This is a genomic window from Campylobacter concisus (genome assembly GCF_015230015.1).
Taxonomy (GTDB): Bacteria; Campylobacterota; Campylobacteria; order Campylobacterales; family Campylobacteraceae; genus Campylobacter_A; species Campylobacter_A concisus_AF.
Genome location: NZ_JAAKZC010000006.1, coordinates 56,110 through 111,599, shown reverse-complemented (window position 1 = coordinate 111,599; position 55,490 = coordinate 56,110). Strand labels below are relative to the sequence as shown.

Sequence of the window (55,490 nt, the reverse complement as noted above, 5' to 3'; positions counted from 1 at the left end):
CTTTTCAGTTTGATGAACAAGTGCGTCTGCTTGGTTTCTAGCTTCAACTGCATCTTTGCGTTTTTTATCCTCTTCTTTGTGAAGCTCAGCATCTTTTACCATGCTATTTATCTCATCTTCGCTAAGACCGCTTGATCCTGAAATAGTGATGTTTTGGGCTTTGCCAGTCGCTTTATCTTTTGCTGAAACGGTTAAAATTCCGTTTGCGTCGATGTCAAATTCGACCTCTATTTGAGGTACGCCTCTTGGAGCTGCTGGGATGCCTTCAAGATTGAAGTTACCAAGTGATTTATTATCCCTTGCAAACTCACGCTCACCTTGTAAAACCATGATAGTAACAGCACTTTGGTTATCTTCAGCAGTCGAGAAGACTTGGCTTTTCTTAGTTGGTATAGTTGTACCTTTTTCTATGATCTTAGTCATCACGCCGCCAAGTGTCTCAATACCAAGGCTAAGTGGAGTAACGTCAAGAAGTAGCACGTCTTTAACGTCGCCTTTTATAACCGCACCTTGGATAGCAGCACCGATAGCTACGACTTCATCTGGATTTACGCTCTTATTTAGCTCTTTACCAAATGCCTTTTTAACTTCTTCTTGAACAAGTGGCACACGAGTTGAACCACCGACCATTACGACCTCTTTGATGTCGCTCTTGCTTAGGCCTGCATCTTTGATGACTTCATTTATCTTAGTGATAGTCTCGCCAACAAGTGAGTCGATCATACCTTCAAATTTAGCGCGAGTTAGCTTTTTGACAAGGTGTTTTGGACCAGTCGCGTCAGCTGTGATAAATGGTAAATTTATCTCAGTCTCTTGAGCTGAGCTTAGCTCTTTTTTAGCGTTTTCAGCTGCTTCTTTTAAGCGTTGAAGCGCCATGATATCGCCTTTTAGATCGATACCAGTTTCGTTTTTAAACTCACTTACTAGCCAGTCGATGATCTTGTTATCAAAGTCATCGCCACCTAAGAATGCATTACCGCCAGTTGCCAAAACTTCAACGATGTTATCTCCAGTTTCTAGCACTGTAACGTCAAATGTACCACCACCTAGGTCATAAACTAAAATTTTCTCAGCCTCTTTTTTATCAAGACCATAAGCAAGTGCCGCAGCTGTTGGCTCGTTGATGATACGAAGCACGTTTAGACCAGCGATTGTTCCAGCTTCTTTTGTAGCCTTTCTTTGGCTATCGTTAAAGTATGCAGGCACGGTAATAACCGCATCTGTTACCTTTTCGCCAAGATATGCTTCAGCGTCTTCTTTTAGTTTGATAAGAATTTTTGCTGAAATTTCTTGCGGAGTATAGACCTTACCAGCTATCTCAACCGCGCAAGCGCCGTTTCTATCTACGACGTGATATGGCAAGCGAGCCTTTGCCTCTTCAGCATTTTTTTCATTGCTCATCAAACCCATTATACGTTTGATAGAATATATCGTTTTTTCAGGGTTTGTAACTGCTTGACGTTTTGCAACATCACCTACTAAAATTTCACCTTTGTCTGTAAAAGCAACAACAGATGGAGTTGTGTTTTTACCCTCTTTGTTTGGGATAACCTTGCTCTCGCCGCGCTCAAAAACGCTCACGCAAGAGTTTGTTGTACCTAAGTCTATACCTATAACTTTTGACATATTTTTCCTTTATTGTTAGATTTTTATTTTAAAATATTGTTATATTTTCCCTCAGTTATTCTCCAAGCACACATATATAATGCGTGTCCTGAACGCTCTCTTCCTGTTTTTTCATAATGATATGGAGCATAATTATTTGCCGTTTCGTAATCATGAAAGTTACCATTTTGAAGCATATAATCACGCAAACATTTTAATTCTTCCAATGTATAAACTTTACCACTATCCTTTTTCTGTTTAACTTTGGACATTTTAATTTCCTTATTTTTATTTTTTAAATTTAGTTTGCCACACTGACCATAGCTGGGCGCAAAACCCTGCCATTTATCATATAGCCTTTTTGTAAAGCTTGCACGATCTGACCGCTTTGCTTCTCCTCGCTATCGACCCTTAAAACGGCATTATGCACATTTGGATCAAACTCGGCATCAGTTGCTATCTCGCTCACGCCATGCTTTTCAAAACATTTCTTAAACTGATTTATTGTTATCAAAATGCCCTCTTTGATCTTTTTAGCAAATTCATCATCCTCTGGGTCAAAATTTGCAGCGATCTCGAGCGCATCGATGACTGGTAGCAAGTCCCTTGCAAATTTCTCATTTGCATAGCTTGCAACATCTGCTTTCTCTTTTTCATAACGCTTTTTAATATTTTCAAACTCAGCATTTGCTCTGTAATATTTATCAGTGATCTCGCCAAGCTCTTTTTCGAGCTTCTCAACTTTTGAGATATCGCCAAGTGCGTCTAAATTTACGCTATCGCTAGCTGCCTCTTGCACAGGCTCGACCTCAGGTAGATTTTGCTCTTTTACCTCTTCGCTCACGCGGCCTCCTTTATTAGATTTATAAATTTCACATAATCAGTATAAATACTGCCAGCACAGATCATCTGCGCCTCGCTACCAAGGTAGTTTGCTTTAAATTTAAGCCCCATGTAATTTTCATCAAACATAGGAGAAAATGTAAGTTCTTCATCCATATGCAAGCTAAAACTTGGGTCAAAAACCATCTTAAAGCGTCTATCCTTAAACATATCAAAGGCTAAAATTTCATTTTCTTGAAAGTAAATTTTAGTCCTTTTAAGCTCTCTTATCTTATTTTTTAGTTCGCTTAAGCCAACTTGAGAGCAGATAAGCTCAAGCTTGTCTAAACTAACTCCGATAAGGTTGTTTAAAAATTTATAAGTCCTAGCATCAAATTTGATGACGATCTCATCACCACTAAAATTTAAAACCAGATATCTATCATTTAAATTTAAAATTTCTAACAACTCCTTGTCGATCGTGCCAAAAATCATACAATAAAGCTCAAATTCATCACAGAGCATCTTTAAGCTTCTTGGATCATTTATCTCTAAATTTATGTCGCTTTCAGCAAAAATTTCACTCCAATATCTCCTCATCGCAGCAATAGTTGGGATCCTGCCGCCACTGATGTGAAGCTTTGTGATCTCGCCCTCATCTGAAAGCTTTTTAAAATAAACACGTATCGTAGATGCTGGTATCGCCACGCTCATGCGAGAGCCAAGCTCGTTTGAGCCAATAGGCGCATTATCCTGCAAATAGGCTTCAATGATAGAATTTAGTATCAAATCGCGTTTATTTGTTTTACTCACTTTTAGCACTCTTTCTTTTTAATTGCTAAGCGGATTATACAACTTTAGTTTATCAATGTCAAGTATATAAGTTAAAAAAATTTATTTATATATATTTAGCCTATATAACTAAACTTTTCTAACGCCTATAATATAAGCTTTGTGTAAAAAGAAATAAAATTTAAAGCAAAATAAAAAATATAACTTCAACATAAAAACCCGAAATTTCTAATTTTATTCAAGAATTTAAAAGATTTTTATACGTTTTAACGTATATTATAAATATTTTTTAGTATGTTTAATACTTTATTTTGATATTTATATACTATTTTACATTATTTATATAATATTTTAGGTATATTTAATGATAAATAACGTATAATTCTTCAATGATTGAAACAAGTGATATATTTAATTTGCTTCACAATGCAGTTGAGGCAAAAAATATCGGGAAAAAAATTTCACAAGCAAAAATGGCAGAAGATCTCGGTGTGCCGATGAGGACATATCAGGACTGGAGGCTTGGTAACTCAAAGCCGCAAGCTGCTGCTGCTGTTTGCAAACTGCTATGTGAGCTTGACGATGATGAAATATTATTTGTTGTCAATAAGATGAGAAAATTGCTAGGAAAATAGATGGAAAATTTAACACAAAAAGAGAGAATCGACCTTGAGAGCGTTTTTGCAGCCATTTGCACTAAAAAAGAGTCAAAAATTTTAGTCACTTATAAGGATATATGCTCGGCTGCAGCTTCAAAATTTCATGTAGTTAAAAATAAGATCAAAAAAGCAAGAGAAAAGAGAGTTAAAATTTAGCCATTTTGGCTTTAAATTTAAGCGTTTTGATAAGGGCTACAAATTTAGGCTTTTATCAAAACAAATTTCATCCTACCTATTTATATATGGGTTTATAATCTTAGCTACCAAAAATCTATAAATGATAGTTCTAGTAGCCTAAATTTAACAAATTTAATGTCACTATCATATTTTATATCACTTCTTTACTGTGTATTCTTTTTACATTTCTTATCTATAAACTTGGAGAGTTTTTCGCAAGATCTATGAGTAAAGACGGGCTAAATAGAATGGAATTTGAAATTTCTGAGTTTGCAAAAGCAGTTGGCTTTAATGTTATTTCAAAAGATAGAAACCCAGCTTGGAAGCCTATAAATGATAAATTTGCAAACGATATCTTGGATGAACTTAAAAATTTAATAAATTTAAGATAATTTGCAATTTTTGCTTTTGCGATTTTACTCCCGTTACCGCATGATATAAATTTGATAGCTCAAATTTGCTTCTTTGTCGCTTTCGTAGTTGGTTGTAAAGTCTGCAAAGCCTAGAGAAATTTAGTTGATAAATTTACAAATTTCAGCCAAATTTACTATTAAGATCTAAATTTTCTCAAGCTTTGCTATGAAATTTTTAGCATTTATAAAGCCGATCGTTCTAAGTGATTTTTGCTCTTCGCCGTTTTTAAAAAGTAGAAGTGCAGGCGGATCGATGAGCCCAAAATTTCTTAACATCTCATCATTTTGCACCCCGCCACTTGTCACGTCGATGCTAATAAGCGTAAAATTTGCCAAAGCATTTTTCACGCCGGCGTCCTTAAAAGTGATGTGCTCTATCTCTTTGCAGCTCGCGCACCACTCAGCGTAGAAGTCCACAAGTACTGGCTTACTTGAGCTTTTTATCATCTTATTTAGCTCGTTTAAATTCCTAGCTTGTTTAAAATTTAGCTCGCTCTCGTTTTTGGCTAAATTTAGTCCAGAAAGTGGCGAAAACGCGTCTTTTGAGCCCAAAAATGCGCCGATTATCAGCATGAGCGAGTAGATAAAAACTAGCACACAAAGCGCTTTTTTAAATTTAGCCCAGCCACTATTTGCTGCCTCAAAAGCGCCAAGATAAATGGCCGCAAAGACGCCTATGACGCCATAACCAAGTAGCTCAAAAAACGCTCCAAGCACGCGTGCTAGGATCCAAACTGCCATGATGAGCATCAAAAAGCCAAAGAATTTTTTGACCTCGTCCATCCAGCCACCAGGTCTTGGTAGGAGTTTACCAGAGCTTAGCCCTATCACAAGAAGCGGTGCGCCCATGCCAAGCCCCATGACAAAGAGCATGATGCCCCCATAAAGTGCGTCGCCGCTTTGTGCGATGTATAGAAGTGCGCCTGCTAGCGGTGCTGCCACGCAGGGCGAAACGATGAGCGCCGAGGCAAAGCCCATGATGAAAACGCCGACAAGGCCTGAGCTGTTTTGTGACTTTTTGCTGATCAAGTTTTCAAATTTAGAGGGCAGTTTGATGTCGTAAAAGCCAAACATGCTAAAGCTTAAAATGACAAAAATAGCCGCAAATGCGCCGAGCACGTAGATGTTTTGGAGTGCTCCTGCGATGCCAAAGCCAAGCAGGCTTGCCCCAACGCCAGCAAGTGCGTAGGCAAGGCTCATCGCAACGACATATACGAGCGATAGCAAAAAGCCTTTTTTAGCATTTAGGCTGCCGCCCTTTGAGACGATGATGCTTGAAAGGATCGGTATCATCGGAAATACGCAAGGTGTGAGCGAGAGCAAGAGGCCATAGCCAAAAAATGTTGCAAGAGAGATAAAAAAGTTTTTGTTACTTAGCTCATTTGCGATGTTTTGATCTTCTGAAAGCTCGGTAAATTCAGGATTTGTTTCATCTTTTTGCTCTTTTTCAAAGGCTATGATGCTAAATTTGCCAAATTTCTCAAAGATGTCATAAATTTTGTTTTGCGGGCGATAGCAGATGCCATTTTTGGCACAACCTTGATAGCTTAAATTTAGCCTAGCATTGCCGTTTTTAAGATGCTCTTTTACTAAATTTAGTGGGATAAATAGCGAAAAATCTTTTGGGTAAATTTCATATTCGCCGGTGTTTTCGCTCTTTGGCATGTTTAAGAGGCTGTTTATCTTCTCTTCGCCAAGCTTAACCTCAAAGCTATCTTTGTAAAGGTAGATATTTTCGCCAAATTTAAACTTGATCTCAACACCTTGTTCATCGATACTTGGGCTTAAAACAAATGCCTTACTAACGTCTAAAACCTCGGCAAAAAGCGAGCCTGCAAACAAAATGAGAGAAAAAATGAATTTAAAAAACATGCTAATCCTTGCTAAATCAAAAGAGATGATTTTAGTCTAAATTCTTAAATTTATTCTATTTTATAGTAAAATCGTGAAAAAGCGTGAAATTTTCAAAAGGAGCGATGATGTCAAAGGATAAAAAACACCAAAAATCAGATAAACTCGGCTACGAAGATGAGCTTAGGCTGCTTCAGATAGAACTTTTAAAATTCCAAAATCATGTCAAAGATAAGGGGCTTAGAGTGCTCATGTTAATGGAGGGTCGAGATGCAGCTGGCAAGGGTGGCACGATAAAGCGCTTAACCGAGCATCTAAATCCACGCGGTTGCCGTATCGTGGCACTTACAAAGCCAAGTGACGTCGAGAAGACGCAGTGGTACTTTCAAAGATATGTGACACATCTGCCAAGCGCTGGCGAGATCGTCATCTTTGATAGAAGCTGGTACAACAGGGCTGGCGTAGAGCCAGTGATGGGCTTTTGCACGCAGGCTGAGCACAAAGAGTTCTTGCGCGAGGTGCCAAAATTTGAAGAGATGATCATAAACTCAGGCATCATTTTCTTTAAAATTTACCTCTCGATCACAAAAGAGGAGCAAAAAAAGCGCTTTAAAGAACGTCTAAATGACCCGCTAAAGCAGTTCAAGATCTCTCCAGTAGATCAAAAAGCGCAAGAGCTTTGGGATCAGTACTCCATCGCCAAATACTCGATGCTACTTGCCTCTCACAACAGTATCTCGCCGTGGGTGATCGTCTCAAGTGACAATAAAAAAGAGGCTAGGCTAAACGTCTTTAAATTTATCCTAACTCATGTCGAGTATCCAAAAAAGATAGATGAGTATCTAAAATACGACAAAAGCGTCGTGAGAGATGGAAGCGAAGAGATCAAGCGCATAGAAGAGGGGCTAAATAAGGATAAGCTAAAGAGCATTGATTAAATTTATTTGAGCTTGGCTGCAAATTTGTGCTTTAAATTTACAGTCAAGTTTTGCTAAAGCCACCACATGAGTTTTGCTAAAACGACTATTATCAAGCAAAGAATAAGAGCTATGAGATGTGAAAATTTACCAAATGGATCTGGCTTTTTTAAGATAGTGACATTAAGAACTGAGATTAAAGTGATAAGGCACATTAGAAGCAAAATAGCGATCTTTGCTAGCAAAAGCTTTTGAAAGTTGCTCTGCCACCAACCATGATCGCCTCCAAGATAGTCCTTTGCCATATATGCCCCACTTATCAAAAGTAGTAAAAATGCCGTGCCAAAAACCTTTGCACTGCCTTTTGTGTAAGCCTTTTTGACAGCTTCAAGAGTTTGTGGATTTACCGTTTTTTTAGCAAATGGATATATGCAAACATCAAAAAATACATAACCTATAAAAATAATGGCGCAAACTAAATGCGTAATGAGAGAGAAAAGATACATTTTTTGCCCTTTTTGTTTGGCATTATATAAATTTTATTAGTTATATTTGCTGATTTTGATTAAGTATTGAGAAGTTAAGAAGATCCGAGCGAAAGCTCGCTCGGATAAATGTTTTTAGAAGCTATATTTTGCTTCAAATCTGATACGATCTTGTTTGTAGCTTTCGCCGTCTTTTTTATCTTTAGCAGCTGCATACCAAGAAAGGAATGTAAGTTTTTTGCTGTATTTGTAGCTAGCATCAAGTGACCATTCGCTTCTTTTTGCTCTCTCTTTGCCAAGCGCCCAGCTATAGCCTTTACCTTGAGTATATCCAGCACCAAAGCCAAATTTATCTATATCATATCCAGCATTAACAAACCAGTAATCATTATTGCCTTTGATATTGTTGTAATATTGTTGTCCACTAGTTGCAGAACCTATTACACCATTTAGAATTTTTGTTGGGTTGATAAGTTCGCCATTTGCATCAAGCGTTACAAATGAAATTTTATTATTGTCTTTGTTTTGAGCGTCAAAGTCTAAATAACCAGCATTAAGTTTAGCACCAAATAGTTTTGTGCCAGCTTGAACTGCCCAGAAATTTGCATCAGCTACATCTTTGTGATCTGAGTCATTATGAACAAATTGACCTTTTAAGTTTAGGTTAACATCATCAGTTACATTAAAGCTTACACCAGCATCAGCACCATAAAGTGTAGCAAATTCTTGAATATTTGCAATAGCTACTTTAAATGATACTGGATCATAGCTACCAGCTGCACCTAAATAATAAAGGTTGCCTGGAGCATCGCTAAGACCGCTTGCCATTGTACTTAGTAGTGGACCATCTACTTCATAGCCATCACTTTGTAATGCATCATAAGCTGCTGCTGTTAAAGTAAGACCAGGTACATCAGTATTTACCACTTTTAGACCAGTGCCAGCTATATCACCATCATCATAGAATGTTTTAATAAGTTGTTTGCCAGCTGTAACGGTAGTGTTGCCTATTTTATATCCTAGATACATCTCGTATACACCAAATGATCCAGTTGTATTTGTTTTATCAGTACCACCTGTAACACCATCGCCAGAGTTATCTTTTGCTTGATATCTTAAATTTAAAACACCAAAGAAATTATCGTCTATTGCAGCTTTAAATGCTGTTTGCATTCTAAATACATGATTTGCGTTATGTTTTTTTGTAGTTTTTGCTGTGCTATCCTTAATATTATCATTTGTATAACGATATCTAGCATATCCTGAAAGATCTACGTTTTTTATAGCTTCTTCAAGTGGAGTTGCACTTGCAACGCTTGAAAATGCACCTAAAGCAACCAAAGCAGCTAAGCTAACTTTTGTAAGTTTCATCTAAATCTCCTTTTGATAAAAATGTTTTGAAAGGATATTATCATATAAAATTAATTTTATAGCTTAAATTTCACTAAAATTTAAAAAAATTGTTACCGATCATTTACCAAATTAGGATAATAAGATAAGATTTGTCTTTAAAAATTTGAGTTTATTTGAAGTTAAAAGATGAGATTTTATATCTCATCAGTTAAATTTAGCCGTTGTTTTTGGCCTGCGCCTCTTCGCGCTCTTTCTTTTGTCTTATGGCGGCTTCTTTTTGGATATTTTTTTGCTGAGTGACAAAGATATGCTCTTCAAGCGTGACAAGCTGAAAGACACCTTCAAAGATCTTGATCTCTTTTACGTAGCCTATCACTTTTACCTCTCTTTTTCTGCTCTCTTCAAACCTTGCTTGTGCGTCAAATTCGACCACATCGCCAAGTTTGAGTGGTCCAAAGAAATTTATCCTAGCTCCGATGCTAACGCAAAATTCCTCATTTATAGCTAAAAGTGCTGCGTAGTTAGCCCCCATAAAGACAAAACCGCTATGTATGAGCCCCTCAGCGTCACTTACCATGTCAGCCGTGGTAAAAAATCTAGTTTTTGCGTGATTTTTCTCAAGTAAAAATGCCGTTCCACTAAAATTTAGCTTTGTTAAAGGAGCTGTTTTTATCTCGTTTCTTAGCGGGTTTTCGTCCTCTGGGAGGATTATTTGCGACTCGTCTTTTGCTTCAAAAATATTTTCATCTGCCATATTTATCCTTAAATTTTAACTCTTACATAGGCTCTTTTTGGTGCTGGGTAGCCCTCGATGGTCTTTGTGCTGTCGTCTGGGTCTAGGAAATTTCCAAGACTCTCTCCATCTATCCACTGTGTTTTTCGCTGTTCGTTTAGATCAGTCGTCTTTGTATCAAGCAGAGTAAAGTCCTTAAATTTAGCCCTCTCGCACCAGTTACAAAGCGCGCTAAGCGTTGGCACAAAGTAGATATTTGGAATTTTTGAGTATCTATCTTTTGGGCTTAGGGCAAAGTCGCCATCCATATCTATATACATCGTATCTAAAAATAGCTCGCCACCAGGATTTAGCGCGGTTTTTAGCTCTTTTAGCATCTTGATAGGGTCACTTCTGTGATAGATGACACCAAGGCAAAAAATAGTGTCAAATTTCGCTACGTATTCTGGCAAGCTCTCTACCCCAAGAAGCTCATAGTTGATATTTGAGCGGATAAATTTATTTAAAAAAGCAAACTGCAAATATGTATGCACGCTAGGATCAAAGCCAGTTATGCTTTTTGGGCCGTACTCAAGCATCTTAAACATATAATATCCATTGTTACAACCCACGTCAGCCACACTTTTGTTAGCTAAATTTAGGTGCGGGGTTAGGATGTTAAATTTAATAAAACTTTGCCACTCGCTATCTATATATATATCATCAAGCAAGAATGGCCCTTTTCGCCAAGGCTTTAGGCTAAGGGCGAGGTTGTAAATTTCATATTTTTTGGCTTTATCTAAATTTTTAAATTTGACATTTACGCTATCAGAGAGGCTAAATTCACAATCAAAATTTGCTAAATTTTCTATTCTATTATAAATTTGCTTTTGCTGCTCGTTAAATTTGCTAAGATCCACGCTATTTCCAGTCGACGATGTTGTGCGGACACTCTTTTTGGTAGGTGCCAGTCGCGTCATAATACTCTTTACAATCATTATAATACTGAGTCGAAACTCCACGCTCATTCATATAAAGACAACCGTTGCAAAATAGCGCTATAAAGCCTAAAAATATAATCTTTTTCATGTGGCGGATTTTATCATAAATAAAAATTTTATGCTAGAATAGCAGGCAGTTTTAGAGCCAAGTTTGGCTAAGATTAAGCAAAAGGCATTTTATGCAAAGAAGAGATTTTTTTAAATTCAGTAGTTTTTTAGGTGCAGCAAGTCTGCTTCCAAGTGTCACCCTAGCTAGCGACGAGCCAGCAAGCCCAGTAGTTAGAAATTTCGACGTAAATTTCAAACATCTGATTCTTGAAAAGGGCAAAAGCTCGAGAATTTGGCTACCACTCCCACTAAGCACCACTTATCAGCAACTAACCCAAGACTACGTCATAAACACAACCGCTAAAAACGTCTATATCTCAGACACGCTAATACCTACAATGTATGGCGAATTTGAAGAAAATGAGCAAAGACCTATTTTAAATATCCAGTTTAAGATCCAAACAACAGAGCGCAATACCGACTTTAGCAAGGTAAATTTCGATCCAAATGAGAAGGTCGATCCTGCTGTTTTGGAGTTTTTAAAACCAACTTCACACATCCCAACAGATGGCGTCGTAAGAGCAAAAGCGCTAGAGATTATCGGCAATACTAAAGGCGATTTGGAGCGCGCAAAAGCGATATATACGTGGGTTGCAAACACTATGCAGCGTGACAATAGCATCTTAGGATGTGGCACGGGCGATGTTAAAGCGATCCTAGAAAGTGGCAAGCTAGTTGGCAAATGCACCGACATAAACTCAGTTTTTGTGGGACTTTGCAGATCAGTTGGCATACCTGCTAGAGAAATTTTTGGCATTAGAGTTGGTCAGTCTAGATTTTCAGACCAAATGGGCAGCGCAAAAGATGGCGTGGCTAAAATTTCAGGCGGACAGCACTGCAGGGCCGAGTTTTACTTAAAAGGCTATGGTTGGATACCAGTTGATCCAGCAGACGTTACAAAGGTAAGACTTGGTGAGAAGCTTACAAACGACGACGCTAAGATCGTAGCTGTTAGGGATTATTGCTTTGGCAATTGGGAGATGTGCTGGATAGGCTTTAACTATGGACGTGACTTTATCTTAAAGCCAACTCCAGAGCAAACACCGCTAAACAACTTTGGCTATCCATACGCTGAAGTTGATGGCAACACGCAAAACTACTATTCGCCAAAAGAATTTAGCTACGACTATGTCTCAACAGAGCTAAAATGAGAGCCTTTTGGCTGATACTAACATCCATAGGTAGTGCTATCGGCGCTACCTTGTGCTGCTTGCCGGCACTTCTTTTCTTGCTTTTTGGCACATCTTTTTCATTTCTATCTTGGACACAAAATTTATACGAGTACCGCGTCCCTTTAAGCGTCGTGGCCGTCATTTGCTTTGTGATCTCAGGTGTAGCTCTGTTTTACAAGCCAAAAAGCTGCAACCTAAGCTACAAAAAGAAAAAATGGATACTTATATATATACTTTTTGGAGTGATTTTGCTTTTACTCCTTACATATCCGGAGCTTTTAGGAGAAATTTATGCGTAAAATTTTAGTTTTAGCCATTCTTGCACTTAGTTGCTACGCTGAGAAAACGATAGAAATTTTGGTGCCTAGCATGCACTGTCCGCTTTGCACGGCGATAGTAAGAAAGGCCGCACTTAGCGTTGAGGGTGTCAAAAAGGCAGATGTATCGCTAAAAGAGCGAAAAGCTGTCGTTGTAGCAGATGACAAGGTCGATGAAAAAGAGCTTTTAAAAGCGGTCGATGCGACTGGCTATAAAGGCGAGATAAAATAAATTTATGGAGGCAAATATGTCAAAGAGCGAAATTCTAACGAAATTTGAGACACTTGCAGCGATACCGCACTGCAGTTACGATACTGACAAGATGCGTGATTTTCTGGCCGATTTTGCAAGAGATAAGGGCTGTGAAGTCGTGGTCGATAGCTTTGGCAACGTTCATGCATTCAAAGGCAAGCCAAAAATTTGCTTGCAGAGCCACTACGATATGGTCTGCATGGGCGATGCGCCAAAGATCGAGATAGTTTATGGCGATGATGGCTACATGAGGGCTAAAAACTCATCTCTAGGCGCTGATAACGGCATAGGTGTAGCTATCATGATGCAGATGATAAGCGAATTTGACGACATAGAGTGCCTCTTTACAAACAACGAAGAGGTCGGCATGGTCGGAGCTGCTGGCTTTAGCGGCGATTTAAAAGCCGATAAGCTTTTAAATTTAGACAGCGAAGAGGACGACCGCGTCACTATCGGCTGCGCTGGCGGTGTAAATTTGTTTGCTAATATCGCGCTCAATAGTAAAAAAACAAAAGAGAGCACGCTTTATGAAGTAAAAGTAAGCGGCCTACCTGGCGGACACTCTGGCAATGAGATACATAAAAACATCCCAAATGCGATCAAGGTTTTGGCGGCATTTATCACTAAAAATGGCTGCAAGCTTGTTAAATTTGAAGGTGGCGAGCGAAGCAACTCTATCCCAAGTAGCGCAACTGCACTGGTTTTAAGCGATAAAGAGCTAAAGAGCGAGTGTGAAAATTTAAGCGTGAAAAAGCTTGGCACGGGTGAAGAAATTTTAGAAAATGGCGAGAAAATTTTAGCTTTAATCAACTCATTTTCTCAAGGCGTAAGAGCCTATAACTGCGAGCTTGGCATACCGCAAGATAGTGTCAATCTCTCGCTTGTAAAGATCAAAGATGATGGCACGCTTGAAGTAGAGTTTTTCGCAAGATCTATGAGTAAAGACGGGCTAAATAGAATGGAATTTGAAATTTCAGAGCTTGCAAAAGCAGTTGGTTTTCATGTTATCAGCAAGGATAGAAACCCAGCTTGGAAGCCTATAAATGATAAATTTGCAAACGATATCTTAGAAGAGCTTAAAATTTATAAGCCAAATGCAAGGATAACAGCCGTGCATGCAGGCCTTGAATGTGGAGTGCTTTTAGAGAAAAAGGCAGGTCTTAGTGCATGTTCTATTGGACCAAACATCTACTCACCTCACTCTACAAGAGAGCACTGTGAAGTAGCTTCTGCGCTTTTTATCGAAAAAGTCGTTCGCGGTATCGTTAAAAAATATAACTCTTAAAAACAAAATTTGCTAGAAATTTCTAGCAAATTTTATCTATATCGCCTTATCCTTGCTTTTACAAAGATCGCTTAGTATGCATTCAAAACAAAGCGGCTTTTTAGCCTTGCAGGTGTAGCGTCCAAAAAGAACCATGCCTTGATGAAGCTTGCCAAGCTCGGTTTTAAAGGCAAGACTTAGATCCTCTTCAGTCGCTTCTGGCGTCTTTGCGCTGCTTAAGCCAAGTCTATGTGATACTCTAAAAACATGCGTATCAACTGCCATTACGTTTGCATTCGTCGCCTCTAAAAGCACGACGTGAGCGGTCTTTTGTCCAACTCCAGCAAGGGCTTTTAGCTTCTCTTCATCAAGCGGAATTTCGCCGTTATAGAGCTCAACCACGCTGTTTGCCATCTTGATCAAATTTACAGCCTTGTTGTTAAAAAAGCTGCATGAGTTTATCATGAGTTTTAGACTGGCTAAATTTGCACTTGCTAGCTCAAAAACATCTTTATATGCCTCAAATAGGGCAGGTGTGATCAAATTTACCCTTTTGTCGGTGCACTGAGCTGAGAGCATGACGCAGACAAGAAGTTCATATAAATTTCTAAATTTAAGCTCGCTTTTGGCGTCTTTAAACTCTTCTAAAAGCCTTTTTTTTATCTCTAAAATATCTTTTTTTGTTCTCATTTGGCTATTTTACCTAAAATTACAAGTTAAACGAAAAGTTACCGCATTATTTGATATAATTTTGCCCATAAAATCAATTTTTTAAAGGATTTATATGAAAAAATTTTTGTTTCCAGCAGTTTTAAGTTTAGCTGCAGCTGTCACTCTAAACGCAGCAGTAGTTGCAACAGTTGATGGCGATGCTATAAATGATAGCGATATCTCAGCACTTTTATCAGCAGCTATGCCAGGTTTTGACGCCAGCAAGCTTCAACCAAATGAGAAAAAACGTATAATCGACGATCTAATCAACAGAAAACTTCTTTTAAAAGACGCAAAAGCGACAGGCATTGAAAAAGATGTTGATTACATCAAGGCTGTAAAAGCTGCACAAGAAGGTATCGCAGTTGAGCTTTATATGAGAAAATTATTTGACGGTATAAAAGTAAGCGATAGCGATTTAAGAGATTTTTACAACAAAAACAAAGCTAGCATGAACCAACCAGCTCAAGCAAGAGCAAGACATATCTTAGTTGAAGATGAAAAAACAGCAAACGACATCATCGCTCAACTTAAAAATTTAAAAGGCGAGGCGCTAACTAAGAAATTTGCAGAGCTAGCAAGCCAAAAATCAATCGACAAAGGTTCAGCAGCACACGGCGGCGAGCTTGGCTGGTTTGGTCAAAGCCAAATGGTAAAACCTTTTGCAGACGCAGCATTTTCAATGGCTAATGGCACAGTTTCAACTAAGCCAGTTAAAACTCAGTTTGGCTACCACGTTATCTTAAAAGAAGATGGCAAAGCTGCTGGCACTGTAAGCTTTGAGCAAGCAAAACCAGAGATCGAGCAAGCTGTAAAAATGGAGAAATTCCAAGCTGCTGTTAGACAAAAAAGTGAAGCTTTACGCCAAAAAGCAAAGATAGAATACAAATAAAATTTGGAGGATAAAATGGGCGTTTTAGATATCGTAAAACCTGGTGTTTTAAGCGGAGATGATGTAACAAAACTTTATGCTTATGCCAAAGAGCAAGGTTTTGCAATACCTGCTGTAAATGTCGTAGGCAGCGACTCAGTAAATGCTGTTTTAGAAGCGGCAAAGGTTGCTAACTCGCCTGTTATCGTTCAGTTTAGTAATGGCGGTGCAGGTTTTTACGCTGGTAAAGCCTGCGAAAACGCAGCCGTTCTTGGTGCGATCGCTGGAGCAAAGCATGTTCATCTGCTTGCCAAGGCTTATGGCGTGCCAGTCATTTTACACACTGACCACGCTGCTAGAAAGCTTTTGCCTTGGATAGATGAGTTAGTAAAAGCAAGCCATGAGTATAAAAAAACTCACGGCGTGCCACTTTTTAGCTCTCACATGCTTGATCTTAGTGAAGAGAATATCAACGAAAATTTAAGCACGTGCGAGAAGTATCTAAAAGAGCTTAGCGAGCTTGGCATCAGCTTAGAAATCGAGCTAGGCGTCACTGGCGGCGAAGAAGATGGCGTAGATAACACAAGTGTTGATAACGCACTTCTTTATACTCAGCCAGAGGACGTCGCGCTTGCTTATGAAAGACTAAGTAAGATAAGCGATAAATTTAGCATCGCGGCTAGCTTTGGCAACGTTCACGGCGTTTATAAACCAGGCAATGTCGTGCTAAGACCAGAAATTCTTAAAAACTCACAAGCCTATGTCGCTAAGAAATTTAACACAAAAAGCGACAAGCCAGTAAATTTTGTATTTCATGGTGGTAGCGGTAGCGAGCTAAAAGATATCAAAAATGCTGTAAGTTACGGCGTTATCAAGATGAACATTGACACCGATACTCAGTGGGCTTTCTGGGACGGCGTGCGCGAGTATGAGGCCAAAAATAGAGCATACTTGCAAGGTCAGATCGGCAACCCAGAGGGCGATGATAAGCCAAATAAAAAATACTACGATCCAAGGAAATGGCTAAGAAGTGGCGAGGAGAGCATGGTTAAGCGTCTTCAGACTGCTTTTAGCGACTTAAACTGCCTAAATAGGAACTAATCCTATGCAAAATCAAAATGATTTTAGTGAGCTAAGCGTGCCAAAGGAGCACCAAGCTCACTCTTTCTTTGTCTTTTTTAAAGTTATCTTTATCCCTTTAGCCATCTACATCTTGGCGATACTAGCCTATCTTGGCGTTATAAATTTTCAGATGAAGCTTCACACCATCATGATGATGGGCGTTATACTCTTTGTCGCTTTTGTATTTTCACGTCACAGTGCCTTGGTAGCTTACTCAAATTTTTTAGCAAATGCCAAAGATTACAAGATAAGACTAAAAGAATTTATCATCGCTCATCTCTTTGAAATTTCAGGCGTCAAAAAGGCAAACGCTAAATTTGAAGATTTTTTTGAGAGCTATACAAGAAATTTTAGAAATGACAACCTAGCAAACATCGGTCAAGCAGTCTTTCCTATGCTTGGAATTTTGGGCACATTTATCAGTATCGCTATCTCTATGCCAAGCTTTAGCTCAAGCACCGCAAACGGCCTAGAAAAAGAGATCGCTATACTGCTAAACGGCGTAGCTACGGCGTTTTATGTATCGATATATGGCATATTTTTAGCGCTTTGGTGGATGTTTTTTGAAAAGATCGGCATTAGTAAATTTGAGAGATTTTACAGCGAGCAAAAAGAGCTAAGCCGTGAGTTTTTCTGGCAAGAAAATGAGCTAAATGCAAATTTCATGAAGGCAAGTGTGGGCTACTTTAAAGATAGCCACGACGCCTTTAAAATGGTACTTGACGATAAATTTGTAAGAAATTTAAACGAGCAAGTAAATGAGAAATTTAACAGCCTAAAAGAGCTTTGTGAGGTTGAAAAAAATATCATCAATCAAAGCAAGGCAGAGCTTAGCGCAAGTTTAAAAATGCTAAATGAATCTGGGCTAAAACAAGATGAATTTGTAAAGATCCACTCCGATATACTAAAGGCAGTTGGCGCGTTTTCTAACGCCTTTAAAGATATGGAGGTTAAAATTTTAACCGAGCATGCAAAGCTTGGCGAAATTTTTAGCAGAAATTTAAATGCCACAAAAGAGAGCCAGCTAAAATTTGAGCAGACTATCAAGAGTTTTGATGCTATTTTAAAAGAATTTTCTCTCTCTTTGATGAAAGAGCAAAACGAGGTGTTAAAGGCATTTAGAGCCTCACTCGTGGAGAGTGCGACGATATTTAAGGCGGCCTACGAGCAAGAGGGCAGGAGCTTGGAGCGTGAAAAAGAGCGCGAGAGCCTCATTGCTGAGCTTAAGAAGAACATAGACGAGATCGACAAAGAAGCAAATTCTGTAATAGAAAAAATCGAAAATCTAGTGCAATGAAAATAAACAAAAATAACGAGGATCAATCGAGCTTTTGGGTTTCGTACGCAGACTTGATGGCTGGTCTGCTCTTTGTTTTTATGCTGCTAATAGGCGCTGTCGTCGTAAAATACGTCCTAACTCAAAACACTCTTGAAAATAAAGAGCAAGCTATCATCGCAGCTTTAGCAAATTTAAAAGACGCTCAGGGCAGAAATTTTACCCTTGAAGAGCTAAATGATGCCCTAAAAAGCGAGCTTTCAAAGATAAGCGACGAAAACATAAATTTAAAAAAATCAAATGAAATTTTTGTCATACAAATAGACGCCCTAAAAGAAAAACTAGCCCAGCTCATAAACGAAAATAAGGATGCAAATGCGAGCATAAAAGAGCTAAATGCTAGCATTTTTGATCTAAATCAAAAGATGATCGTGCTAAATGATGAAATTTTATCAAAAGATAGAGCGCTTAGCGACGCAAATGCAAGCGGCGAGAAAAATTTAGCCAAGATCGCCTTTTTGCTCGAGCAAGTGAGCAAAAAAGAGGCTAGATATGACGAGCTTTTAAGAGATCTAAACGTCACTCGTGATAGGGTCAAAAACCTAACTGGCATAAGGGTAAAAGTGATCTCCGCCTTAAAAGATAGGCTTGGAAATAGCATCGAGATCGATCCAAACTCAGGCGCTCTAAAGCTTAGCTCCTCAGTGCTTTTTGATAAAGCAAGTGCGGTCTTAAAAGAGGAGGTCAAAGAGGAGCTAAAAGCCACACTTAGTAAGTATTTTGACGTGCTTTTAAATGATAAAGAGATCGCCTCAAACATCGATCAGATCGTGATCGAGGGCTTTACGGATAGTGACGGAAGCTACATTTACAACCTAGAGCTTTCACAAAAAAGAGCCTACGCCGTGATGGAATTTATAAACTCATTTGATGATGACGCACGCCTTAGAAAGCTGCTTGTCGCAAGTGGTCGAAGTTACAACGAGCTAGTTTTTAAAGATGGAGCCGAGGACAAGGACGCTTCAAGGCGCATCGAGATCAAATTTTCACTCTCAAACAAAGAGGCTATCAACGAGATAGAGAAATTTTTGGAGTTTAAGGGTGATTGATAAAATTCGCTTAAGAGGGCGAGAGTTTTGGCTCTTAAGAGATGATCTGCTAGGCGAGTTCAACGGTAACAAAGCAAGAAAGCTAGAGTACTTTTTAAAGACCGATCTTGGCGGCATCAAAGCCATCGTATCTCACGGCTCAAGCCAGTCAAATGCTATGTATAGCCTAAGCCTTTTTGCTAGGCTAAAGGGGCTTAAATTTTACTACGTTGTCTCTCATTTAAGCTCAAATTTAGAGCAAAATCCAGTTGGAAATTTCAAATTTGCACTTGAAAATGGGATGGAGATTTTTGTAAAAGAGGAGCGTGAGAAATTTGCTAAAGAGCTAGCAAAGAGCGAAAATGCGCTCTTTATAAACGAGGGCGTGGCGCAGAGTGAGGCTGAGCTTGGCTTTATCACGCAAGCGCGTGAGATAGATGAGTGGAGCAAAAAAAGTGGCATAAGGCCTGATATTTTCTTGCCCTCAGGCACTGGCACAAGTGCATGCTACCTAGCAAAGCACACCGATCTTAGAGTATTTACCGCGCCTTGCGTAGGGGATAGCGACTATCTAAAAAAGCAAATTTACGAGCTAGATAAAAACAGCAATGTGCAAATTTTAAATCCCCCAAAGAAGTATCATTTTGGAAATTTATACCCTGAGCTTTATGAAATTTGGCTTGAAGTGTGCAAAAGTGGCGTAGAATTTGAGCTTATCTACGACCCAGTGGGCTTTATAACACTTTTTGCAAATTTAGATAAGCTTGGGAGTGAAATTTTATATATCCACCAAGGCGGAATTTTAGGTAACATTACACAAAAACAAAGATATGAGAGAAAACTAAAAACAAAGGATCATAAATGAAATTTTTACACAGCAGCGACGCTGACTTTGAGAGTAAATTTTCGCAGCTTGTTAGACGAAGCGACAATGACATGAGTGCCGTGATGCCAGTAGTTGCGGGCATAATAGACGAGATAAGAAAAGATGGTGATAGCGCGCTTTTTGCCCAGATAAGCAAATTTGATAAATTTAATGTCACAAGCAAAAACGACATAATAATCGACGTAAAAGAGATGGAAGCAGCCTATAACTCGCTAGATAACGCTCTAAGAGTGGCTCTAAATTTAGCCCACGACAGGATAAAAAGCTATCACGAGCGCACAAAGCCAAGCGACTGGACCTATAAAGACGAGCACGATATCTTGCTTGGCGCAAAATACACCCCGGTTGATCGCGCTGGCCTTTATATCCCAGGTGGCAAGGCGGCATATCCTAGCTCGCTTCTTATGAATGCTATCCCAGCAATCGTTGCTGGCGTAAAAGAGATCGTAGTTTGCACTCCAGCGCCAAATGGCAAGGTAAATCCTCTACTCCTTGCTGCGATGCATCTTTGTGGTATCAAAACAGCCTTTAAAATAGGCGGCGCAAGCGCGATCGCAGCGATGGCGTACGGCACAGCAACCGTGCCAAAGGTCGATGTCATCACAGGACCTGGCAACATCTACGTAGCGACTGCTAAAAAGCTAGTTTATGGAGACGTAAATATCGATATGATCGCAGGCCCAAGCGAGATAGGCGTGATCGCTGATGATAGCGCGGACCCTCGCCACATAGCGATCGATCTACTCTCACAAGCCGAGCACGACGAGATCGCAAGCGCCTTTTTGATAACGCCAGTGGAGGCCTTCGCAAGGGCAGTGCAAAGACATATAGAGGACGAGCTAAAAACACTAAAACGTGAGCCTATCGCAAGTGCTAGCATGAGAAACAAAGCCGCTATCATCGTCGCAAAAGACTTGCAGGAGTGCTTTAAACTGATGAACGAGCTTGCAGTGGAACACTTAGAGATCGCTATAAATGATGCCCTAAGTTATATGGACGAGGTAAAACACGCTGGTGCGATATTTTTTGGACACTTCACACCTGAAGCGATGGGCGATTATTTAGCTGGACCAAACCACACCTTGCCAACTGGCGGAAGTGCGAGATTTTACTCACCGCTTGGAGTTGAAAATTTTATGAAGCGAAGCTCTATCATCTCAGTTAGCAGAAAGGGCATCATGCACCTTAGCAAACCATGCATGCAACTAGCCGAAGCCGAAGGACTAACGGCCCATAAAAGATCAATAGCCGTGAGACTAGAAGACTAAAAAGGGCAAAGAATTTAGGAAAAATGGCTTTTTTCTAAATTCTTTTTATAATATTTTTTTGCTTTAAGAAATATTTTTGCAACTTTTTATGAAATTTATAGTAAAATCCATCACGAAACTACTAAAAAAGGAGTTGATATGAAGTTAGGAACTTATACTGCAAACCAGGCTTCAGGAAACTATTATTTAGATCAAGCTAAAAATAGCGAGAAAAAGGCGCTAAACGCCATCTCTGCAAATAGCGAGATCAAAGCATCAGGTGCAAATTTGCAAATCGCAGAGAGCTTACTTTCGCAAACAAATGTCCTAAATGAGGGCATGGCAAATGCAAATGATATGATCGGCATGCTTCAGATCGCCGACTCAACGCTTTTAAATTTAAGCGAGAGCGCGGATAAGATCGGCGAGCTATCAAGCAAGCTTTCAAACCCAGCTCTTTCAGCTAACGAGCAAAAGGGCATAAAAGGCGAGATAAATGCGCTTAAAAATGCGATGAGCGACAGCGTAAAAGAGGCTAAATTTAATGGTAAAAACGTTTTTGACGTCGAGCTTGGATTTTTTACAGGCGATGGCACAAAAAATATAAATTTAAGCACAAATGCTCTTTTAGATGTCAAAGAGGACGGCTCAAATTCAGGTGATATTTTGAAAAATATAAATTCACTTCGCTCAGAGATCGGCTCAACACAAAATGCTGTATTTAAGGGAATGAACGCTCTAGCTGCTAGAAGTGTAGCAAATGCTAATAGCGTAGAGAATCTTGATAGTAGCGACATCGCAAAGAGCTTGGAAGAAAATTTACAAGCAAATTTAAAGCTACATGCTGCCTCTTTAGCTAAAGCTCATGACACTACGAGCTTGGCTGCAAAACTAGATAAACTTCTAGGCGAATAAATTTTTACCGGTCTTGTGCCGGTAAAACTCTCTTTTTTATTTCTATTTTTTTTAACTTATAAAACATATTTGTAAATTAAAATTTTATGTTTCTTTAGTTATTGTTTTTGGAATTTGATTGAAATTTTATAGCTAATGTACCTTTAAAGAAATAACTTTTATAGCAAGTGTACCCTCAAAACGAAGGTTAAATTAATTATGCTTTAAGATGAGAGTTATATGTAATATTTAAAACAATTTTTGGGTACAGATGCTATAAATTTTTCAAAGAGAAAGTCCTTTAAAGGGTATAGACACTATAAATTTTTCAAAGAAAGCTACCTAAACAAGACTATATACACCAAGATATGGTATAGACACATACAAAAACATTAAATTCCTTAATAGCTATTTCGCACTTCGGTTGTGAAAATAACCTAATTATAGACTAGGATATAAATTTAGAAATTTAAAGAGTTTGCTGCGGACGCCCAAAAGGGCAGGGCTTGTTAGCCCTCGATGTAGTTTTTGAGTTTTCTACCAACTTTTGGGTGTTTTAGTTTCTTAATGGCCGAGCTTTCTATCTGGCGGACACGCTCACGAGTGACATTTAGTGCTTTGCCGATCTCTTCAAGTGTGCGGTCACTCTCATCTTCAAGCAAGCCAAATCTCATCGAAATAACCGCCTTTTCGCGCTCATTTAGCTGTGAAAGCACATCGTCGATCTGCTCTCTAAGGTCACTTTTTAAAATTTGATCTATCGGTGATAGCGAAGTTTTGTCTTCAACAAAATCTCCAAATTTACCGTCTTCTTCGTTTGCGATAGGAGCTTCAAGGCTGATAGGCTCTTTTGTGATCTTGATCACCTGTTTTACCTTATCAACGCTTAGTCCGACCTCTTTTGCGATGACGCTTACATCAGGCTCTTTGCCTTCTTCTTGGAGGTATTTTCGGTTGATTTTGTTGATACGATTGATCGTTTCTATCATATGGATAGGTATCCTGATCGTCCTTGCCTGATCGGCGATCGCGCGTGAGATAGCCTGGCGGATCCACCATGTGGCGTAGGTTGAAAATTTATAGCCTTTTCTATATTCAAATTTATCAACCGCTTTCATAAGACCGATGTTGCCCTCCTGGATGAGATCTAAAAACGGCAAGCCTCTGTTTGTATAGCGTTTTGCGATACTTACGACTAGACGGAGGTTTGACTTAGCCATTCTAGCTTTTGCTTCGTCTGAAATTTTCTTTCCACGTTTGATCTGCTCCAAAATTTCTTTTAGTCTTGCTGGCTCAAGGTCAAAGCCTTGTTTGCTCGCCTCTTTTGTCGTAAAAAGTTTTTTGATCTCGACGTAAGTTGAGACCATCGTAGCCTCTGGCACACGAGCTGCGATCTCTTCTTTGCTAAGTTTGATGATATCTTTTAAGATGCTTTTGTGATTTTTCTTTAGCTCGTCGCTAAACATCGGTAAGCGATACTCCAAGCGTTTTAGCTCTCTGTCAAATTCATCATCGCTTTTAAGAGCTGTCTCCATTGATTTTACGATCTCGCTGATTAGCTTGCTTGTTGGGCCAAGGTCCATCAGCTTCTCTTTTAAAATTTTCTTTTTAAACGCAAGCGTCATCTTTGAAGCTGTGTCATCGCTTTCTACTTTATCTTGCTTATTTGCAGTCTTTAGCCACTCTTTTTTAGCCTTTTCAAGGGCCTTAAAGCTCTCTATAACTTTTTCTGCGCGTTTGTCGTTTTTGGCTGATTTTTTAGGAGCTTCGTTCTCTTCGTTCTCCTCATCCTCTTCGTCTATATCCTCTTCGTTATCTTCGTTTTCGTTTTCGCTCTCATCTTCAAAGCTTTTAAAAAGCTCTTTTACGCGGCGTTCTCTATTGATGAGCGGCTCTTTATAGTCAAGTATGAAATCGATCAAAAACGGTACCGAGCAAAATGCATCGATGATGATATCTTCGCCAAGCTCGATCCTCTTGCTGATCTCTACCTCTTCTTCTTTTGTAAGAAGTGCGATCTGGCCCATCTCTCTTAGATACATCCTTACTGGACTATCTGATCTTGACCACTCTAAAAGGTCGCTCTCGCTTGAAAGATCGAGATCCTCGTCGATATCTTGATCACTTTTTTGAGCATTTTCTTGACGTTTTTTGGCGTCAGCTAAATTTCTAAGCTTTGCAGCTTCAGCAGATGTGATGAGCTGAACTTTGTTTGTTTTTGCTAGTTGTTCTATCTTTTTTACTATCGTAGCCGTCGGAGCTTTGTCTAATAATTTTACTAATTTTTCGTATGTCAAAAAGCCTTTTGCATTTTCAACAAAAAGCTCTTCTATCTGAGAAAAAGAGTCTTTTGCGGCGCTCATAAATTTCCTTTCAAATCGTATCATTGTGATTTAAGTATTGGTTAAAAGAAAGTGGATTATACCCAAAATTTTTTAAATGTCTATAAAAAGAAAGTTGGAACGATGATTGCTTAGTAGCTATAAAAATCAAATTTTGATTAGGAAAATTTATGCAAAATGGTTATTATCAAGCCACTGCTGGCATGGTAACGCAGTTTAACAGACTAAATGTCATCTCGAACAACCTTGCAAATGTAAATACGATCGGCTACAAGCGAAACGACGTAGTTATCGGCGACTTTGCGAGAATTTTTAAAGAGACGCAAGATGAGCTTCCGATTAAAAATCACACAAAAGACGGAGCTAAATTTCTAAATAGAACACTTGATCGTGTGCCACAAGTGAGCGAAGAATACACCGATTTTAGCGCTGGTGGCTTTAAATACAGCTCAAATACGCTTGACTTTGCGATAAAAAGAGACGATGCCTTTTTCTTAGTTGATACTCCAAATGGCGTAAAACTAAGCAAAAATGGCTCTTTTAGCCTTGACGCGGACGGCTACATCGTCACAAAAGAGGGCTACAGGGTGCTACCAAGTGGCTATGAAGCGCAAAATCCAGGTCAAAGAGGCATCCAAGTGCCACAAGGCGAGGTTTTAACATCTGATAAAAATGGAAATTTATACTCAAATAACAATCAATTTTCTAAATTTTACATCGCTCAGCCAAGAGAGATAAGAGATCTAAAAAAGGTCGGCGATAATCTCTTTGAGAGTAGAAATTTTGACGACATAACCGAGCTTGACGAGGCTGATAGCGTGATGCAAGGCTACGCTCAGATGTCAAACGTAAATCCAGTCTTAGAAATGGTGGGTCTAATAGAAACCCAGCGCTTAGTTGATATGTATCAAAAGGTTATGACAAGCCACATGACTGACCTTAACCAAGATGCTGTTCAAAAACTAGCCCTAAAAGCTTAATAAAAGGATAAAACTATGATGAGATCACTTTACACTGCGGCCACTGGCATGATCGCCGAGCAGACGCAGATAGATGTAACCTCACACAACATCGCAAACGTAAATACCTATGGATATAAGAAAAATAGAGCTGAATTTGCCGATCTTATGTATCAAGTCATGGAGTACGCAGGCACGGCTACGAGCCAAACTACTACAAGCCCGACAGGCATCGAAGTAGGTCTTGGCGTGCGCCCAACAGCGATAAATAAAATTTTCTCTCAGGGTTATTTTAAAGAGACTAGCAACAACCTAGATATGGTCATAGCTGGCAACGGCTTTTTTCAAATTCAACTCCCTGATGGCACGACGGCTTACACTAGAAACGGTGCATTTAAGCTTGACGCAAACGGCACGATCGTAAATAGCGACGGCTACCAGCTCATCCCTCAGATCACAGTCCCTGCAAATGCGACACAAATTTCAATAGGCACAGATGGCACCGTCTCAGTGCTTCAAGCTGGCGAAACCAACATGGCTCAGATAGGTCAGATCGAGCTAGCAAATTTCATAAACCCAGCCGGTCTTCACTCAATGGGTGATAACAACTACCTTCAAACAAGCGCTAGCGGCGACGTGGTGGTAGGTGTAGCAGGCCTTGACGGACTTGGCACCATTAGACAAGGCTTTGTCGAGATGAGTAACGTGCAACTTGTTGAAGAGATGACTGATCTCATCACAGGTCAGCGCGCATACGAGGCAAATTCAAAGGCGATAACTACGAGTGACTCGATGTTAGAGATAGTAAATGGACTTAAAAGGTAGGTGATATGGACGCGACTTTGGCTATTGTTGGACTTATACTCGTTGCTTTTACGCTTGATGTTTTTTACTTTTCAGATAGGACCCCAAAGGGCAAGGGTCCAAAAGGGCAGGTGCATTAAATTTAGTTTGGTAATCCAAGCTAAATTTATAAGCCATTGTAAATTTGGCAGTCTTCGTCGTTGCCCAGCTCGCAGGACTTGCCAAAGTATTTTTTAGCTAAATTTTTATCGCCTTTTGCTTCAAAATAGATAACCCCAAGGTTGTGGCAAGCATCTGCAAAGCCCATTTCGCAAGCTTTTATGAAGAGTTTGCTAGCTCTTTTTTGATCTTTTTCTACGTATTTTCCGCTATGAAGCATCATACCAAGGCTATTGCAGCCAGTAGCATGACCCAGATCGCAGCTTTTTTCAAAGAGCTCTTTTGCCTTTTTGGCGTCTCGCTCTACGCCATTTCCGTCATAGTATAAAAGCCCAAGGCCGTAGTATCCGTCGCCATCTTTTAGCTCGCATGCCCTTAAAAAGAGCTCTTTTGACTTTTTATAGTTTTTATCTAGCGTATAGACAAATCCGAGCCTTGCGCAGCCAAAGCCGTCGTTTAGCTCGCAGCCCTTTTGGTAAAATTTGGCTGCATTTTTGTTATTTACATCTTTTATGTAGTCCATGTCGTAGAGCACGCCAACGCTACTGCAAGCACTTGCGTGTTTTAGCTCGCAAGCTTTTTTGTAAAACTCGCCCGCTTTTTGGTAGGCTTTGCTCTCTTGATAGATAGCTCCAAGCTCGTAGCAGCTTGCGGCATCTGCCTTTTCGCACTTTGTCTCAAGCGCTTTTTGGTCTAAATTTGCACTCCACAAAAGAGCTGTAGAAGATAAAAGTAAAACGATCTTTTTCATTGCCTGCCTTTTTAAAAATTTAAATAAGTTTAGATAAAAAGGTCTAAATTTATAGTAAATATGCTTTTAGGATCAAATTTAATACCCCAAGCTTCTCTAATAAATTTCTCATATCGCAGCCCTTTTTAAAGCCTAGCTCGCATGATCTTTGAAAGTAGCTTTTGGCAGTCGTTTTATCCTCTTTTTTGCCGCTACCCAAAAGCGCGTAGTTAAGAAATCTAGCGTATCTATTTAATATGATAGTTTGATTAAGCTCGCTACCCACGTCATTGTAGCTATTTAGATAGATGAGCGCAGCGCTGTAGCAACCCTCTTTCATATCATTTTCGCAAGCTAGTAAAAATATCTTTTGTAGTTTTTTAAAATCTTTATCATCGCTTGAAGAGTTATAAATTTTTGTAGCAGCCTTGTAACAGCTCGTTAAATTTGCTCTTATATCGTCCTCGCTTTGGCACATCTCGTCTAAATTTTCTGCATTTAGAAGCAAAAAGAGAGATAAAGAAAAAATTAGCTTTTTCATAAACGCTCTTTAGTGAAAATCTCTAACTATCTCGCAAGCCTCTTTAAGACCTAGTTTGCAAGCTTTGTTAAGCTCTTTTTCTGCCAGCTTTTTATCCTTTTTTGTACCTATGCCATGGTAATAAAAATATGCAAGATGTTTGCACCCACTTGCGCTATCTAGTCTGCATGCCTTGTTGTAATATCTAAACGCCACTTCATCATCTTTTTCTACGCCAAGAGCGTCGTCGTAAAGGCTGGCTAGGTTATTGCAAGCATCGGCAAAGTCAAGCTTGCAAGCTTTAAAATAGAGCTTACTGGCCTTTTCATACTCTTTTTGCTCTTGATATAAGCTCGCTAGGTTGTAGCAAGAGATGCTAAAGTCGCTATCACAAGCCTTTTTGTAAAGCTTTACCGCTTCTTTGTAGTCGCGCTTTACGCCTGGCGTGTTGTGGTATAAAACTGCCAGGTTGTAGCATCCTTCATAGAAATTTTGCTCGCAAACTTCTTTGTAAATTTTGCTTGCCTTTTTGTAATCTCTTTTCACGCCACTGCCGTTACTATATAAAACTGCGACGTTAAAGCAGCTTTGTATAAAAGCTAGATCGCAGCCTTTTTTAAAAGCATCTAAAGCCATTTTGTGATCTTTCATCTCTTGATACTCAACACCAAGGTTGTGGCAGGCAAATTTGTTATTTTCATCGCAAGTTTTGTTAAGAATTTCTAGTGATTTTGTCACGTCTTTTTTTACGCCAAGCCCTTTTTTATAAAACTCAGCCAGATAGATGCATGTGTCTAAATTTTTAACCTCGCACTCACTTTTATAAACTCCAAATAGCCTTTTATACTCATCATCGCTATATTTACGGCTAAAATCAATGCAGTTATCTTCGATGTTGCAGCTATTTGCTTGAGGGATTTTGATATTTGGATTTGTCATTAGAGCTATTAAATTTAGTGTTAAAAATATTAGTAAAACTATCTTTTTCATAGAAATTTTCTTTATAAATTTTTGTTGTTATTTTATAAAATTTAGTTTTAAAATGCGAAAAGGTCATTAAATTTTAAAGAACAAAATCTATTCTTTAAATTTAGATTTTTAAATTTTTGCTAATATTTTGACTTTTTATGAAGGTGAAATTTGACATTTAACTACGTTTTTAAACTATCCATTCCTATCTTTATGGGTTTTTTCCCTCTTGGCATCGCCTTTGGCATTTTGGCTAAAAGCATGGGCATTAGCGCATTTATCGCAGTGGCGCTTAGTATGCTTGGATATGGCGGAGCAGCGCAGTTTATGATGCTTTCGCTCTTTAGCGTCGGCACGAGCTATGTTGAGGTCTTTATCGTGAGCTATCTTGTAAATTTGCGTCACACTTTTTATGGAATTTCGCTTTTAAAAGAGTATAGCGGGATCAAATTTAGGCTTTTAAACATCGCTTTGCTAACAGATGAGACCTTTGCGATATTTAAAAATTTAGGGCTAAAGGATGCAAATGAGCGAAGTTTTGTCTTTAGCTGGCTAAATTTGCTTGCTTGGTCTTACTGGGCGGCTGGAACGCTGCTTGGAGCGATACTTGGTGACTTTATCAAGACCGATACAAAGGGGCTTGAGTTTAGTTTGACCTCGCTTTTTATAGTGGTCGTCATCGAGATGTTTAAAAATGATAAAAACTACCGCGTGCTCTTTGTGGCGGTCTTTTTTGGCGTGCTTGGAGTGAGCCTATTTCCAGCTAAATTTGTGCTTGTTGGCTCGATGGCGCTTTGTTTTATATTTTTGCTTTTGTTTAAGGATAAAATTTGATAAGTGTAAGTTCAAGCGAGATGGTGCTCTTTGTGGCGGTGCTTTTAAGCGCACTAGCTACTTTTATAACGAGAGTGACGCCATTTTATGCATTAAGAAACTATAAGTCAAACCCTTATTTAGACGCCATTGAGAAGCATATGGGTATGATGATAATGGTCGTTTTGGTCTGCTACGGGCTAAAAGATACTAAATTTAGCGAGTTTCCATACGGCTTAAGCGAGATAGTGGCGGTTTTGACGGCTGTTTTGGTGCATTTAAAGTTTAAAAATGCCCTTCTTAGCATAGTCGTTTCAACTGGAATTTATATGCTTTTGATAAGAATTCTTTAAATAAATATAAATTTTAAAAATTAATAAATTTTTTAAATATATGACGTTATAATGCTCTAGCAAATTTTAATGCAAAGGAGTTAAAATGCGTTTAATCTTTAAGGCGGTGTTACTCATGATTTTAGGTACTACTTTAGCGGTTGCAAAGCCAACCATCTACATCCTAGCTACTGGTGGAACGATAGCTGGAAGCGGCTCAGGTTCGCTTGATTCAAGCTATACTTCTGGAACTGTTACGGTCGATAAACTAATAGCAGCCGTGCCAGATATCAACAAGATCGCTACCATAAAAGGCGAGCAAATTTCAAATATCGGCTCACAAGATATGAATAACGAAGTTTGGCTAAAGCTTGCAAATAGGATCAACGAGCTTCTAAACAGCGGCAAGGCTGATGGCATCGTCGTTACTCACGGCACAGACACTATGGAAGAGACAGCTTACTTTCTAAATTTAGTCGTTAAAAGCGACAAGCCAGTTGTGCTTGTAGGCGCGATGAGAAATAGCGGCTCACTAAGCGCAGACGGCCCACTAAATTTATTTAACGCTGTAAATGTTGCTATCAGCAAAGATAGCGTAGGCAAGGGTGTTGTAGTCACTATGAATGACGAAATTCACGCTGGCAGAGAGGTTACAAAAACTAACACAACAGGCGTTGATACATTTAAATCACCAAATAGCGGCAAGATCGGCACTGTCTTTTATGGCAACGTAAAATACTATATGAACCCAATCAGAAAACACACAGCAAGCTCAGCTTTTGACCTAACTGGCGTAAAAGAGCTTCCAAGAGTTGATATCATCTACTCTCACGCAAATGACAACCCTGACTTTGTAAATGTAGCTGTCAAAAACGGCGCAAAAGGCATCGTTAGCGCTGGTCTAGGCAACGGCAACCCTTACTTTAGCGTGTTAGAGGCTCTTGGTGAGGCTTCAAAAGCTGGCGTAGTGGTAGTTCGTGACTCACGTGTGGGAAGTGGCGAGACAACTATGAATGGCGAAGTTGATGACGCAAAATACGGCTTTTTAACAAGCGACAACCTAAATGCTCAAAAAGCTAGAGTTCTTTTGATGCTTGCTCTTACAAAAACAAGCGACAAAGCTAAAATTCAAGAGTTTTTCTTAACTCACTAAAATTTAATTTTGTGCGGAACTATTAAATTTATAGCTCCGCCTTCTCTTTTTCAAATTTACATTAAATTTAAGGCTCTAAAATGGGGATTAGTGCGCACTACTATGCCTACTCGCAAGATGATATAGAAAAGATCAAAAATGGCGGCGGCGGCGAACTTTTGGATGAATACGACATGGATAATTTGTGGGATGCGATGTGTAAGATGCTAACTGGCAGAAATTTCGCCCAAAGGTTGAGCGCTGGCGATAAATTCACGGCGTCAGAACCGCTTAGCTGGGCTATTTTTGGGCGTAGTGCGTTAAACGAAGAGCTAAGCGAGATGATCTCTTATGCTAGTGCTACAGATGTAAAAGAGGTGGCTGAGACGTTGAAAAATGTTGATATCAACGCACTTTTAGCAAAGATAAATTTAAAAGAATTTGCAAGCTCAAAGACATATCCTGATATTTTTCACTGCGAGAGTGAATTTGAAGATATAAGGGCGAGTTTAAAAGAGCATTTTGCTGGTCTTATAAATTTTTATCAAAATGCCGCTAGTAATGGGCTTGGCGTGCTAATCGTGGTAGCATAAATTTCTAAATTTATAAATTTGCCGTTTTGCAAGCACCTAGCCACAAGGCAGATATGAACTCGCACCTTGCTTTTATATAAATTTTATAGCTCAAATTTTAGCGAACTGCTAAATTTAAAAGCGTGAAGGTTAAATTTGGCAGATAAAGTCTGGGTTAAATTTGTAAAAGCCCCAAGTGTCAAATGCTAAATTTTGTCACAATCAAAGATAGTGCGCTAGCAAATTTACTAAATTTACCGCCTTACTGTTCTTTTTATCATAAATTTATAGATTTTGATTTAGCATTTCACTAAATTTTTAAGGCGCTTCATGAATTTCTTGCTCTTTTTTGTCACGATTTTTCCGATCTCGATGATGCCAGGTATTAACATGACTTATGCGATGAGCGTTGGTATGAGCTTTGGCTACAAACACTCGTTTTTTGTGATGGCTGGGCAGCTTTTGGCGATCGCTTTTGTCTCATTTAGCTGTATGCTGGGCGTGGGCGCGGTGCTACATCATTTTGAGTATGCATTTAAGGCGCTAAATATCATCGCAGGCCTTTACATGCTCTATCTTGGTGCTATGCTCTTTTTTGGCAAGGGCGAGCTTAGCATCACAAATGTCTCAAATTTGCCAAGCAAAAAGCAGATGTTTATAAATGGCTTCATCGTTAGCGTCTCAAACCCAAAGGCGTGGATATTTTTCTCAGCCTTGTTGCCTACATTTTTAGACAAAGACGCCCCTTTTAGCCTAGCTCGTATGTGCGTGATCACCGTAACGCTCGTTTTTATCGAGTTTTTAGCTCTAAATATCTACGCACTTGGTGGAGCTATGCTAAAGAAATTTTTACAAACGCACCTAAGACTACTTGAAATTTGCACCGCCGTCATAGTTTGCACTATCGGCGTGCTTTTACTATTTAGATAAAGGAGAATTTATGAGTTTGACATTTAGTGTAAAAAATAAAAAGAAGCTACTTGGCGGATATGCAAAGGCGCTAAGCGAGCGTGAAATTTCAGGGCTTGTTGAGGGGCTTTTCTTTTTTAACAGTGCGCAAGAGGAGCCAAGCGCAAATGAGCTTGGCGCTGACGTGATGATAGCAGGCGTGTGGCAAAAGAGCGCTCGTGGCTTTGAGCTAAACTACGAGGATGGCTGCTATATCGTGCGTGTTTATACTCCAAGTGGCGTCGGCGACTGGCAGATCGCACTTTCGCTACTCTCAAAGCTCTCGGCTCAAACTGGCTCAAAAATAGAGTGCGACAACGAAAAAATTTATGATAGTGAGCAAATTTTAAAATTTGACTACGAGGCTGACATCATGTGGGGGCTTGAAGCGTTAAAAGATATAAAAGAGAAAAATCAAACTCTTTACATCTCTGGCGTGGAGCGAGACGTGGCGTTTGACGCGGTTATGGTAGATGAAATCTTTGCAAGTGTCAGTCCTGCGGCTAAATTTGATGAGATGATGAGACGGGTGCAGTATCTTGACGCATACAGCGCAAAAGAGCACCTCTATCAAGACAAAGACGGCAACGAAATCTTTGGCGCATATACGCTTAGTGAAAATTTGCCGACCATCTTGCCTTATGCTCCATCTCCGTCGTGGCAGGCACAAGAAGCGCTTGGAGATCGCAAGGTCTCGCGCTGGGTGCTTACGCTAGTTGTGGGTGTGGATGATAGTGACGCTCACGTGCTTGATGAGTGTGAATATGGAGCTTTCATGGCAAATTTACCAAAAGAAAAGTACCACTTCATCGACGCTGCAAACGTGCTTGTTGAGCCACTTAGTGAAGATGAGATGAAAGAAATTTTACAAAGGGCAAAGGCTTAAATTTAGGGCTTTTTGGCGCACTAAATTTGGCTTTTTGATTATTTATTTAGCTTCTTTTGGTTAAAATCAGCCCAAATTTACACAACAAAAGGTTAAAAATGAAACAAGGCAAAGTTTGGAAATTTGGCGATAACATCGACACTGATATCATCATCGCCGCAAGATATTTAAACACTTCAGACGAAAAAGAACTAGCAAAGCACATCATGGAAGACGCCGATCCTAAATTTAGCTCTAAAATAGCAAAAGGCGACATCATCGTAGCTGGTGAAAATTTTGGCTGCGGAAGCTCAAGAGAGCACGCCCCACTAGCGCTAAAAGAGGCTGGCATAGCGGCTGTTGTGGCAAAAAGCTTTGCGAGAATTTTTTATAGAAATAGCTTTAACACAGGGCTTTTGATACTTGAGATAAAAGAGAGTGATGAGATAAACGAGGGCGACACGCTAAAGATTGACGTAGATAACGGCGTCATCATAGATGAAAGCACAAAAAAAGAGTATAAATTTAACGCTATTCCGCCATTTATGCAAGAGCTTTTAAACGCTGGCGGCCTTATCGAGTACGCAAAAGCGAAGATGAACTAAGGAGCGGCGATGAAAAACTATAAAATTTGCGTTATAAAAGGCGATGGCATCGGCCCTGAGATCATCGACGAGGCGATAAAGGTTTTAGACGTTGTAAGTGCCGAGTTTGGTATGAAATTTGGGTACGACTACAAGCTCATGGGTGGCGCAGCATACGACGTTTTTGGCGAGCCACTGCCAGATGAGACGCTAAGATCAGCACTTAATAGCGACGCTGTGCTTTTTGGAGCGATCGGCGGCGAGAAATGGGACAGCCTGCCAAGACACCTAAGGCCAGAAAGTGGGCTTTTAAAGATAAGAAAAGAGCTAGAGGCATACGCAAATTTACGCCCAGCCATCATCTTTGACGAGTTAGTTGATGCTAGCACGCTAAAGCCAGAGGTTTTAAAGGGAGTTGATTTTGTCGTGGTGCGTGAGCTAACAGGTGGGCTTTACTTTGGCAAGCCACGTGAAAAAGGCGAAGATAGAGCGTTTAACACGATGGTTTATACTAAATTTGAGATCGAGCGCATCGCAAAGATCGCCTTTGAGACGGCTATACTTCGCAAGAAAAAGGTCTGCATGGTCGATAAGGCAAACGTGCTTGAGACAAGCCAGCTTTGGCGTGAGGTGACTAGCGAGGTGGCGAAGAGCTATCCTGAAGTAGAGCTTAGCTTTATGTATGTCGATAACGCAGCGATGCAGCTAGTAAGAGCGCCTGCAAATTTTGACGTCATACTTACTGAAAATTTATTTGGCGACATCTTAAGCGACGAAGCGAGTATGGTTTGTGGCTCGATAGGCCTACTACCAAGTGCTAGCATGGGCGGCAAAGTGGGAATTTATGAGCCTATTCACGGCTCAGCTCCAGACATCGCAGGGCAGGGCATAGCAAATCCGATCGCGACCATTTTAAGCGCAGCGATGATGCTAAGATACGCATTTGGCGAGAGCGAGGCAGCGGACGCGATAGAAAGTGCCGTAAAAACAGCGCTTGCAAAGGGATATAGAACAAAAGATATCGCCGCTTTTAACGCAGTTGAAATTTGTTCAACAAGCGAGATAGGCGACGTGATAGCAGGATTTATCAAAAATGAAAAACACAATCACTGAAGCACTGATCTACGAGGCTCAAGGGCTAAAAGACGATGCGCTTGAAATTTACAAGAACATCTTAAAACAAGACCCGTCAAACAAGGACGCCCTTAGCGCGATAAACCGCCTGAGCGGACTTCGCAAGGAGCGCGCGATAAAAAACGAGCAGATGAAAGAGTTTTTTATCAGGATGAAAAGTGACGAAGAGATAAATGAATTTAAAAGGTGGTTGATAAGATTATGAAGCTTGATGATATCGCTAGGATGGCCATTAGTGAGGTTAGCGCCGAGCTTGAGAAGATAGAGGCGCTGCAAAACAAAAAGCAAGAGGAGCTTGAAAGGGAGAATTTAAAAAAAGAGCTTTTGGCTATGGAGGCTAGTGAGCAAGAGGTGGCTGATGAGCCAGAGCTTGAAGCAAGTGTGCAAAGCGTGTCAAGTGCGCAAATCGAGCCAGAGCCAAAGGTGGCGCAAATTTCACCAAAGAGCAGAGAGATAAGCGAGGAGGAAATTTTCTTAGCAAACCTTGCTGAGCGCATAGAAGTGCTTTTTGAAGGGCTTAAACAAACTAGCGAGCAAGACCTTGGCCAAAGGCTAGAGCTAACGACTAAATTTTTAGAATTTACCCTTGCAAACATCGAAAATAGACTACAAAATCTCTCAAAATAATAAATTTGAGGTAAAAACTGGGACAGAAATTTACAAAAATAGCGAGCTAGACTTCTTTAGATCGCTATTTGCCCCTTTTAGCAAGCGCGTCTATCTAGTAGGTGGCTGCGTGAGAGATGCGCTTTTGGGGCGAGAAATTTATGATTATGACATCGAGGTTTATGACATCGAGCCTCTCAAATTTGACGAGCTGATGGCCGGCATAAGAGCTAGTGGTGTTGGCAAAAGCTACTTCATCTACAAATACAAAAACTACGACCTTGGGCTGCCACGAAGCGAGAGCAAGACTGGAAATTCTCACAAAGACTTTGCCGTAAGCTACATAAATGATCCAAGTCTTGCTAGTCTTAGGCGTGATTTTACGGTAAATGCCATGATGATGAATATCTTTAACGGCGAAATTTTAGACTTTCATGGCGGCAAAAAGGACCTTGATAGCAAGACGCTAAGGCACATCGATAGTGAGAAATTTAAAGAAGATCCACTAAGGGTACTACGTGGCGTGCAGTTTAGCGCTAGGCTTGGTTTTAGCATAGCTGACGAGACGCTAGAGCTTATGAAAACGCTTGATCTAGCGCATCTAAGTAAGGATAGGATAAATACCGAGCTCATTAAATTTTTTCGCTCAGAGCATCTTGAAAAAGGGGCGTTTTATCTTTTTGCACTCTCTCTTTTTGAGCAAATTTTTGGCGTGCAAATTTGTGAAAATAATGAGTTTTTGTCTGAGCTAAAGAGCGCTAGAAATTTCGTAGATGATGAGAGGCTGTTTTTGTATATGCTTTTTGGTAAATTTGAGCTTGACGCAAAGGAAATTTTAGAGAAAATGCGCCTGCCAAAGAGCTATTTTTCTATCTTAAAAGAGCCATATTTTAAAGATATGCCAAGTGACGCAGAGATGCTACAAATCGCGCTAAATATGCCATTAAAATCATGGCTGGGAGCTTACAACGATGAACGCATAGAGCGTGCAAAAGAGCTTGGAGTTTATGAGGCTAAATTTGACGCAAAGGTTGGTGTGAGCGAGATCTTGGCGGCTGGCTTTAAAAATGAGATGATCGCCGCTGAGATAAAACGAAGGCAGTTGCTTGCTATCAAAAAGCACCTTGAAACTCTTGCAAAACGCTAAATTTATAGATAAATAAAATTTAAATTTTAAAACTCTTAAAAGCCCATTTTGGCTAGAATAAGGCAGTTTATAACACTTTTTAAGGCAAAAATAAATTTATGTTTAACATAGTCCTAGTCCATCCTCAGATACCGCAAAACACCGGAGCTATCGGCAGAATGTGCGTAAATGCAAATTTGAAGCTACACATCGTTAAGCCAACCGTGTTTGACCTGAGCGAAAAGGCTGTTAGACGCGCTGGGCTTGATTATTGGAAAATTTTAGATCCAAAAATTTGGGAGAGCCTAGATGAGTTTTTACAGACAAATTTAAGCCATAAAGAGCGATTTTTCTTTGCTACGACAAAGACAAATAAGCTTTACTACGACGCTAAATTTGAGCCAGGAGATTTTATATTTTTTGGCGGAGAGAGCACTGGGCTGCCAAGGGAATTTATGGATATAAATTTTAAAAATGCCATAACGATCCCGATGGGAAAAGAGGGCAGGAGCTTAAATTTAGCCATGAGTGCTGGCATCATCGCATATGAGGCGATCAGACAAAACATCTCTAAATTCGACTTTAGGAGCGAGGTTTGAGAGCGCTTTTTGCATTAGTTTTTGCCGTTTTGATGGCGTTTGCAAGCGATATAAGCATCGCAACTTATAATGTGCAAAATTTATTTGACTGCAAGGATGATGGCAGCGAATATCCTGACTTTAAATCTGGCACTTCAAAGTGGGACTGCGAGGTGGCTAGCTCAAAACTAAAAAGAACAAGACAGGTCATAGATGCCATAGATACCGACATCATCGCACTTGAAGAGGTTGAAAACGAGCAGGTTTTAAAGGCTTTAGTAAATGGCAGTGAGTATAAATTTATAGCCTTTAGCAAGGCAAAAAACTCTCCAGTTGGGCTGGCTATTGTGTCAAAGATAAAGCCAAATGGCATTGAAATTTTTGAAGTGCCAAATGTAAAAACTAGAAACATTTTAAAGGTCGTTTTTGAGGTGGAGGGTAAGAAATTTAGCATTTTTGTTAATCACTTCCCAGCTTATAAAAACGGCATAAATATGCAAAAAAAGGCCGAAAGAACGCTAAGGGCAGCTCTTATTGATGAGCAAAACGCCATAGTTTTGGGCGATTTTAACTCACCTTATGGGCAAAAATCCATCTTAAACGATATCATCGCAACTCGTGGATTTTACGATCTTTATAGCTTTTTAGCCCCAAAAGATAGATACTCTCATGCAGTCCATGGCAAAAAGCGTGCCATTGATCACGTTTTGCTATCGTCTAGTTTTATGGCAAATGGCGATCTAAGTTACATTGATGGCAGTTTTGAGGTCTTTAAGCCAAGCTTTGTGGTTGATGAGCATGGCTTTGCTAAGAGCGATCTTTACTCAGATCACTTTGCGCTTAAATTTAAAATCTCAACCAAACCGAGCCCTGCTAAAAGTGGCAAGCTTGCAAATGAAAATTTAAAAAAAGAAGCTAAAAAAGTAGAGGATCAAAACTATAAAAAAGCTGACATAGAGACGCTTTTTGAGCATCCTGAGGATGTACCAGCGCTAGTTGAAAGAGCCGTTGTCATCTTAAAAGATAAACATGGCTTTATCATCTCGAAAAATCGCCGTGGAATTTACGTTTTTGATCCTAAAAATAGTGTCGGCGTGGGCGATGAGCTTGACGTTTTGATTAGGCGAGTGAAATTTTACAATGAGGCGCTTGAAGTGAGCTCTTATGAGATCATAAATGAGCATGGCACAAAAGATGTGAGTGAAAATTTACTTGATAGCTCAAAACTAAGTGAGGCTAGAAGTGGCGACGTGATCGCTAAAATTTCAGGCAAGCTAGAGAGTGGCTACTTGTATACACCACATGGCAAAATCAGAGTTTATAGCAAAAAAAGGCTAAAAGATGGCGAGTATAGCTTTGAGCAGGCAAGGGTGAAAATTTATAAAAACGAAAAAGAGATCGTTATGGAGTAGATGGTGCAAATTTTAGATATTTTTATGATCGCAGCGTTTGTTTTATTTGTGATATTTATGATAAGAGGCGTCATTTTGCAGGCGCAAGAGAAGGAGAGAGCAAGAGAGATGATAAGAGAAAAAAGAGAAAATTTTAATAAAAAGAGTGAGATATGAAAGAGTTGTTACTAGAGATCGGAGTCGAGGAGCTTCCAGCGATACCATTTTTAAGGGAGCTGCCAAACATCAATGCTAAATGGCAGGCTGTGCTTGAAAAATATAACATCAAAAGCCCTTTTAAATTTTACTACACACCGCGCCGTTTGGTCTTTTTCCATGAGAAATTCCCACAGTCTCAGCCAGATAGCGTGGCTAGTTTTGTCGGTGCGCCAAAGCAAGTAGCACTAAAAGACGGAGCTTTTACAAAGGCGGCACTTAGCTTTGCAAGTAAATGTGGCATAGATGAGAGCGAGCTTAAATTTAAAGAGATAGACGGCAAAGAGGTGCTTTACTACGAAAAAGAGGTAAAGGGTGAGCCAGTCGCTAAGATAATGGGCGACATGGTTGAGGAGTTTTTAAAGGGCCTTAGTTTTGGCAAGTCTATGCGCTGGGGCAACGGTGAGTTTGAGTTTATCCGACCGATAAGATCGTTTTTGTGTTTTCTTGGTGACGAGGTCATTAAATTTAATAAATTTGGCGTGGCAAGTGGCAACTCTACGTATCCGCACAGAAGCGTTAGCTACGACATGATAAAAATTTCAAGTATAAAAGAGTATTTTGATGGCTCAAAGAGCCGTGGTGTCGTGCTTGAAGCAGGTGAGAGAGAAAAAATCATACTTGATGAGTTTGAAAAGATCAGTCAAAAAAGTGGGTTAAAAATAGAGATCGACAAAGACCTGCTGGCTGAAGTCGTGGCGATCACCGAGTATCCAACAGCGCTTCTTGGCTCGTTTGAAGAGGAGTTTTTGGAGGTTCCAAGCGAGGTCATCATCACTTCTATGAAAGAAAATCAGCGCTACTTCCCAGTTTTTAAGGATAGCAAGCTCGCAAATGGCTTCGTTGTCGTTAGCAACGCCATCACAAAAGATTATTCGCTCATCATCAAGGGCAACGAAAAGGTGCTAAGAGCAAGGCTAAGTGACGCGATGTTCTTTTGGCAAAGCGACCTAGCGCACGAATTTGGCCCAGAAAAACTAAAAAATATAACCTACCTAAAAGAGCTTGGAAGCATCTACGAAAAGGAGCTTAGAGAGCTAAAAGTGGCTAAAAAACTAGCTTACAACTATGATGAGATACTGAAAAAAGAAGCTGGCGAGTATGGAGCCAAGCTTGAGCGAGCTGTGATGCTAAGCAAGGCTGATCTTACAACGCAGATGGTTTATGAATTTACCGAGCTTCAAGGCGTCATGGGAGCTTACTATGCAAAGGCTAAAAATGAGGACGAAAACGTCGTTCTAGCCATAAAAGAGCAGTATTTGCCAGACGGCGAGGAGGCACAGTGCCCAAGTAAGGTCTTTAGCTCGGTTGTGGCACTTTCAAATAAGCTTGATACGCTAATGGGGCTTTTTAGTATCGGCAAAATCCCAAGCGGTACGAAAGATCCATACGCTCTAAGGCGCGCGGCAAATGGCGTGATCAAGATCGTTTTGGCGCATAATTTGAAATTTAATGTAAAAGAAATTTTAGAAGATATCGCAAAAGAGTATAAGAAATTTGACGTTGAGGTGCTTATAAATTTCATCCTTGATAGACTCTATACCTTCTTTGACGCAAACGCCTCTATAGTAAAAGCTTGCATAAAAAGCGGCGAGAAAGATATCTTGGAGCTAACTAAGATGATAGAGGCGCTTGCTAAAATTTCAAGTGAGCCAAATTTTAGAGAGAATTTCTCGACATTTAAGCGCCTTGCAAACATCATAAAAGATGATAAATTTAGTAAGGTCGATGAGAGCCTCTTTGAGATAGATGCTGAAAAGGCCTTAAATGACGCATTTAAAGCGGTTGATAAGAGCCTAGCCTACGAGCCAAGACTAAAAGCGCTATTTGTACTAAAGCCGCAGATAGATGAGTTTTTTGACAAAGTTATGATAAACGTTGAAAACGAGAAAGTGCGAAATAACCGCGTCGCGATCATCGGTCAAATTTATAGCGAGATATTAAAAGTAGCTGATATAAAAGAGATCAGCTTTTAAATTTGCGCCAGCTTCGGGCTTTGCCTAGGCTGGCTTTAAATTTACTGCCTAAAAATATCAAATTCTGGCTCATAAGCCTTAGTTTTCACCCCAAAATATCCAAGAACTGAGCTAAAGACAAAATCATGCGAAAGACTTTCGTCTTTTCTAGTTTTTAGCCTTTTTAAAAGCTCGCTATCGCTTGAAAAGATGATGGCTGGGATGTGTTTTGCTGTCTGGAGCGATGGAGTAAGGCAGTCCGTGTAAATATATGCCATTTTCGCCCAGGCTCTCTCCATGATCTGAAAAAAAGAACATAGCGACTTCAAATTTATCTTTTTTTGCTTCAAGGGCGTTTATCAGCTCGCTTTGCAGATAGTCCTCGTATAAAATGGTGTTGTCATAGGTGTTTGCTATCTCGTCTGGGGTGTATTTGTTTAGCTCGCCAGTGTCGCAAGTTGGAGTGAATTCTTTTAAATTTACTTGGGTAGTCTTTGTAGTAGATAGGACCATGTGAGCCTTGTAGGTGCAATACAATAAAAGTAGTGGAGTTTGCATCTTTTATGACCTTTTTTGCCTCATCAAATATCACTTCATCAAAGCCAACTGCTTTGTGCTCTGAAGTGTGGTTTTGATCAAGGTTGTTGCAAACCACCGCTCCTCTTTTTTCGCAGCCGCCACTATTGTTGCCAAAAAAGTATGTTTTTATGCCAAGTTTATTGATGATATCAACTAAATTTTCACGAGCCTTAGCCTCGCGGTTGCTAAAATTTTCTCGCTTTAAGTCTGAAAATAGGCAAGGCACACTAGTCTCTGTCGCAGTCCCACATGAGTAGAAATTTGTAAAACTTACCACATCTTTTTGCTTGCTAAATTTGTTTGTATCGTTTTTAGCGTAGCCATTTAGTGAGTAGTTTTTACTCCTTTGTGTCTCGCCAACTATCAAAATTAAAATTTTCTTTTTATCATTTGTGAGCCTTGCGTCATCTGCTACATAGGTAAAAGGCAGTGGTTTTTGCGCCAAAGACTTTGCTAATCTTATGCTAGAGTAGATAGGATAGTATGGGAGTAAAACGCTTATGGTTGAGGCGTTATGCTCTCTAAAAAATGGTATAAAAATTTTAGACATGAGTGCAAAGATTACAGCTGCACTTGCCAAAGTGCTAAGGGCTATTTTCACCCTTGATCTTAGTGCAGTTTTAAAACTTCCATAGCTAATCTTTACAAGCGCTACATATATGCAAGGCAGGATGGTTACAAAAATAAGCCAAAGAGCTAAGCTAGCATTAAAATAGCTAAAGGCCTCTCTTGTATCAGTGTGCAAGACGTTTAATAGCATGCTTTTATCCATAATGACACCATAAGCTTGCATAAAGTAAGCAGAGATGCTACTAATTACGATAAGAAAAATAGCCAGAGGTTTTAGTAAAAATGGTACGAACAAAATACAAAAAACTCCAGCAAAGAGCAAAAGAAAAAATATGCTAAGTAGAGCAAAAAGCAGTATAGAAAAAGACAAAGTGTCGCCCGATAAAAATCCTAAAAACACGCCCTTGAATAAAAATATGTAGTTTATGAAAAACATATAAGCTACAAATAAAATTAAAAATTACAAAAAGCTTATATGTCTTATTTTGTCGATGTTTAGCATTTCTAGCCACATTCTTTCAGCGGCGTAATGATAGAGCTAAAATGTAAATGGCTAGAAATTTAGAAGAGAAAAACTATTTTTTCTTTTTCTTACTTTTTAGCTTTTTACTTTTTGTTTTCTTTTTAGGTTCAGCTTTTTTGGTCTTTTGGCTATCTTTTACACTAAGCTTTTCTTTGACCTTTTGCATGTCGTTAAAGCCGATGCCTTGAACCTTCTCAAGCTCCTCGACACTTGTAAATTTATGAGCTTTTCTATACTTTATGACATTTAGTGCCTGGCTTTTGTTTAGCCCAAGGCTCATTAGCTCGCTCTTACTAGCTGTGTTTAGATCAGCGCCGTATGCAAGGCTTGCAAGCGCTAGGCAAAGTAAAATTTTTAATTTTTTCATCTTATCTCCTAAAATAATAATCCATCGTTTTCTTGATCTTGAATGATATCATTTGTTGGCGTATTTTGCGGTAACGGCGAGTCGTTTGTGTAGTACTCATCAGCGCCGTTGTAGTATCCTTTATAGACGCCATCAGGCTGCTCAAACGCACGCCTTAGAGTAGGGTAGAGCTTGATGTAGCCCTCCATAAATTTCTTAAAGACCGGTGCAGCTGTCCTGCTGCCGCCCTCGACTTTTTTCATAGGGCTGTTATCGTCGTTTCCGTACCAGATGATGGCCTCGATATCAGGCGAGTAGCCGCAAAACCAAGCATCGATGCTGTTGTTTGATGTGCCAGTTTTGCCAGCGATCTGGATGCCATTTACCTTTGCGTTGCGCCCAGTGCCGTTGTTTACGGCGTTTTGAAGCAAGGTAGTCATCAAAAATGCCTGCTCAGGTTTTAGCACCTGCTTCTTTTGAGGCTCATAGTCCATCGACGCGCCAAAGCTATTTTCTATATGCTTAATGAGCGTAGGCTCGACCACTTCGCCATCGTTTGGAAACATCGAGTAAAATTTCGCAAAGTCAAGTGGCGAAATTCCAAAGCTACCAAGTGCGATTGATAAATTTTCAGGGATGTCGTTAAAGCCCATATCTGTAAGCTGTTTGCGAACTGAGCTAAGACCAAGATCGTTTAGTAAATTTATGGTTGCGAGGTTGCGAGACTGGGTTAAGGCTGATTTTATCGTGATGTAGCCTTGAAAGTCGCCGCTATAGTTTTTTGGCGTCCATTCTTTGCCATTGCCCATGTCAAACGTCCTAGCGATATCAGCTACTTGAGAGACGACTGAGTAGCCGCTATCAAGGGCTATTTGATAGATAAATGGCTTAAGGCTTGATCCTGGCTGGCGCTTGCTTTGTGTCGCTCTGTTGTAGCTACTTTTTGCGTAGTCGATACCTCCGATGAGTGCTAAAATTTGTCCGCTTTGTGGATGAGTGACGACGATAGCGCCATTTAGCATCTCTGGATTTGCCTTTTTATCTCTTTTTAAAATTTCATTGTAGCCATAGACTAGGGCATCCTGAGCGATCTTTTGCACGTTTAGATCGACTGTGCTTTGTATCTTGTAACCGCCAGTTTTTATATCGTCAAATTTCTTTGAAGCCTCTTTTATGATCTCATCGACCACGTAAGGAGCTTTATTGCGTGTGAGCGTATCGTCAAAGACTGCTGGCTCTTCAAGCACGCCCTTTCGGTACTCGTCTTCGTTTATCCAGCCGATGCTATACATCCTCTCAAGGACCCTGTTTGCACGGCTAAGTGAGAGGTCAAGGTGCTTTGTAGGATCATAGGTGCTTGGCGCTTTTGGCATGCCAACTAGCATCGCTATCTCTTTTATGCTTAGCTCATTTAGCTCTTTTCTAAAGTACCCCTCTGCAGCCGTTTTTATGCCGTAGTAGCCGTGGCCGAAATATACGTGATTTAGGTATCTTTCGATGATGTCCTCTTTGCTAAGCTCGCTTTCAAGCTTCATAGCAAGCACAACCTCTTTTATCTTTCTTGTAAATTTCTTCTCGCGGCTTAGGGCTAGGTTTTTTATGAGCTGCTGAGTTAGCGTGGATGCGCCCTCGACTAGCTTTCTAGCTTTGATATCCTTTATCGCCGCTCTTGCCATGGCTTCTACGTTGATACCACCATGCTCAAAGTAGCTCGTATCCTCGATAGCCACGAGTGCTTCGATGACACGTGGCGGGATGTCGTTATATTTTACATAAATTCTATTTTCTTCAAAGATATTTGCGATAAGCTCGTTGTTTCTATCAAAAATTTGTGTCGCAAGCTTTGGCTTGTAGTCGATGATGGTGTAAGCGTCAAATCTCACCTGCGAATAAAAGTATAAAAACGCTCCACCAAGTGCGATGGCAACTACAAAGATAAATGCCAAGATGTATTTCATAAAAATGCCTTTAATATTTTTAAATTTAGCCCCATTGCCGTGCTTGTCTCGCCGTGCTGGGAGGTGATGTATTTTTTATTAAAATTTTCTATCGTCATGGCTCCAGCTTTACCTCGCCACTCGCCACTTTCTAGGTAGCTTTTTAGCTCTTGCTCGCTAAATTTATCAAATTTATATGTAGTCTTGCTCACATTTATAAGCTCAAATTCGCCTAAAAATATCATCGCCGTATAGACGCTACACTCATTGCCACTTTGTAAATTTAGCATAGCAAGTGCTTCGTTTTCATCCTTTGCTTTGCCTAAAATTTTACCCCCGCAAGCCACGCAGCTATCTGCAAAGAGTAAATTTGTAAGCTTGCCATTTGCCTTTAAAAACTGCTCTTTTTTAGTTTTTACGACGTTTTGGACGTAAATTTCTGGTTTTAGACTCTTTGCTACCATGCTCTCATCAAAGCTGCAAGAAATTTGTTTAAATTCTATCCCAGCATTTTTTAGTAAATTTGCCCTTGTTGGCGAGCTAGAAGCAAGAGTGATCATAAAAAGCCCCTATAGCTCACGCCAAGATAGACAGCCGCAAGCGAGGCTAGTAAATTTAGTGGCGTGAAGTAGTAGATGATGACGATTAGGCTCTCGTTTAGCTCGATCATCTCGTGTGATCTTAGAGTTTTTAAAGCCTTTTTGTATCTATAAAAGATGTAGCTTAAATTTAAGAGTAAAAATAGCTCTATCGCCCATTTAGTCGCTGCTATCGCACTTGCCATCGGATTTTGCATTTTGCCATCATCAAAGTAAAAGACAATTATCAGGCTAGTTAGTGCGATGCCAAGAGCTAGTGCAAAGATGGCTAGTCCAAAGCGTCTTATGATGTGAAGCAAGATGTGATAGCGCTCTTTATCTTCAAATTTATTTTTTATAAAATAGCTTCCAGTAAGCACCAAACCAGCTTGTAGCCCTATAAAAAGAGCTACGAAACTAATGTGCAAGAAGATGATTAGTTGATCAAATTTAAAAAAAGCGATCTCTTGATGAATCATTTTTCTAAAGCTTGCCTTGCATACTCAAGTGAGCTTTTTACGGCGTCTTCGATGGCTAGAGCGTTTTTGCCGCCAGCTGTTGCAAAGTCGTCTTTGCCGCCGCCATTGCCGCCTAGAATTTGCGCTGCAAATTTAACCCACGCACCTGCTTTTAGTGGAGCATTTTTCACGCCAGCTGCAAGAGAAATTTTACCCTCTTCATCTGTTTGGATCAGTAAAATAGCAGCCTTTTCATGCCCATTTTTAAACTCATCTATCAAAGTTTTTATGTCGCCACCATCGATGTGTGCCACACAAAGCTTGGTATCTTTTACATTGATAAAGGCTAGCTCCTCAGAGCTTTTAGCGTTTTTTAGCTTATCTTTTAAGCCTTTTATCTCGCCTTTTAGCTTTTTAACAGCATTTAGTGGCTCTGTGCTCTTTAGCTCATCTTTTAGCTCTTCAAGCTCAGCTCTAAATGACCTTGCTAAATTTAGCGCAGCCCTTGAGCAAACAGCCTCTATACGCCTAACGCCAGCACTTACGCCACTCTCTTTTGTGATGAAAAACGATCCGATCTCATCTATATTTTTCACGTGTGTGCCACCGCAAAGCTCTTTACTGACATCGCCAAAGCTCACAACTCTTACTTTGTCGGCATATTTTTCATTAAATAGTGCGATCGCTCCGCTTTTTTTAGCCTCTTCAAGCTCCATAACCTGCGTTTTTGCATTTGCACCGTCTAATATCCACTCATTTACAAGGTTTTCGACCTTTGAAATTTCTTCACTAGTAAGCGCCTTTGGATGAGAGAAGTCAAACCTTAGCCTGTCTGCCTCGACGTTTGAGCCAGCTTGAGCGATGTGTGTGCCAAGCACGCTTCTAAGGGCTGCATGAAGCAAGTGTGTAGCACTGTGATGTCGCGCAGTCTCTGCTCTGTCGCTACCCACTTCAAGCTCAACTTCGTCGCCAACTTTTAGCGCCGCACTAGTTTTTACTAAAGATAAATTTAGTCCATGGAATTTTTGCGTATCAAGCACATTTGCTTTGCCTGCTATCTTACCGCTATCGCCGCACTGACCGCCACTTTGAGCGTAAAATGGAGTGACATCAAACATCACCCAGCCCTCTTTGCCAGCATCCAGGCTATCTATATTTTTAAATTCTTCATCAAGTAGGGCTAGAATTTTACTTTTACTCTTAAGCTCTTCGTAGCCTATAAATTTATTCTCGCCAAATTTCTCAAGTAGCTCTTTAAAGTCACCCTTCGCACTCTTGTCGCCACTGCCTTTCCAAGCAGCTTTTGCACGTGCTTTTTGCTCGCTCATAAGCTCATCAAACCTTGCCTCATCGACCTTTAAGCCCTTTTCTCTAAGCATATCAGCCGTTAGATCAAGTGGAAAGCCAAATGTGTCATAGAGTTTAAACGCAGCCTCTCCGCTAAAAATTTCTTTTGTATTTTTAAGCTCACTCTCAAATAGCTCAAGTCCGCTTGCGATAGTCGCTAAAAATCTCTCTTCTTCAAGTTTGATCTGCTCTTTTACAGCCGCTTTTTTATCGTTTAGATAGGTGTAGTGTCCGCCCATAAGCTCGCAAACTTTATCGACAAGCTTATACATAAATGGCTCTTTTATGCCTAGCAAGTATCCATGGCGGATCGCACGGCGTAAGATACGGCGAAGCACGTAACCACGACCTTCTTTGTCAAATGTCGTGCCTTGAGCTAGTAAGAATGTGACTGAGCGGATGTGGTCGCTTATGACGCGGTAGCTAGCGCCACTTTCATAGACGTATGGCTTGCCGCAAAGCTTTGCCACTTCGTTGATGAGCGGCATAAAAAGTGTGCTGTCGTAGTTGCTAAATTTACCTTGCAAGATAGCAGTAACACGCTCAAGTCCCATGCCAGTATCGATGCTTGGCTTTGGTAGTGGGCTTAGTTTGCCGTCCGCGCTTCTTTCATACTGCATGAAAACAAGGTTCCAGATCTCTAAAAATCTATCGCCATCGCCGCCCATGTAGTCTTCAGGTGTGTTAAAGTGTTCAGCCCCTTGATCGTAAAAAATTTCACTGCAAGGGCCGCATGGTCCAGTATCGCCCATTTGCCAGAAGTTATCATGGTCGCCAAAGCGGTAAATTCTCTCTTTTGCGATGTGAGTGCTCCAAATTTCAAACGCCTCATCGTCGCTTTCATGAACGGTCACATAAAGCTTATCTTTTGGTAGTTTTAGCACCTCTGTGACAAATTCCCAAGCGTAAGAGATCGCCTCTTTTTTGAAGTATTCGCCAAAGCTAAAGTTGCCAAGCATCTCAAAAAATGTGTGGTGGCGCGCTGTGTAGCCGACGTTATCAAGGTCGTTGTGCTTGCCTCCAGCTCTTATGCAGGTCTGACAGCTAGTGCGGATAGGTGGTGTTGGGCGTGGCACTTCGCCTGTGAAAATGCTCTTAAATGGCACCATGCCAGCATTTGTGAAAAGTAGTGTTGCATCGTTTGGCACGAGTGGTGCAGAAGCTACTACTTCGTGACCTTTTGATTTAAAAAAATCAAGATATGCCTTTCTTATATCTAAATTTTGCATTTTTATCCTCGTTAGTTTTAAAATTTTGCTTGATTTTAGCCAAAATTCGTTTGCGAAATTCTAAAAAGAGAAAAAATAGTGATATTTTGAAAACTATCTCTTGTTTTATCTATTTAAAAGCGATTTGTAAATAAAATAATTAAAAATTTCTAAAGTTTTAAAGGGTGAATGTGAAGCTAAAAATCGGCATTATCGGCTATTGCAGCACAGGTAAAAAATATTATTTAGAGCTTAGACGCTCAAACGAGTTTGAAATTTGTGGCATTTTTGACAAAGACAATGTTGATGAGTTTTGCAGAGCTGATTTTTATACTGATTTTAAAGAATTTATAGAGGTTGCCCAGCCTCAAGCAGTCGTGCTTTGCTCGCCAAGAGAGGAGATGGTGGAGGCATTTTGCCAGTGTGCAAAATATTGCCAAAATATCCTCATTTCACGCCCAGTTTTTAAAAGTATCGCAGATCTAAAAGAGATAAAATATGCCGCTAAAACAAACAAAACTAGGGTTTGCACGGGCATTTCAGAGCGTTTTAATCCAACTATCTTGTCACTTAAAAAAGCACTTTTAAAAGAAGAGGAAATTTATAGCATTTCTATCGCTCATTTTAAGCCACTTTGCGACGGAAATATCATAAATGAGCTCTCAGTTTCTGACATCGACCTAGCAAAAAATATCATAAATTCTGAAGTCAGCGACTTTTACTACACTCAAACAAACAAGACAAATGCCAAAAGTGCCGATAACGCGGCGATAAGCTTTAAAAGTAAAAATCAAATTCTAGTGCATATCACCGACTCATTTTGTGGCTCATTAGAGCGCTTTAAGATAGAGGTAAATGCAAAAAATGGCGTCTATTTTGGCGATCTCATCGATCACAAGCTTCATCAAGTGAGCGAAAATGGACAGATGAATTTAAAGATAGATACAAATAATAGCGAGCTAAAAGCGCAATACGAGGCTTTTTACGATCTTTGCCAAAGTGGCGAGAGTGGCGAACTTTCAAACATCGATGACGCGATAAAAATAAGAGAACTATTTTGATGAAAAAAGCTCTTTTGCTTTTAAATATGGGCGGTGCAAACAGCCTAGATGATGTCGAAATTTTCTTAACAAATATGTTTAATGACCCATATATTTTGGGTATAAAAAATAAATTTTTAAGAAAATTTGTAGCTTTCATGATCACAAAAGGCAGGCTAAAAACTGCGAAGCATAACTACGAGCAAATAGGCGGAAAGTCGCCACTTTGCGAGCTTACTGCTAGGCTTTGTGAGAAAATTTCAAGCCTTAAAAGCGAATTTGACGCAGTTGATTTTGCGATGAACTACACTTCGCCATTTGTAAAAGATGTGCTTAAAAAGTATGAAAAATTTGATGAGATAGTTCTTTTGCCACTCTATCCTCATCACTCACAAACTACGATAACCTCGAGCTTAGCTGATTTTAAAAAGGCAAAAGAGGAGCTTAAACTAAAAGCTAAAATTTCACTTTGTGAGCCATTTTATGATGATGACGCTTACAATAAGATCATTATCTCTCACATCCGTGAAGCGATAAAAGATACCGATATAAGCGATGTTAGCCTCATCTTTTCAGCTCACTCTTTGCCTCGCAAGATCATAGAAAATGGCGATATCTACGAAAAACACATAAACGAACATGTGCAAATTTTAAGCAAAATGCTAAAAGAGCAGGGGCTAAATTTTAAAGATGTGAGCCTTGCTTATCAGTCGCGTCTTGGCCCAGTTAAATGGTTAGAGCCATCTCTAAATGAGGCTTTAGCAAAGTGCGAAAATAAAAAAGCGCTTATCTATCCGCTCTCTTTTTGTATAGATAACTCTGAGACCATTTTTGAGTTAGTTATAGAGTATGCCAAGCTTGCAAAAGAGCTAAATTTTAGCTTTTACAAAGTCGCCCAGTGTCCAAATTTTAGCGATGAATTTGCCAGTTTTATCCTAGAAAAATCAAAAAACACTAGAGAATTTAGCCTTTAGGAATAAATCTTGCTTATAAAAAGCATCTCAAATTTAAAAGGAGATGTATGAAGGTTCAAAATAACGATATTATCGATTATTTGTTGCAGTCAGGCTCAAGCAAAGCTAAAGATAAAAAAAATAGTTTTGATGAAATTTTAAGTCTAACGCTTGATAAGATCACAAGCGAGGCAAAGGTTTCAGACAAGCTTGAGCAGTTTAAGAAAAGGCTTACAGAAATCGGTGCTGCTGGCTTTATGAATGAGCTAAATTCAAACAAGATAGAAGAGAAAATAGCTCAGAAAAAAGAGGAGCTAACCGAGCTTTTAAGCATAAATGATCCGACCAAAACGCAGGATCAAAAAAATGAGCTACTTAAAATAATGGATAAAATTTTAAGTGACTACCGCAAAGAGCTAAACATGGCACTTACGAGCCAAACACTGCTTGAGAAGCAAAATAGCCTTGGCAAAAATACAAATAATTCTGTAAATTTAAGCTCTGTCTTAAATGAACTTGGACTTGCATAAATTCTGGATTTAGGCCACTTGCCTAGATCCAAATTTCTACTTTAAACTCTAAATTTGAAATTTAATATTCATACCTTAGAAGTTAAATTTAATCTAAAGCCGGTTTTTGGTTTGCTTTGTCGTTTTTGAGCTTGTCTTTTTTAGCTTCAAACTCAGCTATGACATTAGGATCTGGGAATAAATAACCATCTTCAACCATTAGATCAACGGCCTTTTTAAATGTCGGCAACGCACTTTGCGCACCAAAGTAGTAGTAAGGTTTTTTAGGATCTCTTGCTAAAACGCCTATGGTGTAGCTGTTGCCTCTTGTGTCGTTTACGAAGCCAAAAAAGGAGCCATTATAGGTGTTGCTATATCCGCCTTTGCCAGAAGCGATGTGCGCGGTGCCAGTTTTGCCGCCTATCTCAAGACCCGGTGTAAATGCCTTTAAGCCAGTACCTTTTTCAACTGTTTTTATCAAAATTCTCTTCATTATCTTTGCGGTCTCTTGTGAGATGACCTGTGCTGGCTCGCTCTTTGGCAGATCGTAGCGCTTGCCATTTCGCTCAAGGTATGCCACCATGTGCGGCGTCACCTCTATGCCTTTGTTGTTAAAGGTGTTATAAGCCTTCAAAAGCTGCATAAATGTCGCTTGAAGGCCGTATCCATAGCTCACAGTTGCCTTATAGGTCGATGAGTTTAGCTTTGTAACTGTTGGCATCATGCCCACTTGCTCGTATGGCAGGTCGATGCCTGTCTTTCTTGAAAAGCCAAAATTTAAAAGTCCCTGATAAATTTGTGGGCCATTTAGTCTATCTACTAGCTGGATCATACCGATGTTTGAGCTGTGCACGATGATGTCTTCAGCACTCATAAAAGGCTCTGGGTGGGTGTCCTTGATGATCCTTTTGCCTAGCTGATAGCGGCCGTTGTAGGTATTTACTAGCTCAAAAGGATTTACCTTTTTTTCTTGAAGTAGTATGGAGAAGATAAATGGCTTAAAAACCGATCCAACCTCGTATGCATACTCGCTTGCGCTCGAATTTAGTGCGCTGTAATCTTGCTTTCTTATGTTTGATGGATCGTATCTTGAGCTAGAAGCTAGGGCTAGAATTTCGCCATTTTTGCTATTCATTATGCAGATGATTAGCTCTTTTGCGTCTAAAAATTCGCGCTTTTCATCTAAAATTTGCTCTAGTTTGGTTTGAAATTTAAGCGGTATAGAAAGAACTGCGTTGTAGCCATCGACCCTTGTTGCTAAATTTGAATCGCTGGTTAAAATTATGTTGTTACCGATATCGCGCGGACCAAGGATTTTGGCGTTTTGTATCGGAGCTAGGTAGTCTTCGTAGTATCTCTCAAGCCCTTTTACACCTTTGCTTTTGGTAAGTGTGTCACTCTCTGTTTTGCTCACGTAGCCAATAGCTGGCGTTAGGGCGTCTTTTGACATAAATTTGCGGTTTTGACCGCTCTCCATCACGCGCATACCTTGAAATGAGGCAAGGCCAGTTTTTGGGTCAAGGTATGAGATTAAGATACCCTTGCGGTTTAGCTTTCTTGAAAGCTCCTGAAGGTAGGTAGCGCCCTTTGCATCGATACTGTAAGAGAGCGTGACAAGGCCTTTTGTGCCGTTTATAATCTTTCTTACTTTGTTTGGATCGTCACCGCTGTAAAGCGAGTAGAGCTTGATAAACATCTCTTTTTTGTTTGGGTCGATATTTCTGGTGTCAAGCATCACTTTGTAGAGTTTCTGGCTTGATGAGATGCTAAAGCCGTCTTTCGTGACGATGTTGCCACGGATTGCGGTATTTACGTCGCTTGTTTGAAGCTTAGGAAGCTTTCGCTCGATGCTCGCTCTATAAAATATAACAAGCACAAAGATTGAAATTCCAAAAGTAATTAATAAAAAGAGTATGGTTATTTTTGATTTTCTGGAATTCATTCAATGGCTTAAATTTGCGTTCTTGAAATTTCTTTGTATGCGCTTAGCGCTTTGTTGCGAATTTCTAGCATAAGCTTCATACTAGTCTCTGCTTTGCCTATCGCGATAGCTGCTTGGTGCAAGTCTTTTACTTCGCCAGTTGCAAGGTCTGCGATGGCTTTATCGGCGTTTATTTGAACCTTGTTTAGCTCTTTTAAAGAGTCGTTTAATGCGTTTTCAAAGCCGCCTTCTTCGCCTGCTTTTGCTATTTTGTTTGAATTTTCGTTTTTATTTAACTTATCTAAATTTATACTATTTATCATTATGCTTGTCCTGAAATAAGTGATATCGCACTTTGTGCTATTGTTTTTGCGTTTTGAAATGACGCTACATTTGCTTGATAAGCCCTTGTCGCCTCGAGCAAGTCAGCCATCTCGATGACTGGGTTTATATTTGGAAATGCGACGTAGCCATTTGCATTTGCATCTGGGTGGCTAGGGTCGTATTTTAGCTGAAAGTCCTTATCATCGCGCACCACTTTATCTACGATCACGCTAGTTAGGGCAGGGTGAGCGTTTTTAGGCGAGCTTGGGTCGTCGAGTGGATTTTCATAATCAAGCAGACTTTGTGAGTTTTTAAGCTGATCGTTTAAAATTTTATCAAAGTTCATCTCTTTAAAGATGACCTCTTGCCTTCTGTAAGGACCACCTTCAGCTGTTCTTGTGGTTTGAGCGTTTGCGATGTTTGAGCTGATGACATTCATCCTGAAGCGTTGCGCGCTTAATCCGTATCCGCTAATATCAAAATCATTTAAGTATGACATCATCTCTCCTAATTCTTAGCACTTGCGTCTATTACGCTTTTAAAGATATTGCCCTGAGCCTTGTAAGCACTATCAAGGGCGTTTATCATAACTGTATTTTTGCCCATTTCTGTTGTCTCAACATCAAGATCAACCGTGTTTGCGTCATTTCTAGCCATGTGACCATCACGCAAGAAAATTTGAGCTGTGTCGCTTTTTGGAAAATCAACAGCAGCCATGTGCGCTTCGTTTGTTTTAGCTAAATTTAGTTTTTTGCTCTCTGAAACGTTATAAATTTCATTTGCTTTTTCTCTTAAAACATCTTCAAATCTTACATCTCTAGCCTTGTAAAATGGTGTATCAACATTTGCAAGGTTGCCAGAGATAAGCTTTTGGCGTAGTTCTCTGCCTGCAAGGGCTGATTCGACTAATGGGCTAGATTTTGATCTATCTAAAACAAACATTTAAAATCCTTATAAATTTTCACATTTTTATAAGCAAATGATGTTCCAAATATAAGGCAAATTTATTTTGTTTCATAGATTTTTGCCAAATCTTCTTTCATTTTTGTGACTTTTATGCCGCCAAGATAGTATTTAACTCCGTATTGTCCGCTATCTACGTCTGTTAAAATTTGATATTCGCCGTTTTTTAGTACGACTTTAAAAGGGAGTGATATCTCATGCTTGTACTCTATGTCACGCACGATCTGCTCGGCAAGTCTGTCATTTATCTTTTGATCGTTTGTTATGAAGTAGTAGGCGTTAAATTTTTGCATAAATTCATGCAAAACATACTCATTTGTGACATCTTCAAAGTGGGTTAGTCCGATTAGCGTAAATTTATCTTTGTTTTCAAGCTGATATTTTGTAAGCTCGGCTGCCTCTTTTTGGCAAGGTGGGCAAAATGTGCCAAAAATGTCGATCATTAAAACTTTATTTTCATCATTTTTGATAGCAAAACCGCCATTTTTACGCACCAAAGTAAGCTCTTTGCCGCTTACATCTACGAGCTTAACCTCTTCGTTTGGACTAAATTCTTTAAAATTTGCGATGCTGCTCTCGTCATCGCCGCAACCAAAAAAAGCAAATAAAGCGATTATTAAAACGAGTAAATTTTTCATCTTATCCCTTAAACATATCTTTTTATGGCAGCTCTTGCCTCTTTGTCTGCCTCACGTCTTTTTAAAGTCTCGCGCTTATCGTGTAAATTTTTACCCTTTGCAAGGGCTAACCTTGCTTTTACGATGTTTTTATCGCTTAGATAAAGTGCCAAAACAACCAAAGTAAGGCCATCTTGTGAGACTTGACCGAAAATTTTATCAATCTGCTTTCTATGCATCAAAAGTTTTCTGGCTGCTCGTTCATTTGGACGAAATGCGCTGTGTGTAGTCTCAAGATAGCTGATATGAGCGTTTAGTAAGAAAAGCTCGCCCTTTATGACACGCACAAAGCTATCTTTTAAATTTGCTCTGCCAGCCCTTAGCGCCTTGACCTCGCTGCCTTTTAAAACGATACCTGCCTCAAAGGTCTCAAGTATGCTAAAGTCGTGCAAAGCTTTCTTGTTTTTCGCTAGATCTTTTATCAAAATTTTACCTTTTATTTTACGCTAAATACGCTACTGCCACTGCCACTTAGAAATTTATCCCTAAACTCGTTCATCTGTGGATAGAGCTTAAAGCATGGGGCAAAAAGATCGTTTAGCTCCTCGTTTTTATAAATTTCAAGTAGCTCTGCGCTTTTTAAATTTTGCATCTTTTTTGCAGCATTAACGTCTATGTATTGTAAGAAATTGCTTCTAAATTCTTGATAAACCATCGGTGTAGAGCAAAAAACATTTGGCGTGAAGATATTTAAATTTGGCACTTCATCGTCAAATTCTTCTATGATCTCGCCTATGCCGCTTACATTTGCTGCCTTGTAGCCACTTACAAAAAAGGCCACATCTGCGCCGATTTTAGAGGCTATTTGCATCAAATTTTCACGTTT

Annotated in this window: 65 protein-coding genes (2 of these 65 only partly in view); 35 read left to right on the top strand and 30 right to left on the bottom strand. The window is 39.7% G+C overall.

Annotated features, from left to right (window positions below):
- The 4 genes in view from dnaK to G6W42_RS04915 are tightly spaced (at most 29 nt apart) and all read right to left on the bottom strand, a layout consistent with a single transcriptional unit that may run on beyond the window.
- Positions 1–1,626: the 5' portion of a molecular chaperone DnaK gene (dnaK, locus tag G6W42_RS04930; protein ID WP_149709980.1), read on the bottom strand. It extends 249 nt beyond the left edge of the window; only the first 1,626 of its 1,875 coding nucleotides appear in the window; it begins with the start codon at positions 1,624–1,626; the stop codon falls past the left edge of the window.
- Positions 1,627–1,649: 23 nt separating this feature from the next.
- On the bottom strand, positions 1,650–1,877 hold the full coding sequence (locus G6W42_RS04925) for a hypothetical protein (RefSeq protein WP_103650582.1): 228 nt from the start codon (positions 1,875–1,877) through the stop codon (positions 1,650–1,652).
- Between the two features lie 29 nt (positions 1,878–1,906).
- Positions 1,907–2,449, bottom strand: a complete 543-nt coding sequence (gene grpE, locus G6W42_RS04920; protein ID WP_009294121.1) for a nucleotide exchange factor GrpE — start codon at positions 2,447–2,449, stop codon at positions 1,907–1,909.
- Positions 2,446–3,240, bottom strand: coding sequence for an HrcA family transcriptional regulator (locus G6W42_RS04915; RefSeq protein WP_194173172.1), 795 nt, complete (start codon positions 3,238–3,240; stop codon positions 2,446–2,448). The genes grpE and G6W42_RS04915 overlap by 4 nt, the downstream gene beginning before the upstream one ends.
- A gap of 368 nt (positions 3,241–3,608) precedes the next feature.
- Here G6W42_RS04915 and G6W42_RS04910 point away from each other — a divergent pair, with 368 nt between their 5' ends.
- The 3 genes from G6W42_RS04910 (at position 3,609) to G6W42_RS04900 (ending at position 4,447) form a co-directional block, all read left to right on the top strand.
- The gene (locus tag G6W42_RS04910; protein ID WP_009294123.1) at positions 3,609–3,854 is read left to right on the top strand and encodes a DNA-binding protein; all 246 of its coding nucleotides are present in this window, start codon (positions 3,609–3,611) and stop codon (positions 3,852–3,854) included.
- Positions 3,855–4,034, top strand: coding sequence for a hypothetical protein (locus tag G6W42_RS04905; RefSeq protein ID WP_194173171.1), 180 nt, complete (start codon positions 3,855–3,857; stop codon positions 4,032–4,034).
- A gap of 245 nt (positions 4,035–4,279) precedes the next feature.
- Positions 4,280–4,447: a hypothetical protein gene (locus G6W42_RS04900; protein WP_242042698.1), complete on the top strand. Its 168-nt coding sequence runs from the start codon at positions 4,280–4,282 to the stop codon at positions 4,445–4,447.
- A gap of 165 nt (positions 4,448–4,612) precedes the next feature.
- On the opposite strand, the gene dsbD is transcribed toward G6W42_RS04900, so the two are convergent.
- Positions 4,613–6,340 (bottom strand): protein-disulfide reductase DsbD, encoded by a 1,728-nt coding sequence (gene dsbD, locus G6W42_RS04895; protein ID WP_194173170.1) that lies wholly within the window; start codon positions 6,338–6,340, stop codon positions 4,613–4,615.
- A 107-nt stretch (positions 6,341–6,447) separates the two neighbouring features.
- Here dsbD and ppk2 point away from each other — a divergent pair, with 107 nt between their 5' ends.
- Entirely contained in the window at positions 6,448–7,257 is an 810-nt protein-coding gene (gene ppk2 / locus G6W42_RS04890; protein WP_103557913.1) for a polyphosphate kinase 2, read from the top strand.
- A 53-nt stretch (positions 7,258–7,310) separates the two neighbouring features.
- Here the strand turns inward: ppk2 and G6W42_RS04885 are convergent, their stop codons facing one another.
- The 5 genes from G6W42_RS04885 to G6W42_RS04865 form a co-directional block, all read right to left on the bottom strand.
- Positions 7,311–7,742 (bottom strand): trehalose-6-phosphate synthase, encoded by a 432-nt coding sequence (locus tag G6W42_RS04885; RefSeq protein WP_194173169.1) that lies wholly within the window; start codon positions 7,740–7,742, stop codon positions 7,311–7,313.
- A gap of 114 nt (positions 7,743–7,856) precedes the next feature.
- Positions 7,857–9,092, bottom strand: a complete 1,236-nt coding sequence (locus G6W42_RS04880) for a major outer membrane protein (RefSeq protein WP_194173168.1) — start codon at positions 9,090–9,092, stop codon at positions 7,857–7,859.
- 196 nt (positions 9,093–9,288) lie between these two features.
- Positions 9,289–9,828, bottom strand: coding sequence for a thioesterase (locus G6W42_RS04875; RefSeq protein WP_087580924.1), 540 nt, complete (start codon positions 9,826–9,828; stop codon positions 9,289–9,291).
- Positions 9,829–9,836: 8 nt separating this feature from the next.
- Positions 9,837–10,706 carry a tRNA 5-methoxyuridine(34)/uridine 5-oxyacetic acid(34) synthase CmoB gene (cmoB, locus tag G6W42_RS04870; RefSeq protein WP_346010464.1) on the bottom strand — a complete coding sequence of 290 codons (870 nt, stop codon included), beginning with the start codon at positions 10,704–10,706 and terminating at the stop codon, positions 9,837–9,839.
- Between the two features lies 1 nt (position 10,707).
- Positions 10,708–10,875 carry a hypothetical protein gene (locus G6W42_RS04865; RefSeq protein WP_002942642.1) on the bottom strand — a complete coding sequence of 56 codons (168 nt, stop codon included), beginning with the start codon at positions 10,873–10,875 and terminating at the stop codon, positions 10,708–10,710.
- Between the two features lie 91 nt (positions 10,876–10,966).
- Between G6W42_RS04865 and G6W42_RS04860 the strand changes: the two genes are divergently transcribed.
- Genes G6W42_RS04860 through G6W42_RS04845 form a run of 4 tightly spaced genes read left to right on the top strand, consistent with a single transcriptional unit; the run spans position 10,967 to position 13,922 of the window.
- A complete protein-coding gene (locus tag G6W42_RS04860) occupies positions 10,967–12,046 on the top strand; it encodes a transglutaminase-like domain-containing protein (protein ID WP_194173166.1) in 1,080 nt (359 codons plus the stop codon).
- Positions 12,043–12,366 (top strand): hypothetical protein, encoded by a 324-nt coding sequence (locus tag G6W42_RS04855; protein WP_009294140.1) that lies wholly within the window; start codon positions 12,043–12,045, stop codon positions 12,364–12,366. Before G6W42_RS04860 ends, G6W42_RS04855 begins: the two co-directional genes overlap by 4 nt.
- On the top strand, positions 12,359–12,616 hold the full coding sequence (locus G6W42_RS04850; RefSeq protein WP_194173165.1) for a heavy-metal-associated domain-containing protein: 258 nt from the start codon (positions 12,359–12,361) through the stop codon (positions 12,614–12,616). The genes G6W42_RS04855 and G6W42_RS04850 overlap by 8 nt, the downstream gene beginning before the upstream one ends.
- A gap of 16 nt (positions 12,617–12,632) precedes the next feature.
- Complete coding sequence (locus tag G6W42_RS04845) at positions 12,633–13,922, top strand: M28 family peptidase (RefSeq protein ID WP_194173164.1); 1,290 nt, start codon at positions 12,633–12,635, stop codon at positions 13,920–13,922.
- Positions 13,923–13,958: 36 nt separating this feature from the next.
- On the opposite strand, the gene nth is transcribed toward G6W42_RS04845, so the two are convergent.
- Positions 13,959–14,591, bottom strand: a complete 633-nt coding sequence (nth, locus tag G6W42_RS04840; protein WP_194173163.1) for an endonuclease III — start codon at positions 14,589–14,591, stop codon at positions 13,959–13,961.
- Positions 14,592–14,685: 94 nt separating this feature from the next.
- On the opposite strand from nth, the gene G6W42_RS04835 reads away from it, so the two are divergent.
- From G6W42_RS04835 to G6W42_RS04805, 7 genes are all read left to right on the top strand, one after another.
- Positions 14,686–15,504 (top strand): peptidylprolyl isomerase, encoded by an 819-nt coding sequence (locus G6W42_RS04835; protein ID WP_009294116.1) that lies wholly within the window; start codon positions 14,686–14,688, stop codon positions 15,502–15,504.
- 15 nt (positions 15,505–15,519) lie between these two features.
- Positions 15,520–16,584, top strand: a complete 1,065-nt coding sequence (gene fbaA / locus G6W42_RS04830) for a class II fructose-bisphosphate aldolase (protein ID WP_009294115.1) — start codon at positions 15,520–15,522, stop codon at positions 16,582–16,584.
- A gap of 4 nt (positions 16,585–16,588) precedes the next feature.
- Complete coding sequence (locus G6W42_RS04825) at positions 16,589–17,902, top strand: MotA/TolQ/ExbB proton channel family protein (protein WP_194173162.1); 1,314 nt, start codon at positions 16,589–16,591, stop codon at positions 17,900–17,902.
- Entirely contained in the window at positions 17,899–18,990 is a 1,092-nt protein-coding gene (locus G6W42_RS04820; RefSeq protein WP_194173161.1) for an OmpA family protein, read from the top strand. The genes G6W42_RS04825 and G6W42_RS04820 overlap by 4 nt, the downstream gene beginning before the upstream one ends.
- Positions 18,983–19,834 (top strand): pyridoxal-phosphate dependent enzyme, encoded by an 852-nt coding sequence (locus tag G6W42_RS04815; RefSeq protein ID WP_194173160.1) that lies wholly within the window; start codon positions 18,983–18,985, stop codon positions 19,832–19,834. The genes G6W42_RS04820 and G6W42_RS04815 overlap by 8 nt, the downstream gene beginning before the upstream one ends.
- Positions 19,831–21,123, top strand: a complete 1,293-nt coding sequence (gene hisD / locus G6W42_RS04810) for a histidinol dehydrogenase (protein ID WP_194173159.1) — start codon at positions 19,831–19,833, stop codon at positions 21,121–21,123. Before G6W42_RS04815 ends, hisD begins: the two co-directional genes overlap by 4 nt.
- 138 nt (positions 21,124–21,261) lie before the next feature.
- Entirely contained in the window at positions 21,262–22,017 is a 756-nt protein-coding gene (locus G6W42_RS04805) for a flagellin (RefSeq protein WP_194173158.1), read from the top strand.
- A gap of 488 nt (positions 22,018–22,505) precedes the next feature.
- Here the strand turns inward: G6W42_RS04805 and rpoD are convergent, their stop codons facing one another.
- Positions 22,506–24,359, bottom strand: coding sequence for an RNA polymerase sigma factor RpoD (gene rpoD / locus G6W42_RS04800; protein ID WP_194173157.1), 1,854 nt, complete (start codon positions 24,357–24,359; stop codon positions 22,506–22,508).
- Between the two features lie 149 nt (positions 24,360–24,508).
- On the opposite strand from rpoD, the gene G6W42_RS04795 reads away from it, so the two are divergent.
- Positions 24,509–25,318, top strand: coding sequence for a flagellar hook-basal body protein (locus tag G6W42_RS04795; RefSeq protein ID WP_103614227.1), 810 nt, complete (start codon positions 24,509–24,511; stop codon positions 25,316–25,318).
- Between the two features lie 15 nt (positions 25,319–25,333).
- Positions 25,334–26,122 (top strand): flagellar basal-body rod protein FlgG, encoded by a 789-nt coding sequence (gene flgG, locus G6W42_RS04790; RefSeq protein ID WP_103587128.1) that lies wholly within the window; start codon positions 25,334–25,336, stop codon positions 26,120–26,122.
- A 145-nt stretch (positions 26,123–26,267) separates the two neighbouring features.
- Here flgG and G6W42_RS04785 read toward each other — a convergent pair whose 3' ends face one another.
- Genes G6W42_RS04785 through G6W42_RS04775 form a run of 3 tightly spaced genes read right to left on the bottom strand, consistent with a single transcriptional unit; the run spans position 26,268 to position 28,500 of the window.
- A complete protein-coding gene (locus G6W42_RS04785; RefSeq protein WP_194173156.1) occupies positions 26,268–27,011 on the bottom strand; it encodes a tetratricopeptide repeat protein in 744 nt (247 codons plus the stop codon).
- A 49-nt stretch (positions 27,012–27,060) separates the two neighbouring features.
- Positions 27,061–27,531, bottom strand: a complete 471-nt coding sequence (locus G6W42_RS04780; RefSeq protein ID WP_194173155.1) for a sel1 repeat family protein — start codon at positions 27,529–27,531, stop codon at positions 27,061–27,063.
- A gap of 9 nt (positions 27,532–27,540) precedes the next feature.
- Complete coding sequence (locus tag G6W42_RS04775; RefSeq protein ID WP_194173154.1) at positions 27,541–28,500, bottom strand: tetratricopeptide repeat protein; 960 nt, start codon at positions 28,498–28,500, stop codon at positions 27,541–27,543.
- A gap of 150 nt (positions 28,501–28,650) precedes the next feature.
- Here G6W42_RS04775 and G6W42_RS04770 point away from each other — a divergent pair, with 150 nt between their 5' ends.
- The 15 genes from G6W42_RS04770 to glyS all read left to right on the top strand — a co-directional run bounded on the left by G6W42_RS04770 (position 28,651) and on the right by glyS (position 40,752).
- Positions 28,651–29,313, top strand: coding sequence for an AzlC family ABC transporter permease (locus G6W42_RS04770; protein WP_194173153.1), 663 nt, complete (start codon positions 28,651–28,653; stop codon positions 29,311–29,313).
- Positions 29,310–29,645 (top strand): branched-chain amino acid transporter permease, encoded by a 336-nt coding sequence (locus G6W42_RS04765; protein ID WP_194173152.1) that lies wholly within the window; start codon positions 29,310–29,312, stop codon positions 29,643–29,645. The genes G6W42_RS04770 and G6W42_RS04765 overlap by 4 nt, the downstream gene beginning before the upstream one ends.
- A gap of 85 nt (positions 29,646–29,730) precedes the next feature.
- Positions 29,731–30,777: a type II asparaginase gene (locus tag G6W42_RS04760; RefSeq protein ID WP_035160651.1), complete on the top strand. Its 1,047-nt coding sequence runs from the start codon at positions 29,731–29,733 to the stop codon at positions 30,775–30,777.
- An 80-nt stretch (positions 30,778–30,857) separates the two neighbouring features.
- On the top strand, positions 30,858–31,349 hold the full coding sequence (locus tag G6W42_RS04755) for a DUF1877 family protein (RefSeq protein ID WP_194173151.1): 492 nt from the start codon (positions 30,858–30,860) through the stop codon (positions 31,347–31,349).
- A 309-nt stretch (positions 31,350–31,658) separates the two neighbouring features.
- Positions 31,659–32,258, top strand: coding sequence for a LysE family translocator (locus tag G6W42_RS04750; protein WP_194173150.1), 600 nt, complete (start codon positions 31,659–31,661; stop codon positions 32,256–32,258).
- Positions 32,259–32,268: 10 nt separating this feature from the next.
- Complete coding sequence (locus G6W42_RS04745) at positions 32,269–33,162, top strand: DUF4299 family protein (protein ID WP_194173149.1); 894 nt, start codon at positions 32,269–32,271, stop codon at positions 33,160–33,162.
- Between the two features lie 98 nt (positions 33,163–33,260).
- A complete protein-coding gene (locus G6W42_RS04740) occupies positions 33,261–33,746 on the top strand; it encodes a 3-isopropylmalate dehydratase small subunit (RefSeq protein WP_103607651.1) in 486 nt (161 codons plus the stop codon).
- A gap of 9 nt (positions 33,747–33,755) precedes the next feature.
- A complete protein-coding gene (leuB, locus tag G6W42_RS04735) occupies positions 33,756–34,838 on the top strand; it encodes a 3-isopropylmalate dehydrogenase (RefSeq protein WP_194173148.1) in 1,083 nt (360 codons plus the stop codon).
- Complete coding sequence (locus G6W42_RS04730) at positions 34,819–35,064, top strand: hypothetical protein (protein WP_021089560.1); 246 nt, start codon at positions 34,819–34,821, stop codon at positions 35,062–35,064. The genes leuB and G6W42_RS04730 overlap by 20 nt, the downstream gene beginning before the upstream one ends.
- The gene (locus G6W42_RS04725; RefSeq protein ID WP_194173147.1) at positions 35,061–35,486 is read left to right on the top strand and encodes a CiaD-like domain-containing protein; all 426 of its coding nucleotides are present in this window, start codon (positions 35,061–35,063) and stop codon (positions 35,484–35,486) included. Before G6W42_RS04730 ends, G6W42_RS04725 begins: the two co-directional genes overlap by 4 nt.
- Entirely contained in the window at positions 35,446–36,612 is a 1,167-nt protein-coding gene (locus tag G6W42_RS04720; RefSeq protein ID WP_194173146.1) for a CCA tRNA nucleotidyltransferase, read from the top strand. Before G6W42_RS04725 ends, G6W42_RS04720 begins: the two co-directional genes overlap by 41 nt.
- A 98-nt stretch (positions 36,613–36,710) precedes the next feature.
- Positions 36,711–37,190, top strand: a complete 480-nt coding sequence (locus G6W42_RS04715) for a tRNA (cytidine(34)-2'-O)-methyltransferase (protein ID WP_194173145.1) — start codon at positions 36,711–36,713, stop codon at positions 37,188–37,190.
- Entirely contained in the window at positions 37,187–38,581 is a 1,395-nt protein-coding gene (locus G6W42_RS04710; RefSeq protein WP_194173144.1) for an endonuclease/exonuclease/phosphatase family protein, read from the top strand. Before G6W42_RS04715 ends, G6W42_RS04710 begins: the two co-directional genes overlap by 4 nt.
- 3 nt (positions 38,582–38,584) lie before the next feature.
- Positions 38,585–38,737 (top strand): hypothetical protein, encoded by a 153-nt coding sequence (locus G6W42_RS04705; protein WP_162141601.1) that lies wholly within the window; start codon positions 38,585–38,587, stop codon positions 38,735–38,737.
- Positions 38,734–40,752 carry a glycine--tRNA ligase subunit beta gene (gene glyS / locus G6W42_RS04700; RefSeq protein WP_194173143.1) on the top strand — a complete coding sequence of 673 codons (2,019 nt, stop codon included), beginning with the start codon at positions 38,734–38,736 and terminating at the stop codon, positions 40,750–40,752. Before G6W42_RS04705 ends, glyS begins: the two co-directional genes overlap by 4 nt.
- 41 nt (positions 40,753–40,793) lie before the next feature.
- Here the strand turns inward: glyS and G6W42_RS10505 are convergent, their stop codons facing one another.
- From G6W42_RS10505 to alaS, 8 genes are all read right to left on the bottom strand, one after another.
- Positions 40,794–41,009 (bottom strand): hypothetical protein, encoded by a 216-nt coding sequence (locus G6W42_RS10505; RefSeq protein ID WP_242042697.1) that lies wholly within the window; start codon positions 41,007–41,009, stop codon positions 40,794–40,796.
- Positions 40,927–41,244: a sulfatase-like hydrolase/transferase gene (locus G6W42_RS10800; RefSeq protein ID WP_430640599.1), complete on the bottom strand. Its 318-nt coding sequence runs from the start codon at positions 41,242–41,244 to the stop codon at positions 40,927–40,929. The genes G6W42_RS10505 and G6W42_RS10800 overlap by 83 nt, the downstream gene beginning before the upstream one ends.
- Positions 41,132–42,316 (bottom strand): phosphoethanolamine transferase, encoded by a 1,185-nt coding sequence (locus G6W42_RS04695; protein ID WP_242042696.1) that lies wholly within the window; start codon positions 42,314–42,316, stop codon positions 41,132–41,134. The genes G6W42_RS10800 and G6W42_RS04695 overlap by 113 nt, the downstream gene beginning before the upstream one ends.
- A 139-nt stretch (positions 42,317–42,455) precedes the next feature.
- Positions 42,456–42,770 (bottom strand): helix-hairpin-helix domain-containing protein, encoded by a 315-nt coding sequence (locus G6W42_RS04690; protein WP_194173142.1) that lies wholly within the window; start codon positions 42,768–42,770, stop codon positions 42,456–42,458.
- 8 nt (positions 42,771–42,778) lie between these two features.
- Positions 42,779–44,707 carry a transglycosylase domain-containing protein gene (locus G6W42_RS04685; RefSeq protein WP_021085860.1) on the bottom strand — a complete coding sequence of 643 codons (1,929 nt, stop codon included), beginning with the start codon at positions 44,705–44,707 and terminating at the stop codon, positions 42,779–42,781.
- The gene (maf, locus tag G6W42_RS04680) at positions 44,704–45,246 is read right to left on the bottom strand and encodes a septum formation inhibitor Maf (RefSeq protein WP_194173141.1); all 543 of its coding nucleotides are present in this window, start codon (positions 45,244–45,246) and stop codon (positions 44,704–44,706) included. The genes G6W42_RS04685 and maf overlap by 4 nt, the downstream gene beginning before the upstream one ends.
- Positions 45,243–45,743, bottom strand: a complete 501-nt coding sequence (locus tag G6W42_RS04675; protein ID WP_194173140.1) for a 3-isopropylmalate dehydratase — start codon at positions 45,741–45,743, stop codon at positions 45,243–45,245. The genes maf and G6W42_RS04675 overlap by 4 nt, the downstream gene beginning before the upstream one ends.
- Complete coding sequence (gene alaS / locus G6W42_RS04670; protein ID WP_194173139.1) at positions 45,740–48,298, bottom strand: alanine--tRNA ligase; 2,559 nt, start codon at positions 48,296–48,298, stop codon at positions 45,740–45,742. The genes G6W42_RS04675 and alaS overlap by 4 nt, the downstream gene beginning before the upstream one ends.
- Positions 48,299–48,468: 170 nt before the next feature.
- Here alaS and G6W42_RS04665 point away from each other — a divergent pair, with 170 nt between their 5' ends.
- Genes G6W42_RS04665 through G6W42_RS04655 form a run of 3 tightly spaced genes read left to right on the top strand, consistent with a single transcriptional unit; the run spans position 48,469 to position 50,800 of the window.
- A complete protein-coding gene (locus tag G6W42_RS04665) occupies positions 48,469–49,338 on the top strand; it encodes a Gfo/Idh/MocA family oxidoreductase (protein ID WP_194173138.1) in 870 nt (289 codons plus the stop codon).
- On the top strand, positions 49,338–50,291 hold the full coding sequence (hemH, locus tag G6W42_RS04660; protein ID WP_194173137.1) for a ferrochelatase: 954 nt from the start codon (positions 49,338–49,340) through the stop codon (positions 50,289–50,291). Before G6W42_RS04665 ends, hemH begins: the two co-directional genes overlap by 1 nt.
- A 47-nt stretch (positions 50,292–50,338) precedes the next feature.
- Positions 50,339–50,800 (top strand): hypothetical protein, encoded by a 462-nt coding sequence (locus tag G6W42_RS04655; RefSeq protein WP_009294079.1) that lies wholly within the window; start codon positions 50,339–50,341, stop codon positions 50,798–50,800.
- 88 nt (positions 50,801–50,888) lie between these two features.
- On the opposite strand, the gene G6W42_RS04650 is transcribed toward G6W42_RS04655, so the two are convergent.
- The 7 genes from G6W42_RS04650 to G6W42_RS04620 all read right to left on the bottom strand — a co-directional run.
- On the bottom strand, positions 50,889–52,721 hold the full coding sequence (locus G6W42_RS04650) for a peptidoglycan D,D-transpeptidase FtsI family protein (protein WP_194173136.1): 1,833 nt from the start codon (positions 52,719–52,721) through the stop codon (positions 50,889–50,891).
- 8 nt (positions 52,722–52,729) lie between these two features.
- Positions 52,730–53,023, bottom strand: a complete 294-nt coding sequence (gene fliE / locus G6W42_RS04645; protein WP_002941937.1) for a flagellar hook-basal body complex protein FliE — start codon at positions 53,021–53,023, stop codon at positions 52,730–52,732.
- Positions 53,023–53,523, bottom strand: a complete 501-nt coding sequence (gene flgC / locus G6W42_RS04640; RefSeq protein WP_012139981.1) for a flagellar basal body rod protein FlgC — start codon at positions 53,521–53,523, stop codon at positions 53,023–53,025. Before flgC ends, fliE begins: the two co-directional genes overlap by 1 nt.
- Positions 53,524–53,531: 8 nt before the next feature.
- Positions 53,532–53,966: a flagellar basal body rod protein FlgB gene (gene flgB, locus G6W42_RS04635; protein WP_009294075.1), complete on the bottom strand. Its 435-nt coding sequence runs from the start codon at positions 53,964–53,966 to the stop codon at positions 53,532–53,534.
- Between the two features lie 62 nt (positions 53,967–54,028).
- Positions 54,029–54,625, bottom strand: coding sequence for a TlpA disulfide reductase family protein (locus tag G6W42_RS04630; protein WP_194173135.1), 597 nt, complete (start codon positions 54,623–54,625; stop codon positions 54,029–54,031).
- An 8-nt stretch (positions 54,626–54,633) separates the two neighbouring features.
- Entirely contained in the window at positions 54,634–55,086 is a 453-nt protein-coding gene (gene smpB, locus G6W42_RS04625; protein ID WP_035142320.1) for an SsrA-binding protein SmpB, read from the bottom strand.
- Positions 55,087–55,100: 14 nt separating this feature from the next.
- On the bottom strand, positions 55,101–55,490 hold the 3' portion of the coding sequence (locus tag G6W42_RS04620) for a 4-(cytidine 5'-diphospho)-2-C-methyl-D-erythritol kinase (RefSeq protein ID WP_194173134.1). 354 nt of this gene lie beyond the right edge of the window; 390 of the gene's 744 nt are visible here — the last part of the coding sequence; its start codon lies beyond the right edge, outside the window — the gene reads right to left on this strand; it ends in the stop codon at positions 55,101–55,103.

Bases quoted from the DNA above. Each gene is read 5' to 3' on its own strand.
- leuB (WP_194173148.1), top strand. From the start codon at position 33,756: ATGAAAAACTATAAAATTTGCGTTATAAAAGGCGATGGCATCGGCCCT.
- dsbD (WP_194173170.1), bottom strand. From the start codon at position 6,340: ATGTTTTTTAAATTCATTTTTTCTCTCATTTTGTTTGCAGGCTCGCTT.
- flgC (WP_012139981.1), bottom strand. From the start codon at position 53,523: ATGTCATACTTAAATGATTTTGATATTAGCGGATACGGATTAAGCGCG.
- G6W42_RS04900 (WP_242042698.1), top strand. From the start codon at position 4,280: ATGAGTAAAGACGGGCTAAATAGAATGGAATTTGAAATTTCTGAGTTT.
- G6W42_RS04715 (WP_194173145.1), top strand. From the start codon at position 36,711: ATGTTTAACATAGTCCTAGTCCATCCTCAGATACCGCAAAACACCGGA.
- G6W42_RS04865 (WP_002942642.1), bottom strand. From the start codon at position 10,875: ATGAAAAAGATTATATTTTTAGGCTTTATAGCGCTATTTTGCAACGGT.
- G6W42_RS04820 (WP_194173161.1), top strand. From the start codon at position 17,899: ATGAAAATAAACAAAAATAACGAGGATCAATCGAGCTTTTGGGTTTCG.
- alaS (WP_194173139.1), bottom strand. From the start codon at position 48,298: ATGCAAAATTTAGATATAAGAAAGGCATATCTTGATTTTTTTAAATCA.
- flgG (WP_103587128.1), top strand. From the start codon at position 25,334: ATGATGAGATCACTTTACACTGCGGCCACTGGCATGATCGCCGAGCAG.
- nth (WP_194173163.1), bottom strand. From the start codon at position 14,591: ATGAGAACAAAAAAAGATATTTTAGAGATAAAAAAAAGGCTTTTAGAA.
- G6W42_RS04805 (WP_194173158.1), top strand. From the start codon at position 21,262: ATGAAGTTAGGAACTTATACTGCAAACCAGGCTTCAGGAAACTATTAT.
- G6W42_RS04835 (WP_009294116.1), top strand. From the start codon at position 14,686: ATGAAAAAATTTTTGTTTCCAGCAGTTTTAAGTTTAGCTGCAGCTGTC.
- G6W42_RS04850 (WP_194173165.1), top strand. From the start codon at position 12,359: ATGCGTAAAATTTTAGTTTTAGCCATTCTTGCACTTAGTTGCTACGCT.
- fbaA (WP_009294115.1), top strand. From the start codon at position 15,520: ATGGGCGTTTTAGATATCGTAAAACCTGGTGTTTTAAGCGGAGATGAT.
- hemH (WP_194173137.1), top strand. From the start codon at position 49,338: ATGAAAAAAGCTCTTTTGCTTTTAAATATGGGCGGTGCAAACAGCCTA.
- G6W42_RS10800 (WP_430640599.1), bottom strand. From the start codon at position 41,244: ATGGTCCTATCTACTACAAAGACTACCCAAGTAAATTTAAAAGAATTC.
- G6W42_RS04880 (WP_194173168.1), bottom strand. From the start codon at position 9,092: ATGAAACTTACAAAAGTTAGCTTAGCTGCTTTGGTTGCTTTAGGTGCA.
- G6W42_RS04755 (WP_194173151.1), top strand. From the start codon at position 30,858: ATGGGGATTAGTGCGCACTACTATGCCTACTCGCAAGATGATATAGAA.
- G6W42_RS04785 (WP_194173156.1), bottom strand. From the start codon at position 27,011: ATGAAAAAGATCGTTTTACTTTTATCTTCTACAGCTCTTTTGTGGAGT.
- G6W42_RS04675 (WP_194173140.1), bottom strand. From the start codon at position 45,743: ATGATTCATCAAGAGATCGCTTTTTTTAAATTTGATCAACTAATCATC.
- G6W42_RS04695 (WP_242042696.1), bottom strand. From the start codon at position 42,316: ATGTTTTTCATAAACTACATATTTTTATTCAAGGGCGTGTTTTTAGGA.
- G6W42_RS04780 (WP_194173155.1), bottom strand. From the start codon at position 27,531: ATGAAAAAGCTAATTTTTTCTTTATCTCTCTTTTTGCTTCTAAATGCA.
- G6W42_RS04845 (WP_194173164.1), top strand. From the start codon at position 12,633: ATGTCAAAGAGCGAAATTCTAACGAAATTTGAGACACTTGCAGCGATA.
- G6W42_RS04905 (WP_194173171.1), top strand. From the start codon at position 3,855: ATGGAAAATTTAACACAAAAAGAGAGAATCGACCTTGAGAGCGTTTTT.
- G6W42_RS04795 (WP_103614227.1), top strand. From the start codon at position 24,509: ATGCAAAATGGTTATTATCAAGCCACTGCTGGCATGGTAACGCAGTTT.
- glyS (WP_194173143.1), top strand. From the start codon at position 38,734: ATGAAAGAGTTGTTACTAGAGATCGGAGTCGAGGAGCTTCCAGCGATA.
- G6W42_RS04630 (WP_194173135.1), bottom strand. From the start codon at position 54,625: ATGAAAAATTTACTCGTTTTAATAATCGCTTTATTTGCTTTTTTTGGT.
- G6W42_RS04650 (WP_194173136.1), bottom strand. From the start codon at position 52,721: ATGAATTCCAGAAAATCAAAAATAACCATACTCTTTTTATTAATTACT.
- fliE (WP_002941937.1), bottom strand. From the start codon at position 53,023: ATGATAAATAGTATAAATTTAGATAAGTTAAATAAAAACGAAAATTCA.
- G6W42_RS04875 (WP_087580924.1), bottom strand. From the start codon at position 9,828: ATGGCAGATGAAAATATTTTTGAAGCAAAAGACGAGTCGCAAATAATC.
- G6W42_RS04750 (WP_194173150.1), top strand. From the start codon at position 31,659: ATGAATTTCTTGCTCTTTTTTGTCACGATTTTTCCGATCTCGATGATG.
- G6W42_RS04745 (WP_194173149.1), top strand. From the start codon at position 32,269: ATGAGTTTGACATTTAGTGTAAAAAATAAAAAGAAGCTACTTGGCGGA.
- G6W42_RS04855 (WP_009294140.1), top strand. From the start codon at position 12,043: ATGAGAGCCTTTTGGCTGATACTAACATCCATAGGTAGTGCTATCGGC.
- G6W42_RS04860 (WP_194173166.1), top strand. From the start codon at position 10,967: ATGCAAAGAAGAGATTTTTTTAAATTCAGTAGTTTTTTAGGTGCAGCA.
- G6W42_RS04760 (WP_035160651.1), top strand. From the start codon at position 29,731: ATGCGTTTAATCTTTAAGGCGGTGTTACTCATGATTTTAGGTACTACT.
- G6W42_RS04655 (WP_009294079.1), top strand. From the start codon at position 50,339: ATGAAGGTTCAAAATAACGATATTATCGATTATTTGTTGCAGTCAGGC.
- ppk2 (WP_103557913.1), top strand. From the start codon at position 6,448: ATGTCAAAGGATAAAAAACACCAAAAATCAGATAAACTCGGCTACGAA.
- flgB (WP_009294075.1), bottom strand. From the start codon at position 53,966: ATGTTTGTTTTAGATAGATCAAAATCTAGCCCATTAGTCGAATCAGCC.
- G6W42_RS10505 (WP_242042697.1), bottom strand. From the start codon at position 41,009: ATGGCATATATTTACACGGACTGCCTTACTCCATCGCTCCAGACAGCA.
- hisD (WP_194173159.1), top strand. From the start codon at position 19,831: ATGAAATTTTTACACAGCAGCGACGCTGACTTTGAGAGTAAATTTTCG.
- G6W42_RS04925 (WP_103650582.1), bottom strand. From the start codon at position 1,877: ATGTCCAAAGTTAAACAGAAAAAGGATAGTGGTAAAGTTTATACATTG.
- G6W42_RS04730 (WP_021089560.1), top strand. From the start codon at position 34,819: ATGAAAAACACAATCACTGAAGCACTGATCTACGAGGCTCAAGGGCTA.
- G6W42_RS04885 (WP_194173169.1), bottom strand. From the start codon at position 7,742: ATGTATCTTTTCTCTCTCATTACGCATTTAGTTTGCGCCATTATTTTT.
- maf (WP_194173141.1), bottom strand. From the start codon at position 45,246: ATGATCACTCTTGCTTCTAGCTCGCCAACAAGGGCAAATTTACTAAAA.
- G6W42_RS04740 (WP_103607651.1), top strand. From the start codon at position 33,261: ATGAAACAAGGCAAAGTTTGGAAATTTGGCGATAACATCGACACTGAT.
- G6W42_RS04725 (WP_194173147.1), top strand. From the start codon at position 35,061: ATGAAGCTTGATGATATCGCTAGGATGGCCATTAGTGAGGTTAGCGCC.
- G6W42_RS04825 (WP_194173162.1), top strand. From the start codon at position 16,589: ATGCAAAATCAAAATGATTTTAGTGAGCTAAGCGTGCCAAAGGAGCAC.
- rpoD (WP_194173157.1), bottom strand. From the start codon at position 24,359: ATGAGCGCCGCAAAAGACTCTTTTTCTCAGATAGAAGAGCTTTTTGTT.
- G6W42_RS04690 (WP_194173142.1), bottom strand. From the start codon at position 42,770: ATGAAAAAATTAAAAATTTTACTTTGCCTAGCGCTTGCAAGCCTTGCA.
- G6W42_RS04910 (WP_009294123.1), top strand. From the start codon at position 3,609: ATGATTGAAACAAGTGATATATTTAATTTGCTTCACAATGCAGTTGAG.
- G6W42_RS04685 (WP_021085860.1), bottom strand. From the start codon at position 44,707: ATGAAATACATCTTGGCATTTATCTTTGTAGTTGCCATCGCACTTGGT.
- G6W42_RS04775 (WP_194173154.1), bottom strand. From the start codon at position 28,500: ATGAAAAAGATAGTTTTACTAATATTTTTAACACTAAATTTAATAGCT.